We start from the raw sequence: 57,254 nt of genomic DNA, 5'->3' as shown, positions 1-57,254 counted from the left end.
GCGCGTCGGTATCGAAGTGTGGTGGCCGCCGCGCGCGGGTGCGCTGTTCGTAGGCGTAGGCCATCTCGATCAGCTTGGGCTCGCTCCAGGCGGTGCCCATGAACAGCAGGCCGACCGGCAGGCCATCGATCTGGCCCATCGGTACGCTGAGGCTGGGATAGCCGGCCACGGCCGCAGCACTGTAGCTCTCGCCGGGGAAGTCGTCCCCCTCACTGCGGATTGGCCAGGCTACGCCGGTGGTCGGTGCTACCAGGGCATCGAGTTGCTGGGCGGCGAGGGCGGCATCGATGCCCTCCGGGCCGGCCAGCCGGCGCGCTTCGCTGCGTGCACGGATATAGGCCGGGTCGGCCAGCCCGGCGGTGGCGTCGGCCTCCACCAGCAGCTCCTGGCCGAACAGGCCCAGCTCCTGCCTGGCGTGCGCCTGGTTGAAGGCGATCAGTTCGGCAAGGCTGCGCAGCGGCGCGCGGTGGGTGCTGAAGTAGCGCTCCAGCCCTGCCTTGAATTCGTACAGCAGCACCAGGCGTTCGGCCTCGGCCCAGGCGCCCTGGTTGGGCAGCTCCACCGGCACCACGACGGCACCGGCGCGACGCAGCTCGGTCGCCGCCTGGTCGATCAGCGGCGGCATGCCGCGGTATTTCAGCAGGGGCGTCTGCAGCAGGCCGATGCGCTTGCCGCGCAGGCCCTGCGGGTCCAGCCGCGCGGTGTAGTCATAGACCGCGCGGCCCGGCATGGTCGCGGTGGCCGGGTCGGCGTCGTCGCGGCCGGCGATCGCGGTCAGCACGGCCGCCGCATCGGCGACACTGCGTGCCATCGGCCCGGCGGTGTCCTGGCTGAACGAGATCGGGATGATGCCATCGCGGCTGACCAGTCCGACGGTCGGCTTCAGGCCGACCACACCGTTGATCGCCGCCGGGCAGACGATGCTGCCGTCGGTCTCGGTGCCGATGGCCACGCTGGCCAGGTTGGCGGCCACGGCCACCGCACTGCCGCTGCTGGAGCCGCAGGGCGAGTGGCTGAGCCGATAGGGATTGCGGGTCTGGCCACCGCGCGCGCTCCAGCCCGAGATCGAGTCGTTGCCGCGGAAGTTGGCCCACTCGCTGAGATTGGTCTTGCCCAGCACCACCGCTCCGGCGTCGCGCAGCCGGCGCACCAGGTAGGCGTCGTCCGGGCGGAAGCCCTGCAGGGCCAGCGAGCCGGCACTGGTCGCCATCGGCGCAGCGTTGATGTTGTCCTTCAGCAGCAGTGGAATGCCATGCAGGGGCCCGCGCAGGCGGCCATCGCGACGCTCGCGGTCGCGCGCTGCGGCTTCCTTCAGGGCATCCGGGTTGAGCTCGATCACCGCGCGCAGGCGCGGCCCGGTACGGTCCAGGGCCGCAATGCGCTGCAGGTAGGCCTGGGTCAGGGTGGTGCTGTCCAGCTCACCGGCGGTCATCCGCGCCTGCAGATCGGCGACATCGGTTTCGGCGTACGGGAACGGCACGTTGCGGCTCGCAGGTTCGGCCGCATGCGCGCTGGGCGTGGCCGGGCTGCAGCCAGCCGAAAGCAGCGCAGGCAGCGCGGCGAGCAGGCAGGTCAGCAGAGGCGGCAAGGACGGGCGCATGGGGCGGCTTGGTCGGCTCCAATCCCCAGTGTAGCCGCTGCTCAGCGATGGCGCTTGCGCAGGTCGCGGGCGAGGACGTAGACCACGATCAGGTTGATCGCCAGGATCGTCCACGACGGCCAGCCCGGGTGGCGGATGATCGCGAAGATGTCGAAGGGCAGGTACAGGGAGGCGGTCAGGCAGCCCAGCCAGGAGGCCCAGGCCTTGGCCCGCCACAATCCCCAGGCTTCGACCAGGTGCAGCAGGCCGTAGCCGATCATCCCCGCCGCGGCCAGGTGCACCGCGTCGGGGCTGATCATGTGCAGCAGCGAGGGCAGGGTGCCATGGTCCGGATCCAGGCTGAAACGCCGGATCAGGACCATGATGCCGTGCCGCAGCGGCTGCGGCCCGAGCACTTCCAGCCCGGTGGCGGCCAACAGCGCCAGCATCGCCTTGCTCGCTTCGAGCAGGGCGATGACGTGGAGGCCCGGATGCCGGTGTGGATCCGGGTTGTAGCCGCTCTGGTTCACGGGGTGCTGGCTCAGCCGCCGCGCGAAGCCTTCTTGCGGTCGCTTTCGGTCAGGAACTTCTTGCGCAGGCGGATCTCCTTCGGGGTGATCTCGACCAGCTCGTCGTCTTCGATGAAGTCCAGGGCCTGCTCCAGCGAGTACTTGATCGCCGGGGTCAGCTGGATCGCATCGTCCTTGCCCGAAGCGCGCATGTTGGTCAGCGGCTTGGTCTTGATCGCGTTGACGGTCAGGTCGTTGTCCTTGGAGTGGATGCCGACCAGCTGACCTTCATACACGTTGTCGCCTTCAGCAGCGAACAGCTTGCCGCGTTCCTGCAGCGGGCCCAGCGAGTAGGCCGGCGTGGTGCCTGGCGCATTGGCGATCATCACGCCGTTGATGCGCTTGGCAATCGCGCCCTGTTCCTTCGGACCGTAATGGTCGAACACGTGGAACAGCAGGCCCGAACCCTGGGTGAGGGTCTTGAACTCGTTCTGGAAACCGATCAGGCCACGGGCCGGGATCGAGTATTCCAGGCGCACGCGGCCCTTGCCGTCCGGCTCCATGTTCTTCAGCTGGCCCTTGCGGGTGCCCAGCTTTTCCATCACGCCGCCCTGGTGGATTTCTTCGATGTCCACCACCAGCTGCTCGATCGGCTCCATCATCTGGCCGTCGATTTCCTTGATGATCACTTCCGGGCGCGACACGGCCAGCTCGTAGCCTTCGCGACGCATGTTCTCGATCAGCACCGACAGGTGCAGTTCGCCACGGCCGGAGACCAGGAACTTGTCGGCGTCTTCCAGCTGTTCGACCTTCAGGGCCACGTTGTGGACCTTTTCACGGTCCAGGCGGTCCTTGATCTGGCGGCTGGTCAGGAACTTGCCACCGGACAGGTCCTTGTTGCCGGCGAACGGCGAGTTGTTGACCTGGAAGGTCATCGAGATGGTCGGCTCGTCGACGGTCAGTGCCGGCAGCGCTTCCGGGGTGTCCGGGTGGCACAGGGTGTCGGAGATGGTCAGCTCCGGAATACCGGAGATGGCGACGATGTCACCGGCTTCGGCGGTGTCCTGCTCGATGCGCTCCAGGCCCAGGAAGCCCAGCACCTGCGCGACCTTGCCGTTGCGCTTCTTGCCTTCGCGGTCGATCACCGCGACCTGCATGTTCTTCTTCAGGGTGCCGCGCTGGATGCGGCCGATGCCGATCACGCCCACGAAGTTGTTGTAGTCCAGCTGGCTGATGCGCATCTGGAAGGCGCCTTCCGGATCGACTTCCGGCTTCGGCGCGTGCTGCATGATGGCTTCGTACAGCGGGGTCATGTCGCCGTCGCGCACGGTGTCTTCCAGGCCGGCATAGCCGTTCAGGGCCGAGGCGTAGACGATCGGGAAGTCCAGCTGCTCATTGGTGGCGCCGAGCTTGTCGAACAGGTCGAAGACCTGGTCGATCACCCACTCCGGACGCGAGCCCGGGCGGTCGACCTTGTTGACCACGACGATCGGCTTGAAGCCCATCGCAAAGGCCTTCTGGGTCACGAAGCGGGTCTGCGGCATCGGGCCGTCCATCGCGTCGACCAGGATCAGCACGGTGTCGACCATCGACAGCACGCGCTCGACCTCACCGCCGAAGTCGGCGTGGCCGGGGGTGTCGACGATGTTGATCCGGTTCTTGATGCCGGTCTTCTTGTCTTCCCAGGTGATGGCGGTGTTCTTGGCCAGGATGGTGATGCCGCGTTCCTTTTCCTGGTCGTTGCTGTCCATCACGCGCTCGGCGAGGACGGTGCGCTCGGACAGGGTGCCGGACTGCTTCAGCAGCTGGTCGACCAGGGTGGTCTTGCCATGGTCGACGTGGGCGACGATGGCGATGTTGCGAAGATTTTCGATGGACATACGAAAGGGGGCCAGTCGGCGCCGGATTTGGAAAAAGAAGTCCAACATTATACGTCGAACTTGACGATTCGCGAAAAGGTGGATTTCACACCGGTCATGGGACCCATTCAGGGGCCTGCCGGGGCTGGTAACCCGATGATCTCCGGCAGGTTTTGCCCGGTTGTCGGCCCAACGCCGGTACTAACGGCTGCCCCTTGCGCATTCAGCAAAGCGTTCCGTAGCGGTGCGGGGGGATCGCGGGCGCGTGGCGACGCGTTGGTCGAACAGGCGCCCGTTGGTCACGGGGCGCGGTGTAAACTAGGTGGCTAGACGCGTTCCCCTCTGCATCAAGGATCTTCATGTCCCTCATCGCCACTTTCGACACCACCCAGGGCCCGATCAAGGTCGAGCTGTTCGCCGACAAGGCGCCGCTGACCGTCGCCAACTTCGTGAACCTGGTCAAGCACGGTTTCTATGACGGCCTGATCTTCCACCGCGTGATCGCCGACTTCATGATCCAGGGCGGCTGCCCGCAGGGTCGTGGCACCGGTGGCCCGGGCTACAAGTTCGAAGACGAGAAGAACGGCGTGAAGCACGAGGTCGGCTCGCTGTCGATGGCCAACGCCGGCCCGAATACCAACGGCAGCCAGTTCTTCATCACCCACATCAAGACCGATTGGCTGGACGGCCGCCACACCGTGTTCGGCAAGGTCCTGGAAGGCCAGGCCATCGTCGATTCGGTCAAGCAGGGCGACGTGATCCATTCGATCACCCTGGAAGGCGACGTCGACGCCGTGCTGGCCGCCCAGGCCGAGCGCGTCGCGGAGTGGAACAAGCACCTCGCCGCCTGATCCCCCTTCGAAACGGCCACCCTCGGGTGGCCGTTTCCCTGTTCCCCGCCGCCCGCCAGGCCTGCGTGGCCACGCCCGCGGCGTCCCATCAAACGCTTGCAAGCAAGAGGAAACCCCCATGAAAGCACCCGTTCGTGTTGCCGTGACCGGCGCCGCCGGCCAGATCGGTTATGCCCTGCTGTTCCGCATCGCCTCCGGCGAGATGCTGGGCAAGGACCAGCCGGTCATCCTGCAGCTGCTGGAACTGCCGGTCGACAAGGCCCAGGCCGCCCTGAAGGGCGTGATGATGGAACTGGAAGACTGCGCGTTCCCGCTGCTGGCCGGCATGGTCGGCACCGACGACGCCGAAGTCGCGTTCAAGGACGCCGACATCGCCCTGCTGGTCGGCGCGCGTCCGCGCGGCCCGGGCATGGAGCGCAAGGACCTGCTGCTGGAAAACGCCAAGATCTTCACCGCCCAGGGCGCGGCGCTGAACAAGGTGGCCAGCCGTGACGTGAAGGTGCTGGTGGTCGGCAACCCGGCCAACACCAATGCCTACATCGCCATGAAGTCGGCCCCGGACCTGAAGCCGGAGAACTTCACCGCCATGCTGCGCCTGGACCACAACCGCGCGCTGAGCCAGCTGTCGACCAAGCTCGGCAAGCCGGTCGGTGGCATGGAGAAGCTGGTGGTGTGGGGCAACCACAGCCCGACCATGTACCCGGACTACCGTTTCGCCACCGCCGATGGTGCGTCGATCGCCGATGCGATCAACGACCAGGAGTGGAACGCCAACACCTTCATCCCGACCGTCGGCAAGCGCGGCGCGGCGATCATCGAAGCCCGCGGCTCGTCCTCGGCTGCTTCGGCCGCCAACGCTGCCATCGACCACGTGCGTGACTGGGTGCTGGGCAGCAACGGCAAGTGGGTCACCATGGGCGTGCCGTCCGATGGCTCCTACGGCATTCCGGAAGGCGTGATCTTCGGCTTCGCGGTGACCACCGAAAACGGCAAGTACACCCTGGTGAAGGATCTGCCGATCGACGAATTCAGCCAGAAGTACATCGACAAGACCCTGGCCGAGCTGGAAGAAGAGCGCGCCGGCGTCGCCCACCTGCTGGGCTGATGCAGGCGGTACCGGCTCCGGTCGGTACGTAGAAGACGGGGAAGCTTCGGCTTCCCCGTTTTTGTTTGGACGGATACGGAACCCCATGATCCACCTGCACTACTTCGATGACGCGCTGCTGGTGGCCGAGAAGCCGGCCGGCCTGCTGTCCGTGCCAGGCCGCAGCGCCGAGAACCAGGACTGCGTGGTCGCACGGCTGCAGGCGGTATACCCGGATGCAATGACCGTGCACCGGCTGGACCAGGTGACCTCCGGCCTGCTGCTGCATGCGCGCGGCAAGGACATGCAGGCGGCGTTGTCGAGGCAGTTCGAGCAGCGCCAGGTCGGCAAGCGGTATGAAGCGGTGGTGCAGGGGCTGCTCGAAGGCGAGGCCGGCGAAGTGGACCTGCCGTTGATCGTGGACTGGCCGAACCGGCCGAAGCAGATGGTCGATCACGAACGCGGCAAGCCGGCGCTGACGCGCTGGCGCGTGCTGGCCCGTGATGCCGGAGCGCAGCGCACGCGCGTGGAGCTGGAGCCGATCACCGGTCGCAGCCATCAGTTGCGGCTGCACATGGCCAGCCTTGGCCATCCCATCGTTGGCGATGTGCTGTATGACGCTGCGCCGGCGCAGCGGGTGCATCTGCATGCGCGCAGCCTGCGGTTCACCCATCCGGTGACAGGCGAAGCACTCGCGTTCGAGTCCGCGACGCCGTTCTAGGTGGGGCGGCAGGGCTTGCAGCCCTGCACCTGCAGAATCAACGTCAACGTCAAAAGCGGGCTATGCGTGGGTTGGCGGGGCGGTGTCGGAGTGCGGGGACGCCGCAAGTACGTCCGTGTAGGCTTGGCAGCCGCTTGCTCGTGTGCGCGTTCCTGCGCACACGGCAAGACCGGGGTTGGGCGTCCTGCCCAACCCGCCCGAGGCATGCCTCGGGCCCATGCGGCTGACACCCCGCACTCCGACACCGCCCCACCTTTGACAGGTTCACTCGGCTGTTGGTAACGGTGGACGTTGTTCCGCGCGGCTGTTGGTAGGTGTCGACCTTGGTCGACACATCTGTCAGATATCGAATGATTCATCCACGCACGGCGTGGATCTACCGTGTCGACCAAGGTCGACACCCACCAGAGCAGTCGACCAAGGTCGACACCTACCAGAGCAGAATGCCGTTCCGACAGATCGCGGAAAACTGTCGAAGGCGGGGTGGGTCCGGTTGCGGGAGTGTCCGCGGCATGGATGCCGCGGCCAAGCCCCCAAGGACGGGTTTACGGCGTCTCCCGCAACCGGACCCACCCCGCCATCCCCCAGTAGCCCAGCTTTTGACGTTGACGTTGACGTTGACGTTGACGTTGATTTTGCGGGTGCAGGGCTGCAGGCCCTGCAGAACAAACCCACCCCCTACCAAGGTAGGGCGGCCCGCGCGGCAGCGCCGGACTATCCTCGAAGCCATGACTTTGTCTGGGAGGGCTGCGTCATGAACTACGAGGAAACCTACCGTCGCTCGATCGACGAGCCGGAGGCCTTCTGGGGCGAAGAAGCCAAACGCATCCATTGGCACAAACCGCCGCAGCAGGTGCTCGACTACAGCAACCCGCCGTTCCGGCGCTGGTTCGTCGGCGGCGAAACCAATCTCTGCTACAACGCCGTCGATCGCCACCTGGCCGAGCGCGCCGACCAGCTTGCGCTGGTGGCCATTTCCACCGAAACCAACAGCACCCGCGAGATCACCTACCGCCAGCTGTATCGCGAGGTGAATGACTTTGCTGCCGTGCTCAGGCACCTCGGCGTCGGTCATGGTGACCGCGTGGTGATCTACATGCCGAACATGGCCGAGGCCGTGTTCGCGATGCTGGCCTGCGCGCGTATCGGTGCGGTGCATTCGGTGGTGTTCGGCGGCTTTGCCGCGCACAACCTGGCGCTGCGCATCGATGATGCGAAACCGAAACTGCTGATTGCCGCCGATGCCGGCATGCGCGGCGGCAAGCTGATTCCGTACAAGGCGATGGTCGATGCGGCCTGTGCAGAGGCGACTGCACCGCCACCGCACGTGCTGATCGTATCGCGCGGGCTGGACGCCGCCGAACCGCGGGTGCCGGGCCGCGATGTCGAGTACGCCACCCTGCGCGCGCAGATCGGCGAGGTTGACGTGCCGGTGCAGTGGCTGGAGGCGAGCGAGCCGAGCTATCTGCTGTACACCTCCGGCACCACCGGCAAGCCGAAAGGCGTGCAGCGCGACGTGGGTGGTTACGCGGTGGCGATGGCACAGTCGATGGAGACCGTGTTCGACTGCAAGCCGGGCCAGGTGATGTTCTCCACCTCTGATGTCGGTTGGGCGGTCGGCCATTCCTACAACGTGTACGGCCCGCTGATCGGCGGCTGCACCTCGCTGTTGTACGAAGGGTTGCCGACCAACCCGGACCCGGGCATCTGGTGGGCGCTGTGCGAGCAGTACAACGTGCGAACGATGTTCTCCTCGCCCACCGCCATCCGCGTGCTGAAGAAGCACGATGCAGACTTCATCCATCGCCACGATCTGCGCGCACTGAAGTACCTGTTCCTGGCCGGTGAGCCGCTGGACGAGCCGACTGCGCACTGGATCAGCGAGGCGCTGGGCAAGCCGATCATCGACAACTACTGGCAGACCGAAACCGGCTGGCCGGCGTTGACCCTGCTGCCGGGCCTGGAGATGAAGCCGGTGCGCTTCGGCTCGCCGGGCTTCCCCAATCTCGGCTACCGCATGAAGGTGATCGACGAGAACACCGGCGAGGAAGTGGCACCTGGGCAGAAAGGCGTGCTGGTGATGACCCCGCCATTGCCGCCAGGCTGCATGAGCACGGTGTGGAACGACGACGGTCGCTTCCTGCAGAGCTACTTCAGCCACTTCAAGGAGCTGCTGTACAGTTCGCTGGACTGGGCCATCCGTGATGACGACGGCTACACCTTCATCCTCGGGCGCACCGACGATGTGATCAACGTGGCCGGGCATCGCTTGGGCACGCGCGAGATCGAAGAGGCCATCTCCAGTCATCCACGCGTGGCCGAGGCGGCCGTGATCGGGGTCAAGGATGAACTGAAGGGGCAGGTGCCGCTGGTGTTCGTCACCCTCAAGCAGGGGCTCGATGGCGAGGATCCGGCGCCGGTGGTGGCCGAGATGATGGCGACGGTGACCACTTCACTGGGTGCGGTGGCGCGCCCGGCGCACGTGCACGTGGTCAACGCATTGCCCAAGACCCGCTCCGGCAAGCTGCTGCGGCGCTCGTTGCAGGCGCTGGCGGAGCAGCGCGACCCGGGTGACCTGTCGACGCTGGACGACCCCGGCGCGCTGGAGGAGATCCGCCGGGCGCTGGGGCGCTGACCCGGTAGTGCCGGCCGCTGGCCGGCAACCTCGGCGTGCGGGATTGCCGGCCAGCGGCCGGCACTACCCAAGCCTGGCAGGACTTGCGCTAAGCTCGCCCTGTCATCGGTCTGCAACAGAGCCTGCGCTTCGGGGAAGCTGCGCAGGCTTCGACGGTGGCAACCAGGGGGCGTGCCCGGCACGGGCGCGCTGGCATTGCGCATCGAGGATTGGGGGGATGCATGGCATTGCTGCACGCCAAGACGGCCGCTGGCCGTCAGGAAATCGAAGACCGCAGCCGGCGCTTGCCGGCGGCATTGCGTTCGATTCTGTTGATGGTCGATGGCCATCGCGATGACAACGAACTGCGTGGCTTGTTCGAAGGCCTGCGCGCACCACCGGATGCACTGGAACAACTGGTCGCGCAGGGCCTGATCGAAGCCATCGGTGGCAGTGCCGAGGCACCACCGACGCGTGGCATCAGCAGCGGCCGCGAACAGGACCCGGCGCTGTATCAGCACCTGTACGCGGCCATGAGCGATGCGGTGCGTCGCCATCTGGGTCTGAAGGGCTACTTCATGCAACTGAAGATCGAGCGCTGCACCGATGCACTGGCACTGGAGCGGCTATGCCCGGAACTGCTGGCCGCCGTGGGCAAGGCGCGCAGCCCGGCGCTGGCGCAGCGCTGGTGGCAGGAAACCCAGGCCGCGCTGGTGGACGCGGGTGGCGAGGTCGTACAGGCCTGAGCCACCGCGTAAAGTGACCGGTTCACTTCCCCACAAGGAGTCCCGCGTGCAGGACGACCACGACGACACCGACACCCCGGGCTGGGACGCGATCAACGCTGCGCTGGCGCCGTTGTATGCAGGCCAGGAACCGCGTCATTACGGCACTGCGCTGCCGTACACGCTGGGTGGGCAGGATCCGCTGGATGGCATCAGTGTGTACTGGGCGGATGCGCCGGTGCCGCACTGGCACTACATCACCTATGGCTTTTCCGAGTTGTACGCCAAGGAGAGCAGCGATGCCGACGCCAGTGGCTACGGTTTCGAGCTCACCTTCCGCCTGGCGGCCGTAGACGGTGAGAGCGCAGGCAGCACGCCGCCGGCGTGGCCGATGAACCTGCTGCAGAACCTGGCGCGCTATGTGTTCGGCAGCGGCAACGTATTCGAGGATGGTCACCACCTCAACGCCAACGGTCCGATCGCGCTGGAGACCGGCACCCGGCTGTGCCACCTGGCCTTCATTGCCGATCCGCAGTTGCCGGCACGTGATACCACCAACGGCCACCTGCAGTTCCTGCAGCTGGTCGGCTTGACCGATGAAGAGATGGAGGCGGTCAAGCGCTGGTCCACGCGCGGCGTGCTGCAGACGCTGCAGCCGGCGATGCCGCTGTGGATCAGTGACCTGCAGCGCGGCAATCTGCTGGACGATCCGGCGCTGGCCGCGCAGGTGCAGGCCGGCAGCGAGCGCGAGGGCTCCAGCACCGGCATGCTGTTCATCGAAACCCTTGATTGGCGGCAGGAGGCTGGCATCACCACCCTGGTGCTGGGCGCCGGCCAGGTCGCCAGCGTGTGCGAACTGCTGCCGCTGCGCCTGCGCCATGGCAAATCGCTGGAACTGGTCAGCCGCGAACGGCAGTGGGAGTTCATTGCGGCCGGGGGCGGTGAAGCCGGCGAGGTGTCTGCCGACAGCGCGCGCTGGGCGCTGGATGCGACCGGATTGCAGGCGTTGGCGAACGTGCGTGCCGAACGCGGGATCTATCCGCTGACAGGCGTGCTGCGCATTGAAGTGGTGCCGACCTATCTGCGCGACGCCAAGGGTGAGGTGATCCGCCAGATCGGCTGAGATCCCGTTCCCCTGGAGTCAGTTCGGAGCCGCTCGCATCGCGAGCGGCTCCCCCTCATGCAGGGTCAGGCCAGTCCCTCGGCCTTCAGTGCGGCCTGCACGCCGGCGTCGGCGTCCATGCGCGCCTTGTAGGCGGCCAGGTTGTCCAGGCCGGACAGGTCGACCTTGGTGCCAGCGGCCCAGCGCAGGGTGATGTAGAAGTACGGATCGGCGTAACTGCGGAAACCGGCCAGCCACGGCTTGTCGGCCAGCTGCCTGTCAGCGGTTTCGAACAGGCCACGCAGGCGTTTGTGCGCAGCGGCGCGGATGGCGTCGAACTGGCTTTCGTCGGCGATGAACTTGCCTGGTGCGAACAGCGGCGAGAAGGCCGGATGCACGTCCGAATTGACGAAGGCGAGCCAACGGGTGGCTTCGGCGCGCTGGCGCGGGCTGCCGTCACCGCCGAGGCCGGCCTGCGGATAGCTGTCGGCGATATAGCCCATGATGGCGGCGTTCTGCAGCAGCACGAAGTCGCCGTCGACCAGCGCGGGTACCGCACCGGCCGGATTGATCTTGAGGAATTCCGGACCCTTCAGGGTGTCCTTGTTCAGCAGTTCAACCTCGAACGGCTGGCCGGTCCACTGCAGGGCGATGTGGTCGGCGGTGGAACAGGCACCGGGCTTGCTGTACAGCTTCATGGGAACTCCAGGTGATGCGGGCGGGAAGCGCCCACTATCCCAGAGCCTGCCGGCGGGCGGCAACGCTGCCGCCAGCACGGATCGTTACGACTGCCGTGGCTTGAGGTTCTGCACCTTATAGAAGGTGTGATCGCCGATGGTGGCCACCTGGTAGGCATTGCGCCAGTTCGGGCTGGCGATCGACAGCGCGGCGAAGTGGCTGGCACCCGGCACGATCTCGCGGCGCTCGCCGGCCGGCAGCGCCCAGTTGCGCTCGGCGTCGAAAGCGACGTTCATCGCTTCGCTCCACGCGGCGTCATTGCCCAGCTGGGTGCCGGGGGAGACGATGGTCGGCGCGAACTGCTTGCGCGCGGTGACCACCTGGCACATCGAGTCGCCCCACAGGCCACTGTCGAGGCGGCGCAGGGCGACCTCGGCGACGGCCTGCTGGCCGCGCAGGGTCTGGTCGCGGGCTTCCAGGTACACGGTGGTGCTCAAACACAATGAATCAGCGGCCGGCTGCGGCAACAACTGCGACAGCCAGAGAATCCAGGCCAGTTTCATATAACTCCTTGCTCCGTATGGGCCGCACCTCTTGGTTCCCGCAGCGGGGGCTGCGGGCCGGGGTACGACTTGGCGTCATGGGGAGGCGGCCATCGGGGCCGCCCCGTGGGCGGCCCCAAAAGAAACGATCAATACCGATCGAGGGGGCCGCGCCGGCTCACCGGAAACTGGCTGGTGAGCGGAAAGATGGCGCAAGGTAGGGGGGCATAGCCGAACGCATCATGAATCATCCGGCTTGACATTCAGGTTCGGCAGGGGTGACGAAAATCACATTCCGCTCCCCATTCAGGCACGCATCAGAGCGCGGCGGCAACCCGGCTGCCCTGGTCGATGGCCCGTTTCGCATCCAGTTCGGCGGCCACGTCGGCGCCGCCAATCAGCTGTGCGCTGATGCCGGCGGCCTGCAGTTCGGCCTGCAGTGCGCGGTTCGGCTCCTGCCCGGCGCAGATCACCACATGGTCGACCGGCAGCAGCTGCTCGCTGCCTTCGACGCGGATGCGCAGGCCCTCGTCGTCCACGCCGAGGTACTCGACGCCACCCAGCATGCGTACGCCCTTGGCTTTCAACGTGGCGCGGTGGATCCAGCCGGTGGTCTTGCCCAGCCGCGCCCCCGGTTTGCCGGCGCTCCGCTGCAGCAGCCACAGCCGGCGCGGCGAGGCCTCGGGCTGCGGCCGGGCCAGCGCGCCGCGGGCCTCGAAGGTGGCATCCACGCCCCATTCGGCCATCCAGCGCTGCGGGTCCAGCGACGGCGATTCACCGGCGTGGCTGAGGAACTCGCCGACGTCGAAGCCGATGCCACCGGCGCCGATGATCGCCGCATTGGCGCCGACCTCGACCCGGCCCAGCAGCACGTCCAGGTAGCTGACCACCTTGGCGTGATCGGCACCGGGGAAATCGACCCTGCGCGGGGTGATGCCGGTCGCCAGCACCACCTCGTCGAAGCCGGCCAGGCGGGCGGCGTCGGCACGGGTGCCCAGGCGCAGCTGCACACCGGTTTCGGCCAGTTTGTGCCGGAAGTAGCGCAGTGTCTCGTAGAACTCTTCCTTGCCCGGAATACGCTTGGCCACGTTGAACTGGCCGCCGATCTCCTCATTGGCATCGAACAGGGTGACCTGATGGCCGCGCTCGGCGGCGACGGTGGCACAGGCCAGCCCGGCCGGGCCAGCACCGACCACGGCCACCTTCTTCGGTGCGGTGGTCGGGCGGTAGACCAGCTCAGTCTCGTGGGCCGCACGCGGGTTGACCAGGCAGCTGGCCAGCTTGTTCTCGAACACGTGGTCCAGGCAGGCCTGGTTGCAGGCGATGCAGGTGTTGATCGCCTCGGCACGGCCGGCGCGGGCCTTGTTGGCCCATTGCGGGTCGGCCAGTAGCGGGCGCGCCAGCGACACCATGTCCGCACCGCCATCGGCCAGGATGCGTTCGGCAACGTCGGGCATGTTGATGCGGTTGGTGGCGACCAGCGGCAGCGCCACATGTGGCTTGAGCTTGGCGGTGACGCTGGCAAAGGCCGCACGCGGCACCGAGGTGGCGATGGTCGGAATCCGCGCTTCATGCCAACCGATGCCGGAATTGATGATCGTGGCACCGGCGGCCTCGATGGCCTGTGCCTGCTGCACGATCTCCTGCCAGTTGCTGCCGTCCTCGACCAGGTCCACCAGCGACAGGCGGTAGATGATGATGAAGTCCGGACCGCAGGCTTCACGGATGCGGCGCACGATCTCCACCGCGAAGCGCATGCGCTGGCTGGCGTCGCCGCCCCAGCGGTCGCTGCGCGTGTTGGTGCGCGGGGCGATGAACTCGTTGATGAGGTAGCCTTCCGAGCCCATCACTTCCACGCCGTCGTAGCCGGCCTCGCGGGCCAGCTTCGCGCTGCGCGCGTAGTCGGCGATATGCCGTTCGACGCCGCTGGCCGACAGCGCGCGCGGCGTGAACGGGTTGATCGGTGCCTTCAGCTTCGACGGTGCCACCGACAACGGGTGGTAGGCGTAACGGCCGGCATGCAGCAGCTGCAGGCAGATCTTCGCGCCGTGCTGGTGCGCGGCGGCGGTGAGCTGCCGGTGCGGGCGCACCTCCCAGGGCCAGGACAGCTTGCCGCCGAACGGCTTCAGCCAGCCGACCACATTCGGTGCGAAGCCACCGGTGACGATCAGGCCGACGCCACCCTCGGCGCGCTCGGCGAAGTAGGCCGCCAGCCGCGGGAAATCGCGTGCACGATCCTCCAGGCCGGTGTGCATCGAGCCCATCAGTACGCGGTTGCGCAGCTGGGTGAAGCCCAGGTCCAGCGGGGTGAACAGGTGGGGATAGGCGCTTTCGTTGGCTGGCGACATGGTCGATACGCTTGCGTACGGAAGCGCGCAGCGTGCCGCGAAACGGCGGCCGGAGCAAGGGCTGCTTCGCTGGTAGTGCCGGCCGCTGGCCGGGTACGCTCGGCACATGCGTGCTGTCGCTCCCGCAATTCGCTGCGCGAACCGCGGGCCCCACTTACCGGCCTCCACGCCCCCGCGCCTGCGGCGCTGCCCCCGAACTCCGGGGGCGGTCGTGCCGGCCGCTGGCCGGGATCCCGATCAGCTCAGGGTGATTGCGGTTGCCGGCCAGCGGCCGGCGCGACCGGCGACGGCCGGCCAATGCCGAACCAGCCCAGCGTTACTCCGCACAGCGGACCGATCAGCAGGGCGAAGGCCAGGGTGCCGAGGCCGACGTTGCCGCCCAGCCACCAGCCCAGCAGCAGCACGCTGCCCTCGATCAGGCTGCGCACCTTCCAGATCGGCCAGCCGGTGCGGGCGTGCAGGCCGGTCATCAGGCCATCGCGCGGGCCCGGGCCGAGCTTGGCGCCGATGTACAGGCCGGTGGCCAGGGCGACCAGCAGCATGCCGGCGCAGAACATCGCCAGCTGCCAGCCGAGGCCGACGGCAGGCGGCAGCAGCCACAGCCCGAACTGCGCGGACGGGCCGATCAGCAGCACGTTGAGCACGGTGCCGACGCCCGGCTTCTGCCGCAGTGGCCACCACAGCAGCAACACCAGAGCACCGATCACGTTGGTGGCGAGGCCGAACGAAAGCGGGGTCTGTGCGGCGATGCCCTGTGACAGCACATCCCATGGCGCGACTCCGATCGCGGCACGGATCATCAATGAGGCGCCGAAGCCGTACAGGAACAGGCCGACGATCAGTTGCAGAAGGCGCAGGGGCAGGGCGGAGGGCATGACGGGGCTCGGGGGAGGAGGATCTGTTCCCACCCTAATCGCCATTCAGTCACATCCATAGATACAGATGGCGGCCAATCCGACCGCACAGGTGGATGCGCCGCGCCGGCGTCAGTCGTCCCAGCCTGCCAGCGCCAGCTTGCCCACCGTGCGGCCGCTGGCCAGGCGTTGATGCGCGCTGTCCAGGTTGGCTGCATTTATCCTGCCCAGCGTTTCGCTGAGGGTGCCGCGTAGCTGGCCGGCGTCGATCATGCTGGCCGCGCGGCTGAGAATCCGGTGCTGTTCGATGCGGTCGGCAGTGCCGAAGCGCGAGCGCGTGAACATGAATTCCCAGTGGATGCCGATGCACTTGGCCTTGTAGGGATCGCCGATGCGCAGCGCGCCGCGCGGTTCGACGATCAGGCCGACATGGCCCTGCGGTGCCAGCAGCTGGCCCAGCTCATCCCAGTAGTGGTCGGTGTCGGCCAGGTTGAGCGCGACCTGTACCGCATCGATGCCCAGCGCCTGCAACTGCGGGAGCAGCGCATGCCGATGGTCGATCACATGCTGGGCTCCCATCTGCCGGCACCAGTCAACCGAGGTTTCGCGGGACGCCGTGGCGATCACCTCGAAGCCGGCGTGGCGGGCCAGCTGGATCGCCATCGAGCCGACGCCGCCTGCGCCGCCGATCACCAGCAGGTGCTGGCCGGCATGACGGCGGTCATCCAATTGCAGCGGCATGCGCTGGAACAGCAACTCCCAGGCGGTGAGCGTGGTCAGTGGCAGGGCCGCAGCTTCGGCGAAATCCAGCGTGGTCGGTTTGCGTGCGACCAGGCGTTCATCCACCCACTGGTACTGGGCGTTGCAGCCTGGGCGGGTGACATCGCCGGCGTAGTAGACCTCGTCACCGGAGGCGAACAGGCTGGCCTCGTCACCGATCGCCTCGACCACGCCAGCGGCATCCCAGCCGAGTACACGGGGCGTTGCGAGCGTGGCCGGATCGGTGGCGGCACGCTGCTTGCCGTCGACAGGGTTGACCGAGACCGCTTCGACCCGGACCAGCAGATCGCGGCCACGCGGAGGCAGCGGTGGTGGCAGGCGGACATCACACAGGGAAGGGGCGGATTCACGACTCAGGGCGACGGCTTTCATCTCGGCTCCGGCTGGGTTCGTGGTCCCATCATAAGGTTCCTCACCTTTCAGCAAGTGCGCTGAACCACGCGGCGCGTCCGCTTGCGCAGTATGTCGTTTTTGCCACTTAAACCCCGTCAAACCCTTGCAGCGTGCGGGTCTTGCGGATTTTCATCATCCTGTATAGGGTTTCAACGTCGGACCGGTGGAGGGTCGGGCGCGATACTTCACATGTTACGGGACTGTTAACATGACCTTCACCCGCCTGAGCATAATGTTCGCGGCGGTGGCGTGCTGAATCGGCTGTCGTACATCGACGCAGTAGTGCTGGCCCATGCCTCTACCGGTTTCATACCCCCGAAATAGGAGCTGTACTCAATGAACAAGAAGATCCTTACTGCCGCGCTGCTGGGTGGTCTGGCTTTCGCCCAGGCTGCGTCGGCGCAGGAGTTCGATGACCGCTGGTACCTGACCGGTTCGGCCGGCTTCAACTTCCAGGACAACGACCGTCTGACCAATGACGCTCCGTTCGTGACCCTGGGCCTGGGTAAGTTCATCAGCCCGAACTGGTCGCTGGACGGTGAGCTGAACTATCAGAACCCGAACTTCGATTCGAACAAGGACCTGAACTGGTCGCAGTACGGCGCCTCGCTGGACCTGCGTCGCCACTTCATCAAGGAAGGCCGCGGCTGGAACCCGTACATCCTGGGTGGCCTGGGCTACCAGAAGTCGGAAGAGCAGTACCCGGCCCTGGACAACAACGGCCCGCGCAAGCGTAAGGACGGCAACTTCGCCGCCAAGGTCGGCGTTGGTCTGCAGACCACCTTCGAGAAGCGCGTTGCTGTCCGCGCCGAAGTTGCCTACCGCGCTGACTTCGACGACCAGAGCATCGCCGCACGCGATGAAAGCTGGTTCGGCGACGTGCTGGCTTCGGTCGGCGTCGTGATCCCGCTGGGCCCGGCTCCGGTCGCGGCTGCTCCGGCTCCGGCTCCGGTTGCCCCGAGCTGCGCCGACCTGGATGACGACGGTGACGGCGTCAACAACTGCGACGACAAGTGCCCGAACTCGCAGCCGGGTCAGACCATCGGTCCGGACGGTTGCCCGGTGCCGGTCTCCATCGACCTGAAGGGCGTCAACTTCGACTTCGACAAGTCGAACCTGCGTCCGGACGCCGTGGCGATCCTGAGCGAAGCCACCGAGATCCTGAAGCGTTACCCGGATCTGCGCGTTGAAGTTGCCGGTCACACCGACTCGAAGGGTACCGACGCCTACAACCAGAAGCTGTCGGAGCGTCGCGCCACCGCCGTGTACAACTACCTGACCAAGAACGGCGTTGACGCCGGTCGCCTGGTCGGCCCGATCGGCTACGGCGAGAGCCGTCCGATTGCTCCGAACACCAACCCGGATGGTTCGGACAACCCGGAAGGTCGCGCCAAGAACCGTCGTACCGAGCTGAACGTCCAGAACTAAGTTCTGACGCTCTGCAAGTAGGACACAGCAGGACCCGGCTTCGGCCGGGTCTTGTTGTTTCTGCGGCCCGGAATCCGGCTCTTCCTCCGCGATGACGACCGTTCGTCGGTATTTTTTTCGTAAAACCAATGAGTTGCCGTATTCATTGAAAGTGGCGCTTGAAAGATGACGCGGCATTGCTAAACTCGCCGCGTCACTTCCTTCCGTGGATGTCCCTCATGCTGCGCTCTGCATCGGCCGCCGTCCTGGCACTGGCCCTGGTTCCCGCCGCCCACGCTGCGGTCGATTGCTCGGTCAACACCAGCGCCTCGCCGCTGCCGCTGCCGGCCACGACCATCGCACCGGTGGCCGACGAGCTGTACATCCGTGGCAACCAGCTGGGCATGCCGGCTGGCGTGCTCAGCGGCAATTACGACCCGTCGCAGTCGCTGGACCAGGTGCTGCAGCGTCTGCGCATCGATGGCTGCCAGAACATCGCCAAGGCCATTCCGAGCGCGCCGGCGGTGAAGCCGAACGATCCGGCGGCCTACAAGCCGCAGACCGAGTTCGACAACACGCCGTGGCGCTTTGACATGAGCCAGAACGGCAAGCGCATGACCGCCGAAGAATTCGACGCCTGGATGAAGGCGCGTGGTGTGCGCGTGGTCAAGGCGCGTCCGGCTCCGGCCGCCACCCCGGCTGCGGCCGAAGCACCGGCTGAGACCAAGCCGGTCGACAAGAAGTAAGCGCCGCGGGGAGCAGAGGCTTGCGCACGCGCCGCCCACCTGCCGCCCCCGCCGCCCGCTCCCACGCACCGCGTGGGCGTGCGGTTCCGAATGTCTCCAGTGGCGTGCGCCATGGCCTGGCGCGCGTGCTGTCCAAGGCCGGCGTGTGCTCGCGCAGCGAGGCCGCGCGCTGGATCGCCGAAGGCCGTGTGCGGGTGTCCGGCCGCATCGTCCGCGATCCGGAGTTTCCGATTGGCCAGCCGGCGCCGCCGATCGAGCTCGACGGCCAGCCGCTGGCAGCGCCACAACGCCTGTACCTGATGCTCAACAAGCCGCGCGGGGTGGTGACCACCGTGCAGGATGAGCGCGGCCGCGACACCGTGTATCGCTGCTTTGATGGTGCCGGCCTGCCATGGATCGCACCGGTCGGGCGGTTGGACAAGGCCAGCGAAGGGCTGCTGCTGTTCAGCAATGATCCGCAGTGGGCTGCGCGCCTGACCGACCCGCAGAGTGGGCCGGACAAGACCTACCACGTGCAGGTGGATGGCATGCCCGATCACGCCACCCTGGAGGCACTGCAGGCGGGCGTGGAGGACGAAGGCGAGTTCCTCGCCGCCCAGTCCGTGCGCGTGCTGCGCAGCGGTGACAAGACCGCATGGCTGGAGGTGGTCCTCGACGAGGGCCGCAACCGCCATATCCGCCGCCTGTTGGCGGCCTTCGACCTGCAGGTGCTGCGCCTGGTCCGGGTTGCGATCGGTGGGCTGGTGCTCGGCGATCTCGGCAAGGGCCAATGGCGGGTTCTGGAGGTCAGCGACCAGCAGCGGCTGGGGGCCGCTGCACCGGGCTGACCATCGCCCGCGGCCGGCGGTTGCCGGCCACCGTTCCAGGCGTAGGGGCGCCTGGTTGTTGAATTTCCCGAACGGAGCCTGCCCATGTACCACCTGACCCTCAACCAAACCCTGCGCTGTGCAGGCCTGCTGCTGCCGATGGTGCTGCTGACCGCCTGTGGCGGCCACAAGAAGGTGGCCAAGGCGGAAACGCCGGCCGAGACCCCCGTGGTGGAAGTGAAGACCCCGGAGCTGGATGGCCGCGGCAGCTACCGCTTCCTGATGAGCGACGGCGACAGGAAGATGACCGCCGACGAGTTCGATGCCTGGATGAAGGCCAACGGCATCCGCGTTGCCAAGGGCAATGGCCAGGACGCCGCCGCCAAGCCGGTGGTGGTGGCCAGCAAGGATCAGCCCAAGGACAAGAAGAAAAAGAAATAAGGCCTGCGGGTGCCGACCCTGGTCGGCACGTCCTCAAGCCCCGGTGGGTGCCGACCCTGGTCGGCACGCTCTGCGTGTGGGATCAACCCTTGATCACGCCCAGCTCGACGCCGATGCGGGTGAAGGCATCGATCGCGCGGTCCAGGTGCTCGCGGCTGTGTGCCGCACTGATCTGGGTGCGGATGCGGGCCTGGCCCTTGGGCACTACCGGGAAGAAGAAGCCGATCGCATAGATGCCTTCTTCGAGCAGGCGCTCGGCGAACTTCTGTGCCAGTGGCGCGTCGTACAGCATCACCGGGCTGATCGGATGCACGCCCGGCTTCACGTCGAAGCCGGCGGCGGTCATCTTCTCGCGGAAGTAGGCGGTGTTCTCGGCCAGGGTGCCGCGCAGGTCGTCAGCGGCGGCCAGCATCTCGAACGCCTTGATGCCGGCGGCGACCACGTGCGGTGGCAGCGAATTGGAGAACAGGTACGGGCGCGAGCGCTGGCGCAGCAGTTCGATCACCTCGGCGCTGGCGCAGGTGAAGCCGCCCAGTGCACCGCCCATGGCCTTGCCCAGGGTGCCGGTGATGATGTCGATCTTCTCCAGTACGCCCTTGACCTCGGCCGAGCCACGGCCGGTGGCGCCGAGGAAGCCGGTGGCATGGCATTCGTCGATGTGCACCAGCGCGTTGTACTTCTTCGCCAGCGCGGTGATCTCGTCCAGCGGCGCGATGAAGCCGTCCATCGAGAACACGCCATCGGTGGTGATCAGCTTGGTCTTGCAGCCGGCGGCATCGGCGGCCTGCAGCTGGGCTTCCAGGTCGGCCATGTCACAGTTGGCGTAGCGGAAGCGCTTGGCCTTGCACAGGCGAACGCCATCGATGATGGACGCATGGTTCAGCGCGTCGGAGATGATCGCGTCGTTCTCGCCGAGCAGCGGCTCGAACAGGCCACCGTTGGCGTCGAAGCAGGCCGCATACAGGATGGTGTCCTGCTTGCCGAAGAAGTCGGCGATCTGCTTCTCCAGCTGCTTGTGCAGGTCCTGGGTGCCACAGATGAAGCGCACCGAGGCCATGCCGAAGCCGTGGGTATCCAATGCGTCCTTGGCGGCCTGGATCAGGTCCGGATGGTCGGCCAGGCCCAGGTAGTTGTTGGCACAGAAGTTCAGCACCTTGCGGCCGTCGTCGAGGGTGATCTCGGCCGACTGGGGGCTGGTGATGATCCGCTCGGACTTGAACAGGCCCTGGGCGCGGATGGCGTCCAGTTCCTCGGCGTAGTGGCGGGTCAGGGCGGAGGAGGCGTCGGTCATGGCGTGGGCACGGCTCAGCACGGGGAAACCGCCGATTCTACTTGGCAACGATGGCCATCGACCGGGCCGGGCGGGGCACCGCCATGGCCGGCACATGTTGCATCGCAATAGCAAACGGGTTAAAAATTCGTGAACCGCGCCTGTCTGGCGCCGGTTGCCCGCTCCCCCTTCCCGCCCCCGCCACCCTCGGAGACGCCCATGAAGCACGCCCGTGCCTGCCTCGCCATTGCCGCCGCCCTGACCCTCGCGCCGTTCGCCGCCAGCGCCCAGGACAACGAATCGCCCTACAGCTGGAATGTCACGGCGGTGTCGGACTACCTGTTCCGCGGCGTGTCGCAGACCGACGAAAAGCCGACCCTGCAGGCGGGCTTCACCTACACCTCGCCGGTCGGCCTGTACGCCGGTGTCTGGGGTTCGGGCGTGGACTTCGGACCGGGCGACCCGAACACCGAGATCGACTACCAGATCGGCTACGGCGTGGACGTCACCCCGCGCGTCAACTTCGACGTGCTGCTGAACCGCTACACCTACCTCGGCGCCAGCAGCCAGAACTACAACGAGCTGGTCACCACCACCACGCTGGACGAGACCTACAAGCTGATCGTGGCCTACACCAACGACCAGTGGAACAGCGGTACCGACGGCTGGTACTACGGCGTCGGTGGCCAGTGGGGCCTGCCGCAGGACTTCACGCTGAACGCCAATGTCGGCCGCAGCAGCTTCGAGAAGGGCCTGGCCAAGGACTACACCGACTGGAACGTCGGCGTCAGCCGCCAGTTCGGCCTGTTCAATGTCGGCCTGGGCTACTACGGCACCGACGGCAATGGCCGTGACAATTCCGGCAAGCTCGCACACAGCCGCGTACTGCTGACCGTGGCGGTCGGGAAATAACCCTTGCTTCGGTAGGTGCCAGGCTTGCCTGGCACGCTTTACGAAAAAGGCGCCCATCGGGCGCCTTTTTCAGTTTCAAGGTGTGCCGAGCAAGCTCGGCACCCACCCACCCACCCATCGCACGCGGCGATGAATCAATTCCAGCTGAGCACCACCTTGCCGGCCTTGCCTTGTTCCATCAGGTCGAAGCCCTTCTGGAAGTCGTCGATCGGCAGCTGGTGGGTCATCACCTTGCCGAGCGGGAAGCCGGACAGCACCAGCTGGGTCATCTTGTACCAGGTCTCGTACATCTTGCGGCCGTAGATGCCCTGCACGGTCAGGCCCTTGAAGATGATCTTGTCCCAGTCGCAGCCGGCGCCCTTGGGCATGATGCCGAGCATGGCGATCTTGCCGCCGTGGTACATGCAGTCGAGCATGTCGTTGAACGCACGCGGATTGCCGCTCATTTCCAGGCCCACGTCGAAGCCCTCCATGTGCAGCTCCTTCATCACGTCCTTCAGCGACTGGTTGGCGACGTTGACCACGCGCGTCGCGCCCATGTCGGCGGCCAGCTTCAGGCGGAAGTCGTTGACGTCGGTCACCACCACGTTGCGTGCACCTATGTGCTTGCAGATGCCGGCGGCGATGATGCCGATCGGGCCCGCGCCGGTGATCAGCACATCCTCACCGATCACGTTGAATTCCAGTGCGCAGTGCGCGGCGTTGCCGTACGGGTCGAAGAACGCGGCCAGTTCCGACGGGATCTGGTCGGGGATCGGCCACAGGTTGCTGGCCGGCATCACCATGTATTCGGCGAAGGCGCCGTTGACGTTGACGCCGATGCCGACGGTGTTCGGGCACAGGTGCGGGCGGCCGCCACGGCAGTTGCGGCAGTGGCCGCAGACAATGTGGCCTTCGGCCGAGACGCGCTGGCCGATTTCATAACCGGTCACCGCCGAGCCGAGCGCGGCGATGCGGCCGACGAACTCGTGGCCGATGGTCAGGCCCGGCTTGATGGTGCGCTGGCTCCACTCGTCCCACAGGTAGATGTGCAGGTCGGTACCGCAGATCGCGGTCTTCTCCAGCTTGATCAGCACCTCGTTCGGGCCCGGGGTCGGCACCGGAACCTCTTCCAGCCAGATGCCCTTGGCCGCTTCGCGCTTGACCAGGGCCTTCATCGTTTGCTGCGCCATCGGGGTGGAACTCGTCAGGGGGAAAGCGCGGATTATAGGACGCCGCGCGGATTTCCCATGTTGCGCTGCGGGTGCAGTGGCGGAACGAAAGGCGTGCGCCGGTGGGCGTTTCGAACGTACTGCGAACAGCGGCGCCGCTTCGCTCGCCGGGCATGGCTCGGCGCTACCGTCCGAGGCCAGGGGACTGTGGGGAGGCGAGAGGCCAGGCCGACGCAGGACCGTGAGCGCCATGGATGGCGCGACCGAGCCCCCATGGATGGGTTTACGGCGTGTCCTGCATCGGCCTGGCCTCTCGCCTCTGACCGATCGCAATGGAGACGCTGAACGGTGGAAGCACCTGATTGCATTACTTCCGGGGTTCGGGCCGGGGCAGGGCGGCGGGCTACAATCGAGGGTTCCACTACCAGGGGCCGCTCCATGCGCTCGAACCTGCTTGCATTCTCCATCGTCGCCAGCCTTGGGCTGGTCCAGGTCGCCCATGCCGCTGAAGGCATGTGGGTGCCGCAGCAGCTGCCGGAAATCGCCGGCCCGCTGCAGAAGGCCGGCCTGAAGCTGTCCCCGGAGCAGCTGTCCAACCTCACCGGCGACCCGATGGGCGCCGTGGTCGCGCTTGGCGGCTGCACCGCCAGCTTCGTTTCGCCGCAGGGCCTGGTGGTCACCAACCACCACTGTGCCTACGGTGCGATCCAGCTGAACTCGACCGCGCAGAAGAACCTGATCAAGGACGGCTTCAACGCCCCGAAGCACAGCGATGAGCTGAGTGCCGGTCCGAACGCCCGTGTCTACGTGCTCGACCAGATCACCGACGTCACCGCCCAGGCCAAGGCCGCCATCGCCGCTGCCGGCAACGATCCGCTGGCCCGCAGCCGCGCGCTGGACGCCTTCGACAAGGCCCAGGTCGCCGCCTGTGAAGCCGAGGAAGGCTTCCGCTGCCGCCTGTACACCTTCTCCGGCGGCAACACCTACCGCCTGTTCCGCAACATGGAAATCAAGGACGTGCGCCTGGTCTACGCGCCCCCGGGCAGCGTCGGCAAGTACGGCGGCGACGTCGACAACTGGATGTGGCCGCGCCACACCGGCGACTTCTCGTTCTACCGCGCCTACGTCGGCAAGGACGGCAAGCCGGCGGCGTTCTCGGCCGACAACGTGCCGTACCAGCCCAAGCACTTCCTGAAGTTCACCGATCAGCCGCTGGGCGCCGGCGACTTCGTGATGGTGGCCGGTTATCCGGGTCGCACCAACCGTTACGCGCTGGCCGGTGAGTTCAACGAAACCGCCAGCTGGACCTACCCGACCATCGCCAAGCACTACAATGCGGTGCTGAAGATGATCGACGAGGCCGGCAAGGCCGACGCCGACGTCAAGGTGAAGTACGCCGCCACCGCGGCCAGCATGAACAACGTGGCCAAGAACTATGCCGGCCAGCTGGAAGGCTTCAAGCGCATCGACGCCGCTGGCCAGAAGCAGGCTGAAGAAGCCGCCGTGCTGGCCTGGCTGAAGAAGCAGGGCGCCGCCGGCAAGCCGGCCCTGGCTGCACACGCGCAGCTGATCAAGCACCTGGACGCCAGCAAGGCGACCCGCGAGCGTGACCTGTTCGTCGGCCAGTTCAACAACACCTCGGCAATCAGCGCCGCCATCGGCCTGTACCGCCTGTCGATCGAGCGCACCAAGCCGGATGCCGAGCGTGAAGTCGGCTACCAGCAGCGCGACCTGCCGACCCTGGAAGGTGGCCTGAAGCAGATGGATCGCCGCTATGTGGCGAAGATGGACCAGCAGCTGCAGACCTACTGGCTGGACCAGTACGTCGCCCTGCCGGCCGCGCAGCGCAACAACGACGTGCTGAACACCTGGCTGGGCGGCAGCGATGCCAACGCAGTGAAGGCGCTGGTGGGCAAGCTGTCGGGCACTGAGCTGGGCAGCCTGGACGCGCGCCTGAAGTGGTTCAAGGCCGACCGCGCCGCGTTCGAAGCCAGCACCGATCCGGCCATCCAGTACGCGGTGGCGATCATGCCGTCACTGCTGAAGCAGGAAGAGCAGAAGAAGATCCGCGAAGGCGAGTCGCTGACCGCGCGCCCGCTGTACCTGCAGGCACTGGCCGACTACAAGAAGAGCCAGGGCGAATTCGTCTACCCGGATGCCAACCTGTCGCTGCGCATCACCTTCGGCAACGTGATGGGCTATGCGCCCAAGGATGGAGTGGCCTACACCCCGTTCACCACGCTGGAAGGCATTGTCGCCAAGGACACCGGCGTGGATCCGTTCGATGCGCCCAAGGCACTGCTCGACGCGGTCAAAGCCAAGCGCTACGGCGGCCTGGAAGACAAGCGCGTCGGCTCGGTGCCGGTGAACTTCCTGTCCAACCTGGACATCACCGGTGGCAACTCCGGCTCGCCGGTGCTGGATGCGAACGGCAAGCTGGTCGGCCTGGCCTTCGACGGCAACTGGGAATCGGTCAGCTCCAACTGGGTGTTCGATCCGGTGATGACCCGCATGATCGCGGTCGACAGCCGCTACATGCAGTGGATCATGCAGGAAGTGGCACCGGCACCGGAGCTGCTGAAGGAACTGAACCTGGCGAAGTAACCAGGTTGCGGCAGTGCCGGCCGCTGGCCGGCAAATCCCGAAACCCCGCGACCCACGTCGCGGGGTTTTTTCATGCCCGGCCCGGTGCGCCGAACGGGTATCATCCGTATTCCGCGTACTTCACAGGATGTGAACGAAACGCGGGAACCTCCTCCCCCCAGGACCCCTTGCACGCATGCGCATCCTGCTTGCCCGCCACGGCGAAACGCCGTGGAACGCCGAAGGCCGCTACCAGGGCCAGATCGACATCCCGCTTTCGCCGATCGGTGAAGCCCAGGCCCAGGCACTGGGTGCCCGCCTGGCCTCGGTGGACATCACCCGTGCCGTCGCCTCGCCGCTGTCGCGCGCGCAGCGCACCGCGCAGCTGGCGCTTGGCGCTGCCCGCGCCGACATGCTGCTGACCGAGCCGGAGCTGCAGGAAATCGCCCACGGCGAATGGGAAGGGCTGCTGGCCAGCGAGATCCACGAAAAGGATCCGTCGCGCCTGCAGGCCTGGCGCGAGGAGCCGGATACCGTGCTGATGCCGGGCGGTGAATCGCTGCGGCTGGTGCTGGAACGCAGCTGGCGTGGCCTGGCCCGCGCCACCGAAGGCCTCGGCGAGCACGACACCCTGCTGGTGGTCGCCCATGACGCAGTCAACCGCGTGATCCTGTGCAAGGTGCTGGGCCTGCCGATCTCCCGCCTGTGGACCTTCCGCCAGGCCCCGACCACGCTCAACCTGCTTGAAGGCGCCGACCTGGACAGCCTGGAAGTGGTGCGCCTGAACGATTGCGCCCATCACACGCCGTTCTTCGGCGAAGCCAAGCACCGCGCCCTCTGATCCACCCTTTCGCATCAACTGCTTCTGCTGGAACTGCTGCCGTGACGAACACCCCGACCACCCTGGCCGACTGGCTGGACTACATTGAACGCCAGCACCCGGCGAGCATCGACATGGGCCTGGAGCGCGTGCGCGCCGTGGCCACGGCGATGGGGCTGGGCGCGCCGGCCAAGCGCACCATCGTGGTCGGTGGCACCAATGGCAAGGGTTCCACCGTGGCCTTCATCGAAGCCATCGCGCGTGCCGCCGGCTGGAAGGTCGGCGCGTACACCTCGCCGCACCTGCTGCGCTACAACGAGCGCGTGCGCATCGACGGCCAGGACGTGGACGATGCGGCGCTGGTCGCCGCGTTCAACGCCATTGAAGCGGCGCGCGGCGACATCACGCTGACCTATTTCGAGTACGGCACGCTGGCTGCACTGTGGCTGTTCGCCGCTGCCGGGCTGGATCTGGCGGTGCTGGAAGTGGGCCTGGGTGGCCGTCTCGATGCGGTCAACATCGTCGACGCCGACGTCGCGGTGATCACCACCGTGGACATCGACCATGCCGAGTGGCTGGGCGAGGATCGCGAAGCGATCGGCGCCGAGAAGGCCGGCATCATCCGCGGCTGGAAGCCGGTGATCCTGGGCGAGACCGACCCGCCGTCGAGCGTGCTCGCACGTGCCTATCTGGTAGGTGCCAATGCGATCCGCGGCGGCAGCGACTACTTCTACGAACCGATCGATGCCCAGCGCTGGCGCTGGCGTGATGTCGGCATGCGCATGGAACTGCCGACCCCGGCCCTGGCCGGCCCGATCCAGCTGGCCAACGCTGGCGCCGCCATCGCCGCGCTGCGTGCGCTGGACAAGCCGGTGCCGCGTGCGGCCTGGGCCGCCGGTATCGCTGCGGCACGCATCGCGGGCCGGATGCAGGCCTTCGAGCGGAATGGCGTGCAGATCCGGGTCGATGTCGGCCACAACCCGCAGGCCGCGGGCCAGCTGGCGCGCGCATTGAAGGCCGAAGTGGTGCCCGGGCGCACCCTGGCGGTGTACGCCGCGCTGCAGGACAAGGACGCGGTGGGCGTGGTGCAGGCCCTGCAGGACGTGGTGGGCGAGTGGACCCTGGCCGGGCTGGATGGCCCGCGTGGGCAGGATGCTGCCCAGCTGCAGGCACGCCTGGCCGGTACCGTGGCCGCCACGGCAGCACTGGCCGGCAGCGTCGAGCAGGCGCTGGCACAGGTGCTGGCGCAGGCCGGACGTGGCGACCGCGTGCTGGTGTTCGGCTCCTTCCATACCGCTGCGGCCACCCTGCACTGGTTGAACAGCGACGCCTGATCTGCGTTCAGCCAACGCCGACGCCGTCCGGTCCGGCACCCGTATAATCAATGGCAACCCCCGGACAGTTGCCTGCCTCACGTGGATACGCCTCTGAAACAGCGTCTGATTGGTGCCATCGTGCTGGTGGCGCTGGCCGTGATTTTCCTGCCGATGCTGGTCAAGGGACCGGCACCTGACAGTGGTGTCGCCAATGTTCCCATCGCCGCGCCCAATGCGCCGGCCGATGGCCAGTTCGAAACCCGCGAGCTGCCGCTGGTCGCTCCGGCAGGCGGCGCCACCGGGCTGCAGACCGGCCAGGCCAGGCCGGTGCAGGAGGCTGCAACGCCTGCCTCACCGCCGACCGTGGACTCCTCGCCGGCGGTTGCCGCCGGCAACTATGCGGTTACCTTCGGCGCCTACGGCAGCAAGGCCGACGCCGATGCGGTGATTGCCTACCTGAAGCGCTCGCAGCTGCCGGGCTTCGCAGAGGCGGCCACCATCAACGGCCGCCAGGCGTGGCGCGTGCGCGTCGGGCCGTATGCGGACCGCGCCCAGGCCGAGGCCGCGCGCCTGCAGGCGGTGAAGATCCGCGCCGACGTGAAGGCCGAAGTCATTGCCCTGGATGCGCCTGCGGCCAACAGTGCCGCGGTCGCCGCGACCCCGGCCCCGGCTGCACCGAGCGTCAGCACACCGGCCGCAGCCACTGCACCGTCGGCCAATGGCAACCCGGTGCGCAGCGAAAGCCTGCCGCCGAGCACGCCGACCGCCACCACGACTCCGGCAGCCAAGCCGGAACCGCCGAAGCCGGCGCTGAAGCCGGAGGTGGCGAAGCCGGAAGCCAAACCCGAGCCGAAGCCCGAGGCGACGGCCAGCAAGCCGGCAACAGCCCCGGCCACACCGGCGGCACCTGCTGCCAGCGGCGTCGGCTTTGCCGTGCAGCTGGGTGCGTTCGGCCAGGCCAACGATGCCAATGCGCTGCGCGACAAGGTCCGCGCCGCCGGCTTCAGTGCCTTCGTCGAGCAGGTGCGCACCGAAAAGGGAACCCTGCACCGCGTCCGCGTCGGACCGGTGGCCAACCGCGCCGATGCCGAGCAGCTGAAGGCGCAGGTCGCCGCCAAGGTGGGTGTGGCGGGCATGGTCCGACCGCACCCATGACCGCGCGCGTCACCCGCTGCAGCCACCGGCAGGAGCGGGCGGCGTGATCGATATCGTGCTGGGCGTGCTGATCGGCGCCTCCGTACTGTTCGGTTTCATCCGCGGCTTTGTCGGCACGGTGGTCGCGCTGGTGTCATGGTTGCTGGCCGGCTGGATGGCCTTCACCTTCGGCAATCAAGCCTCGCACTGGTGGGCGGCCCCCCAGGCACCGGGTACTGGCCACTATCTGGCCGGATACCTGGGCGTGTTCATTGTGACCGTCGTGGTGGTGGGGCTGATCGGCCTGCTGCTGAAGGCCGCCATCAAGCTGACCCTGCTCGGCGGCGTCGACCGCCTGCTCGGCGGTACCCTGGGCCTGGTCCGCGGGCTGTTCCTGGCCAGCGTCCTGTTGCTGCTGGCCGGTTTCACGGCGCTGCCGGGCGAACCGGCCTGGCAGCAGTCACAGCTGCGGCCCGTGCTGCAGCCCGCCGTGGCCTGGATGCAGGCCCAGCTGCCGCAACTGGACGAACTGTTGCCGCAGGCCCTGCCACTGGACGGCCTGTTGCCGGCGCAGCTGCCCTTGCCCCTGGCCGAGAATGCCCCATCTACACCGCAGGTGTTGGGCAAGCCGACGGCGACAGGCGATAATGGTGTCCTCAACACGGTAGTGGCGGGTGGCGGATGGCCGCAGCCCGTGGACGTGGAGCGGGAGCCCAGGCAGGCCCCCACACTGCCCAGCAACATCGAGCCGGCGCCTGCGCGTCCGGCGCGGCCCGCGCCTGCTGCGGGCGCCCCCCCAGGCCAGGTACGGCCACCTTCCCTGTAACTGGGCACAGCCCAGCGGAGACCTCGCACCATGTGTGGCATCGTCGGAATCGTCGGCAACCAGAACGTCGCCGGGCAGTTGTATGACGGCTTGACCGTCCTCCAGCACCGTGGCCAGGACGCGGCGGGTATCGCCACCGCCAGCGGCAGCCGCCTGCGCGTGCAGAAGGCCACCGGCCTGGTCCGCGATGTGTTCGATGCGCGCACCATGTCGACCCTGGAAGGCAGCGTCGGCATTGCGCACGTGCGCTACCCGACCGCAGGTTCGGAAGGCATGGACGAGGCACAGCCGTTCTACGTCAACTCGCCCTACGGCATCGCGCTGGCCCACAACGGCAACCTGATCAATACCGAAGCGCTGCGCCAGCAGGTGTTCGAGCAGGACCGCCGCAACGTCAACACCGATTCGGACAGCGAAGTGCTGCTGAACGTGTTTGCGTTCGAACTGGACGCACAGCGCCAGCTCAGCCCGGAAGCCGCGATCCGCGCGGTCGCCGGCGTGCACCGCCGCTGCAAGGGCGGCTACGCGGTGGTCAGCGTAGTGCTCGGCCTGGGCCTGGTCGCCTTCCGCGACCCGCATGGCATCCGCCCGCTGGTGCTGGGCAAGCGCAGCCACGCCGAGGGCGATGAGTACATCGTCGCCTCCGAGTCGGCGGCGCTGGACGTGCTGGGCTTCCAGCGCGTGCGTGACGTGCAGCCGGGCGAAGCGCTGGTGATCACCGCGCGCGGCGAGCTGTTCTCGGAGATCTGTGCCGAGCCGGCCGAGCACACCCCGTGCATCTTCGAGTACGTGTATTTCGCGCGTCCGGATTCGATGATCGACAACGTCTCGGTGCACAAGGCGCGCATGCGCATGGGCATCAAGCTGGGCGAGAAGATCCTGCGCCTGCGCCCGGACCACGACATCGACACCATCATCCCGATCCCGGACACCTCGCGCGATGCCGCGCTGGAGATCTCCAACGTGCTCGGGGTGAAGTACCGAGAAGGCTTCATCAAGAACCGCTACATCGGCCGTACCTTCATCATGCCGGGGCAGGGCGAGCGGGTGAAGTCGGTGCGCCGCAAGCTCAACCCGATCCACCTGGAGTTCCGCAACCGCGTGGTGCTGCTGGTGGACGACTCGATCGTGCGCGGCACCACCAGCCAGCAGATCGTGCAGATGGCCCGCGATGCGGGTGCACGCAAGGTCTACCTGGCCAGCGCGGCACCGCCGGTGCGCTTCCCGAACATCTACGGCATCGACATGCCGGCCGCCGAAGAACTGGTGGCGCACAACCGCACGGTGGAAGAAATCGAAGCCCACCTGGGCTGTGACTGGCTGATCTACCAGGATCTGGAAGACATGGAAGCGGCGGTGAGCGAAGGCAACCCGGCGCTGCGCAACTTCGATTCGTCCTGCTTCAACGGTCATTACCCGACCGGTATCGAACCGGGCTATTTCGAGCGCATCCAGCAGCTGCGTTCGGACGACGCCAAGCACAAGCGCCGCGCCTGAGGTCCAGGCGTGATGGACGTGCCCGACGTTGGAGGCGACCTGCTGCGCGCCGCGCAGCGGTGCCTGGCCGAAGCCGATCCGCTGCGCAAGGTCGCGCTGACCCAGGCCTACGCCGCCGCGTTCCGTGCCGGCCGACTGAAGGTGGCCGCTGATGCACCGCCGCCGGAGCCGATCCGCATGCCGGGTCGGCCGGCGCAGTTGGTGCTGGTGCATCCGCGCGAAGTGCCGCGGCGCGGACTGGGTGGCGTGGAAGGGCGGGCCGCCTTCATCCATGCCATCGCCCATATCGAACTCAACGCGATCGACCTGGCCTGGGATGCGGTGTATCGCTTCCGTGGTCTGCCACCGGCGTTCCACGCCGACTGGGTCAGTTGTGCCGACGACGAATCGCGGCACTTCATGCTGCTGCGTGGGCGCCTGCAGGTGCACGGTCATGACTACGCTGACTTCCCCGCGCACAACGGCCTGTGGGAAATGTGCGAAAAGACCGCGCATGACGGCCTGGCACGGATGGCGCTGGTGCCGCGCGTGCTGGAAGCGCGCGGCCTGGACGTGACCCCGGGCATGATCGAAAAGCTGCGTAATGTCGGCGATGGCGAAACCGCCGATGTGCTGGAAGTGATCCTGCGCGAGGAAGTCGCGCATGTCGCAGCCGGATCGCGCTGGTATCGCTGGTACTGCGACCGCGCCGGTGTCGAGCCGCGCGCGCGTTTCAAGGAACTGCTGCTGGAGTACGCCGGCGGTTACCTGCATGGGCCGTTCAACATCGAAGCACGCCTGCTGGCCGGCTTCGATGCCGACGAACTCGCCAACCTGGTCGAGCAGGCCGGCTGAGAAAAAGGGGACGGAGGGAATTAAGTCGCTTATGGCACAAGCGACTTAATTCCCTCCGTCCCCTTTTTCATGCGTTCGGCAGCACCACGCGCTTGCCATCCACGGTCGGCCGGTTGATGTAGAACAGGCCCGGCCCCGGTCGATACGGCAGCTCGCTGACGCCGGCGTCGGCGGCGTAGGTCAGTGCGGTATCGCCCAGGGCATCGAAATTCCAGTGTGCCGACTGCATCAAGTAGCGACGGCGCAGCAGCGCTTCCTGGGGCTGGGTCAGTGCCTGCCCGGCCACCAGGCGACGCGCGATCGGCTGCAGGGCGGAGGGAAGTTCCCAGCCCTGGACCGCGGCGGCCTGCGCACGCCAATGCACGCCGGCATCGATCGCATGCTGCTGCATCACCTGCAGGGCGATCAGCTGGTAGCGCCAGTCGATGCGCCTGCGCAGCACCACTGCGGCGGTGACGTACAGCACGGGTGACAACAGCACGCTGCGGCTGCCGGCCCGGCGCTGCTGCTGCCATTGGTGCCAGACATCCACCCAGATTTCCCTGTCGCCGACGCCCAGCTGCTGCCGCCAGCGTTCGGCATCGGCCTGCGTTTCAGCGTACGCGGTGGTGGCCTGCAGCATCGCCAGCGGCGGTATCTGGTAGTCAGCAACAGCGGGGCGACGCAGCTGCTGCCGCCGTGGCCGGCTGAGCAGCTTGGGGCCTTCCTCAAGCTGGTTGTAACCGCCACCGATGTTGGCATGCACCCCGGGCAGGGCGATCTCGGTGAACGGCGGCGCGACGCTGGTCAGCGGGTAATGCTGGCGATGTTCGTCGCGCGCGGTGAGCTGCACGACGTGCGCGGCGATGCCACTGTGCAGAGCGAGGCGTGGCTGTTCATCGGCGCGGCCGCCACTGACCGCAACCACGGTGTCGAACAGGCCGATGAAGCGCACGACCGGCACCGCGGGGGCGAAGTCGGCGGCACAGGCCAGGCCCGCCCCCTGCAGCAGCTGGCGCCAGCGTGAACCGTCCCAGCCCTGCAGCTGGTTGGCGATATCACGTGCCGCGGCGGCGCCTCGCGAAAAGCCGAACAGATCCAGCTGCACGCGGCGCAGCGGCTGTCGCCAGCGCGCGGCCAGCCCGGCAAGCGCAGCCGGCAGCAGCACCTGCAGCGCGCGCTGCACCTTCGCACGCACGCCGCTGGCACCGATGCCGAAGGCCAGTCCGATCAGATCGTCGTCGGCATCATCGCGGGTGCCGACCCCTTCCACATAGATCGACAGCGAGGGCGTGGCCACGGCATCGCGGCGACTGTCCGGATACAGCTGCTGCAGCCGGGCGATGTTGGTCTCACCATTGTCGTAGCTGCTGGTCAGCCGGCTCTGGTAGGTCGAGTCATCATCCGCGCGCAGCTGCACCGGGCGTGGATGCGGCTGCTGCGGGCGACCGCGCGCCAGGTTACGGGCGTTGTTGCGGGTGCCATCGAAGAACAGGCCGATCCGCAGCAAGCCGACATCTTCGTCCGTGTCCTGCGATCGTGCCATGTGCATTCCTCGTCTTGGCCGCGTCAAAGTAGCGCGAAAAACGTGTATTTGCGATGTGTAGTGACGCTTTTGACCTGACTGAACGCAGATGCGGTTGATCACAATTCCTGATTTTCATTCGCATCAACTATTGAATTCACACCACCCGCGCAGGCCATATGGCCAGACCCGGCAAACCCGGGCGTGCTGCATCAACGCTGTTCACATCATTCAAGGAGCGACGCAATGTTGTCCAGATCGATTGGCAAAGCGGCAGGTGGCCTGGTGTTGGGTTTGTCGGTGGCAGCGGCCGCGCATGCGGCACCGTTGTTCGAGCCGGTGACGGTCATCAGCCGCGCATCGGCAAACAGTGAGCCCGCGCTGGGCAAGCTGCTGGCCACCCCGTCCACTGCGACGGTGCAGGAAGTACGTGTCGACGCAGCGGCCACTGCGCAGCCGCAACTGGAGTTCGAGCTGCTTGGCCAGCGCGTGCAGGCCGTGCGCAGCAAGCTCGAGGCGCTGCCCGATGGTGGCAGCATCTGGTACGGCCAGTTCCGCTCGCCTTCGGACAAGCTGACCGCGGCGACCTCCAACGGACAGGACGATCCCGGCAACTCGCTGATCCTGGTGCGCTCGGGCAACACCATCACCGGTTCCATCCGCAAGGACGGCAAGCTGTACCGGCTGCGTCCGCTGGGCAATCGCCATGTGCTGGTGGAAGTGGATGAGTCGCGGATGCCGGCCGACCATCCGGCTGACTACAACCAGCTGCCGAAGATCCCGATGGGCGACAACGATCGCATCGGCATCGCACAGGCCTCGTCCGGCACCCCCGCGACCATCCGTGTGCTGGTGGTGGCGACCAATGCCGCGGTGGCGGCCTACGGCGGCAACATGCAGTCGCTGGTGCAGCTGGCGGTGGCCGAGTCCAACCAGGGCTACGTCAACAGCAACGTCGGCATCACCATGCAGCTGGCCGGTTACGAGACCACCAGCTACACCGAGTCGGGCAGCTTCGATACCGACCTGGCGCGTTTCCGTGGCACCAGCGATGGCTACATGGACAGCATCCATACCAGTCGCAACTCCACCGCCGCCGATGTGGGCGTGCTGCTGATCAACAACACCGCCTACTGCGGCCTGGCCTCGGGTATCGGCTCGACGGCATCGACCGCGTTCGCGGCGGTGTACTGGGATTGCGCGACCGGCTACTACTCGTTCGCACACGAGATCGGTCACCTGCAGAGCGCGCGGCATGACATCGCCACCGATTCGAGCACCTCGCCCTATGCCTATGGCCATGGCTATCGCTATGAGCCGTCGACGGGTACCGGCTGGCGCACGATCATGGCCTACAACTGCACCCGCAGCTGCCCGCGCCTGAACTACTGGTCCAACCCCAACATCAGCTACAACGGCATCCCGATGGGCAATGCCAGCACCGCCGACAACCAGCGCGTGCTGGTCAACACCAAGGCCACCATCGCAGCCTTCCGCTGAGTCCAGGCGCCGACCAGGGTCGGCGTCTACCCGGGCGCGTGTACCTGCTCCGGTAGATGCCAACCTTGGTTGGCAACCTGCGATCCATCAGCCGCGCGCCAGGGTATCCAGCGACCAGCCGTCGGCATCCACCCGCAGCACCGAACCCTGTTCGTACCAGTCACCCAGAACGATGCGGGTACAGCCGCGTCCACCGGCCTGCAGCGTGTGGATTGCCGGGCGATGGGTATGGCCATGGATCAGGGTGTCCACCCCGTGGCGGACGAAGGTGGCCTCGACTTCGGCAGGGGCCACGTCGGTCACTGACTCGAACTGCGCACGGTCGTCCTGCTTCATCTCGGACTGGCGCGCCTGGCTGGCGTCGCGGGCCTTCTGTGCGAAAGCGATGCGTGCCGCCAGCGGCTGTGACAGGAACTGCGCCTGAAAGGCCGGGTCGCGCGTCTGTGCACGGAACTGCTGGTAGGGGATGTCATCGGTGCACAGCAGGTCACCGTGCTGCAGCAGCACCGGGCGGCCGTACAGTTCGATCATGCACGGGTCGGGCAGGATGCGCAGGCCGGCACGGCGTGCGTAGTCCTCGCCGAGCAGGAAATCACGGTTGCCGCGGATGAAGTACACCGGCACGCCGCTGTCGGACAGCACCTTCAGCGCATCGGCCACCGCGTCGGCGGCAGGCGAGGGCGTGTCATCGCCGATCCAGGCTTCGAACAGGTCGCCGAGGATGTACAGCGCATCGGCGCCGGGCGCCTGCTCGCGCAGGAAGCGCAGGAACAGGTCGGTGATTTCCGGACGGCTGGGGTCCAGGTGCAGGTCGGAAATGAACAGCGTGGTCATGGCTGCATTCTAGGCCATCCACGATGACGGTAGCGCCGCGCCATGCCCGGCGGCGGCCGTCACACCGGCAGCGGAAGCCAGGCCAGGCTGGCCGACGCCAGAAGCACCGCGATGCCCGTCGCGGCCAGCACGTCGCTGGGGTAATGCAGGCCGAGCACCACCCGCGACAGCGCAACGCCAGCGGTGAACGGCACCAGCAGCGGCGCCAGCCACGGGTAGTAGGCCAGCGCGACGATGGTGAACGACACCGCGTGCAGGGTGTGGCCGGAGGGGAAGCTGAACTCGTCCAGCGGTGCCACCCAGGCGCGGATGCGCAGGTCGGCCGCATACGGGCGCGGGCGCCGGGTCCAGCGCTTGAGGCCCTTGTACAGCAGCAGCGCGGCCAGCCCGGTGGCCGCCATGTGCACCGAGGCGCGCAGGCCGTCGAAGCCATCCAGCAGCACCAGCGCGCCCATCAGCACGTACCAGAACACGCCATCGCCGAGCCGGCTGATGACCGAGAACAGGCGACGCACGCGGCGACGCCGGCAGTAGTGGTTGGCGCGCCTGCACAGGCGCGCTTCGCGGTCGGCCAGCAGTTCAAGCCGCGTGGTGCGCATGGCCGCTCCTCCGCGAGTGGGCCAGTTCGGCCAGCAGCGCATCGAATTCCGCGACCACCTGCTGTGGATGCAGGCGCTTCATCGCGCGCGCGGCTGTGCTGCCCAGCATCTGGCGTTGTGCATCATCGGCCGCCAGCCGCACGGCGGCCTCGATGAACTGCTCATCATTGTCCACTGCCGCGCCATTCTCGCCGTTGCGCAGGTACTCGCGCGCGGCGCCATAATCGAAGGCCACGGTGGCTACACCACTGGCCATGCTTTCCAGAGTCACGTTGCCGAAGGTCTCGCTGCGGCTGGGGAACAGGAACAGGTCACCGCTGGCGAAATGCCGTGCAAGCGCTTCGCCACGCTGGATGCCGCAGAAGATGAAGTCAGGATTTTCGTGCGCCAGCTTTTCGCGTGCAGGACCATCGCCCACCCACACGAAGCGAGCCTTCGGGCGGATCTGCTGCAGCTTGCGGAACGCTTTTACAGCCAGGCCAAGGTTTTTTTCCGCGGCGATGCGGCCCACGTAGATCGCCACCAGGCCGTTGCCGTCCACGCCCCATTCCTCGCGCAGTGCCGGGTCGCGCCTGCCTGGATCGAACTGCTGGCTGTCGACCGCGCGCGCCAGCAGGCGCACGCGCTCGAAACCCTGTTCGCCAAGGAACTGCTGAAGCTCGCGGGTGGGCACCAGGGTGGCATCGGCCTGATTGTGGAAGCGACGCATCCAGCGCATCGCGGCGGCCTGCAGCCAGGCCACGCCGTAGTCGGGCAGGTACTCGTCGAAGCGCGTGTGGAAGCCACTGGCGACCGGGATGCCGAGACGGCGTGCGGTGCGCAGTGCAGACCAGCCCAGCGGGCCCTCGGTGGCGACGTAGACGGCGTCTGGACGCTGTTGCTGCCAATGGCGGCCCAGCCGGATCGGCGCCGGCAGGCCGAAGCGCAGGCCGGGGTAGCGGGGCAGCGCGGCGCCCGGCACCAGCAGGGTGCCCGGTGCCGAGTCCAGTGCTTCGCTGGCCTGGCGTGGCCGGACCAGGTCGATTTCATGCCCGGAATCACGCAGTCCCTGCTCCAGGCCCTGCACGGTGAGGGCAACGCCGTTCACTTCCGGCGGATAGGTCTCGGTGACGATGGCATAGCGCATGGCGGGCCTCCGGGTTTCCGGCATGCTCGGCCATGGCGATGTAGTGGACATGACGGCTTTGCGACCGCCAGATGACGCCGGTGCCGGCTCCCGTGGGCAAGAAAAAACCACGGCCCCGAGGGGCCGTGGTTCCTGTTGCAGATGACAGCGCGATGGATCAGAAGCGCTGCTGATACTTCATGTACATGAAGCGTCCGATGTCGTAGCCACCGTAGTAGGAGAACGACGAGTTCGGCTTGCTGTACATCACCGGGGCTTCCTTGCCGAACACGTTGTTGGCGCCCACCGACACGGTGGCGTCCCACGGCAGGTTGTAGCGGAACTGCACATCGTGGAAGGTCACTGCACCGCGCTCGTTGTAGGCGGTCGGCGCCTTCAGCCACGGCGCCAGGAAGGTCGGATCGGAGCATTCGTCCGGATACAGGCTGGCATTGGCGCAGCGCTCCTTCACGCCGGAGTAGTAGCGCGCCGTCCAGCTGACGCCGAAGTCGCCCACATCCCAGCCCAGCACCAGGTTCGAGCGCACGCGGAAGGCGAGGCTGGTGGCGGTGCCGATGGTGTTGGCAACGCCGTTGATCGGCGTGATCGCATCGCGGACATCGTTGGTGGATCGATAGACGTTCTTGCTTACATAGGTACTGGTCCAGCCTGCGCTCAGCTTGCCGTAGCCGGTGTCGACGCGGTAGCTGACATCCAGGTCGTAACCTTCGGTCTCGGCGAAGCCGGCGTTGCGGTTGCCGAACTTCAGGCCGGTGACGATGCCGTTGGACGGGTCGCGGGTGAAGCGGCTGCAGCGTGCTTCGATGCCCTGCTCGTAGCAATCCTTCAGGATCTGGTTCGGGCTGTCACCGACGATGGTGTTGTCGATGCGGATCTTCCACCAGTCCAGCGCGACGTTGAAGTTGCTGATGAAGGTCGGGCTCCACACCAGGCCCAGCGTCTTGCTGGTGGAGGTTTCCGGAACCAGCAGCGGATTGGAACCGGACACGAACGGCGTCGGGGTTGCATCCTGCGCCGTGGTCACCGGGACATTGCCCTGCTTCAGCTGGCGGAAGTTGGCGGCATCAGCGATGTCACGTGCGCAGCGCGAGCGGACTTCAGCACTGCCCTTGGCCGAGCCGAACACGGTGTCGCACGGGTCGCTGAACTGCGCGAAGGTTTCCGAACCGCCACCGTACAGGTCGTTGATGGTCGGGGCGCGGAAGCCTTCGGCCCAGGTACCACGGACCAACAGCTGGTCTATCGGCTTCCACTTGAAGCCGAACTTGCTGTTGAGGGTATTGCCGAAGGTGTTGTACTTGGAGAAGCGGGTGGCGGCATTGAAGCTCAGTTCGCGCGCGCCGGGCAGGTCGGCCAGCACCGGTACGTTGAGCTCCAGGTAGGCTTCCTTCACGTTGTAGCTGCCACCGGTCGGGCCGGCGGCCAGGTTGGTGGTGGCGCCGGTCTGGGCCAGGGCATCGGGGGTGTAGCGCCCGTCTTCCTTGCGGCTTTCCACGCCGAAGGCAAAGCCCAGGTCGCCGGCCGGCAGTGTCATGATGCTGCCGGACAGGTTGGCGAAGGCGTTCTTGGTGGTGGTCCGGCCGGTGGTCCGCTCCGCCGGGAACAGCCAGGCCATCAGTTCTTCATTGCCGGTCAGCCCGTTCGGATCGTTCCTGCCGTAGGGCACCAGCGGATTCCACGGCTTGCAGCCGTCGATCACCGCACCCGGGCGGCCGCACATCACCTTGCCGGTGGCCGGATCCAGGAACGACGGACCCACGGCGTCACGCACGCGCTTCTTGTGCAGGTTGCCGGTAGCGGTGGCGGTCAGCTCGTTGCGGTTGTACTGGTAGCCCACGTCCCAGTCGAAGTAGCGCTGGCCGATCTCGAAGGTGCCATCCAGCGAAACGACCGCACGGTAGGTCTTCAGTTCGCTGGTGCTTACACGCGGAATTTCCCAGGTACGGCGGTTCCACGCGATGTCGGTCGGCCGGGCATAACCGTGCTGGTTGCCGAACGGATTGAAATAGCTGTCCTTGGACATCAGGCCGGTGGCGGTCGGGTCACCCGAGATCGACACCGAGCTGGACTGCAGTGGGTAGCCTGCGATCTGGCGCTCGGCCGAACGCTTGTTGTAGCCGAATTCGGTGCGCAGGTTGACCTGGTCGGTGATCTTGAAGCGGCCGTCGAAGTACACCGAATCACGCTTGAGCGGATACATCACGTGCATCTGCTCGTTGGCGTTGCTGACGTCGCCGGTGAACGGCGTCGCGTCGGTCAGGTGGTAGTTGGCCGGGTTGGTCGGGTCAGCGCCGCGGTTGAGCGAGTAGCCGCAACCCTGGCTGGTGTTGGTGCAGCCAGGGCCACCCTTCAGACCGGTGAACTGGCCCCACTGGCTCAGCGTGGTCCAGTTGGAGGGATCGTTCGGGTGGCGGTCGCTCACGCCGTACTTGCTGAACCAGCGGTCCTTGGCCCAGACGCTCTTTTCCTCGGAGTGTTCCAGTGCCAGGGTCAACGACACACGGTCATTGCTCCAGCCGCCGACCACGTCGAAGCGGTCACGGGCGCCATCGCCTTCGCTGTACTGGCCGTGGTAGACATTGGCGGTCACGCCGTTGACGTTGGAACGGGTGATGATGTTGATCACGCCGGCCATCGCGTCGGAACCGTAGATGGCCGAAGCGCCATCCTTCAGCACTTCGATGCGCTCCACTGCCGACACCGGCAGCGACGACACGTCCTGGTAGCCGGAGGTGCTGATGCCCAGGCGCTTGCCGTTGACCAGCACCAGCGTGCGCTGTGCGCCCAGGTTGCGCATGTCGATGTAGGTGCCGCCGGTGTTCTCGCCCGCGCTCAGCGCGTTGGCGCGGCTGATGGCCGGGCTGCCCATCGCGGTGACGTTCTGCAGGATGTCGGCCACCGAGCTGAAGCCCTGGCGCTCGATCTCGACGCGGGTCAGCGCCAGCACCGGCTGGGCGGTTTCCACATCGACCTGGCGGATGCGCGAACCGGTGATCTCGATGCGATCCAGATTGGTCGGCGAGGCGCTGCCGGCATCCTGGGCGAACGCCGGCACGACGGCCAGGGCGGTGGTCGTCACCAGGGCGTGGGCAATCGCCTTGCCCAACACGGTACGTGAAGTCATTACGTTCTCTCTCTCTCAAAGACGTACGGAGATACCCAAGGAAGGCATCCAATGGCCCAGCCGAACTGCGCCGGTGCTCCGATACTAGTCTCGATAGTTAAGAGGTTGTAAAGGGTCTATGTCGAAATATTTCCTCCCATGTCATCGGTGTGATGGATATGTGAGGAAAAACCGGAACTTGCGACGGCAGTACCCGTCGCATCCTGGGGATGCGATGTTGCGGCGCAGCGCGAATTGGCGCGCGGGACGAGCGTCGTCCCGGGGCGATCAGGCCACGAACGGACGGAACTGGATGCCCAGCCCGGCGATGCCGTCGGTCTCGCCGATCAGGTCTGCGCGCAGCAGTGGGCGGGCATCGATGAACGCCTGCGGCACGATCAGCGACAGCCGGTTGTCGTCGGCGGTCAGTTCCAGCGCGGGCAGCGGGGCGTCCTCGTGCGCGCGGTTGAGCAGCACCGCCAGGCGCAACAGGGCGGCCAGCCGGCGGGCGGTCAGCAGCAGGCGCTCGGGCAGGGCATCGAAGGCGGTCTTGGTGATGCTGCGGCGGTGGCTGCGCACCAGCGCGGCCAGCATCTGCTGTTCCTGCCGCGAGAAACCAGCGATGTCCGAGTGTTCCAGCACGTAGCTGCCGTGCACGTGGTAGCCGCTGTGCGCGATCATCAGGCCCAGCTCATGCAGGCGCGCAGCCCAGCCCAGCATGCGGGCATCGTCGGCATCCAGTTTCCAGTGTTCCTGGACCTGCTCCAGCAGTGACAGCGCGGTCTCCTGCACGCGGTCGGCCTGCGTCATGTCAATGCCATAGCGCTGGCTGAGCGCGGCCACCGATTCGTCACGCAGGTCGTTCTCGCCGGCACGGCCGACGATGTCATACAGGATGCCTTCGCGCATGGCCGCCTTGCTGACCAGCAGCTTCTGCAGGCCCAGGGCCTGGAAGGCCGCTTCGAGCACCAGGATCCCGCCGGCGATGATCGGGCGCCGGTCGCTGGACAGGCCCGGCAACTGGATGTCGTCGATCTTCTTGGCCTTCAGCAGTTCGTCGCGCAGCTGTGGCAGGGCTTCGGCGGTGATCGCGCCCTTGCTCAGCTTCATCGTCGCGCAGATCTCGCTGATCGCCTTGTGCGTGCCCGAAGAACCCAGTGCTTCCTGCCAGCCCAGCGCGCGGTACTTGCTGGCGAAGGGCTGGAACTCGCGACCGATCTCGGCCAGCGCGTCCTTCCAGCGCTTCTTGCTCAGCTTGCCGCCGGGGAAGAAACGGCGGGTGCTGGCGATGCAGCCGGCCTGCAGGCTTTCGCGCTCCAGGGTCTGCATGCCCATGCCGATGATGAACTCGGTGGAGCCGCCGCCGATGTCGATCACCAGCCGGCGCTGGCCGGGCTTGGGCGGTTGTGCATGGGCGACACCGAGGTAGATCAGGCGCGCCTCTTCGCGACCGCTGACCACTTCGATGGCGTGCCCCAAAGCGGTCTCGGCCGGGACCAGGAACGACTGCGGCGAGCGCAGCTGGCGCACGGTATTGGTAGCAAGTGCGCGCACCCGGTGCGGTGGCACGTTGCGGATGCGCTGGCCGAAGCGGGCCAGGCACTCCAGCGCACGCTGGCGGGCCGCTGCGGAGAGTCCGCCCTTGCCATCCAGCCCGTCGGCCATCCGCACCGTCTCGCGCAGGCGGTCGATCACCCGCAGCTGGCCGAGCGTGTAGCGCGCGATGACCATGTGGAAACTATTGGAGCCAAGGTCGATGGCAGCCAGCAGGTCGCCATCCTGCAGTGCGGGCGGAGTCGTGGTGGTATGCGGCATGGACGAATGTTAGCCGAAGGGGCGGTGTGCTCGTCACCGCGCGGCCTTCACATTTTGTAGGGGGAGTGCGGCAGGGCTGCGCACCGCACCTGCCGAATCAACGGCAACGGCAAAAGCGGGCTATCCGTGGGATGGCGGGGTGGGTCCGATGGCAGGGGACGCCGTGAACCCGTCCATGGGGGCTTGGTCGCCGCATCCATGCGGCTCACACCCCTGCCACCGGACCCATCCCGCCTTCGACAGATTTCTGCTGCTGTTGGTGGGTGTCGACCTTGGTCGACACACCGGGGGTTACAGCCCCTGCATCAATGCCATCTGCGCAGAATGCGGGGCTTCATCGTGGGCCGGGGCACGCTTGTGGTAGATGCCCTCGGCGTCCAGTTCCCAGGCATTGAGGTTGTCGTCCAGGTAGTTCTGCAGCACCTCGCGGTACACCCGCTTGGCCAGTTCCGGATCAAGGATCGGGAAGCAGGTCTCGACCCGGCGCAGCAGGTTGCGCTCAAGCCAGTCCGCGCTGGCGCAGTACATTTCCGGTGCGCCGTCGTTGCCGAACCAGTAGACGCGGCTGTGCTCGAGGAATCGACCGACGATCGAGCGCACGCGGATGTTGTCCGACACGCCCGGCACGCCCGGGCGCAGGGTGCAGGCGCCACGGATGATCAGGTCGATCTGCACGCCGGCCTGCGAGGCGGCGTACAGCGCGCGCACCACCTGCGGTTCGTTCAGTGCGTTCATCTTGGCGATGATCCGCGCCGGACGGCCCGCGGCGGCGATGCGGGTTTCGCGCTCGATACGGCCGAGGATGCCGGTGTGCAGGGTAAAGGGCGACTGCAGCAGGCGCTTGAGCTTCATCTTCGACGCCAGGCCGGACAGCTGCTGGAACAACAGGTGCACATCATTGCCGATGTCCGCATCGGCGGTGATCAGGCTGATGTCGGTGTACGCGCGGGCGGTGCCGCTGTGGTAGTTGCCGGTGCCCAGGTGCACATAGCGGCGCAGCTTGCGGCCCTCGCGGCGAACGATCAGCAGCATCTTGGCGTGGGTCTTGTAGCCGACCACGCCGTACACCACCTGCACGCCGGCTTCCTGCAGGCGATCAGCCAGGCCCAGGTTGGCCTCTTCGTCGAAGCGCGCACGCAGCTCGACCACCACGGTCACATCCTTGCCGTTGCGCGCGGCCTGGATCAGTGCGTCGACGATCAGCGAATCCTTGCCGGTGCGGTACAGGGTCTGCTTGATCGCCAGTACGTTCGGATCCACCGCCGCCTGCCGGATCAGGTCCAGCACCGCGGTGAAGGCATCGAAGGGGTGATGCAGCAGCAGGTCCTGGCGCGCGACGGTCTCGAAGATGCCATCACTGTCGCGCAGCGTGCGCGGGGTCATCGACGGGTACTTCAGGTCCGGCTGCGCGATCAGGTCGTACAGCTGGATGATGCGGTTCAGATTGACCGGACCGTCAATGCGGTACACGGCATTTTCGGTCAGGCCGAAATTCTGCAGCAGGGTGCGCACGATGTCGCGCGGCATGTCATGGGCGATCTCCAGGCGCACCGCCGGCCGGTAACCGCGGTCGACCAGCTCGTCACGCAGTGCCAGCGCCAGGTTCTCCACCTCTTCCTCGTCCACCACCAGCTCGGAATTGCGGGTGACGCGGAACTGGTAGGCACCCAGCACTTCCATGCCCGGGAACAGTTCATCGACGAAGGTCGACAGCACCGAGGACAGGAACACGAAGTTCTGCGTGCCGCCAAGCTTTTCGGGCAGCTGGATGATGCGCGGCAGCGAGCGTGGCGCGCGCACGATGGCCAGATGGCCGGCACGGCCGAACGCATCGGTGCCCTTCAGCACCACCACGATGTTCAGTGATTTGTTGAGGATCTTCGGGAACGGATGCACCGGGTCCAGGCCCAGCGGTGACAGCACCGGCATGATCTCGTTGCGGAAGTACGCGCGCAGCCAGCGCTTCTGGCGGTGGTTCCAGGAGTGGCGACCGAGCACGCCGATGCCGGCCTCGGCCAGCGCCGGGCGCAGCGTCTGGTTCCAGCAGCGGTACTGCTGGTCCACCAGCTCGGCGGCGCGGTCATGGATGGCGGTGAGGATGGTCTGCGGGCTCATGCCGTCCGGCGCCGGCGGCAGGCCGAACTCCTGCGCATGGCGCACGGCGGCGGCGCGGATCTCGAAGAACTCATCGAGGTTGGTGCAGGAGATGCACATGAAGCGCAGGCGCTCCAGCAGCGGTACCTGCGGGTCCATGGCCTGCGCCAGCACGCGGAAATTGAAATCCAGCTGCGACAGTTCGCGGTTGATGTAGAGCGCCGGATCACGCAGCGGATCGTTGTCCGGGCTCACAGGGAGGGGGAGGGATCCGAGGCTGCTCATGGCGTCATTCTTCGATGGAAGTCAGGGGGGCGGACTCACGCGGGCGCACGTGGTCGGCATCGAAATGGCAGGAGAACACCGAGCCCTTGCCGACCTCGCTTTCAATCTCCAGCCGCGCGTGGTGCAGGCCGAGGATGTGCTTGACGATGGACAGGCCCAGGCCGGTGCCGCCGCTTTCGCGCGATCGGCTGCTGGAGACGCGGTAGAAACGTTCGGTCAGGCGCGGCAGATGCGTGGCCGGGATGCCGTAGCCGGAATCGCGCACCGCCAGCACCGCGCCATCGCCTTCGCGGCGGAACTCGACGGCGATGCGGCCGCCAGCCGGGGTGTAGCGCACCGCATTGGTGACCAGGTTGGAAAACGCGCTATGCAGCTCCTTGGTCGAGCCCTGCAGGTCCACGCCAGCCAGGTCATCGATGCTGATCTGGTGGCGGCCCTGGCTGTGTGCTTCGGCTTCGCGGCGCAGGGTGGCCAGCATCGGCTGCATGGCCACGGTCTCGTCCTCGCTGTGTTCCTGCGATTCCAGCCGCGACAGGGTCAGCAGGTCTTCCACCAGCTGGGCCATGCGCTGGCTCTGCTTGCGCATCTCCTCCAGCATCGGCCCGGTGCCGGGGAAATCGTCCGGGTCCATCATGTCCAGATAGCCGTGGACCACGGTGAGCGGCGTGCGCAGTTCGTGTGAAACGTTGGCCACGAAGTCGCGGCGGACCTGTTCCAGGCGCAGCAGCTTGCTGACGTCGCGGGCGATCAGCAGCCAGTAGTCCGACGAATAGGGAATCAGGCGCAGGTTGAGGCGGATTGCCGGATCGACCGGCGAAGGCACGTCGAGGATCGGCTCGGCATTGCGGCCACCGGCCAGCCAGTGGGCCAGCGGCATCGGCTGCAGTCGTTCGACCAGCGCCTCGCCGAGGTCACCCGGGTGGTGCAGGCCAAGCAGTGCGGTGGCTGCTTCGTTGAACCACTGCACGCGCTGGCTGTTGCGGTCCAGCACCACCACCGCATCGGGCAGTGCGGCGGCCGCAGCGCGGTAACTGCGCAGCATGTCCAGCAGGCGGCGCTTGCGTACGCGCATTTCCACCTGGTTGCGGTACAGCAGCCGGTCCAGTTCGTTCCAGACGCCGGTGCCTTCGTCGGCGGTGTCCCAGCGTTGGCGTGCGGTCAGGCGGCGCAGCACGCTGCGCAGGCGCCAGTAATGCCAGGCCAGGGTAGCCAGCGCGCCCAGTGCGATGCACAGCCACAGATGGCCCGAGAACCACCCCACCAATCCGGCGAACAGCAGTACCGCGGCGACGGTGGCCAGGGTCTTCAACCAGGCAGAGCGGATGTGGCGGGGCATTGCGATCTCGTCGTTGAGGTGCGGCGGTTCACTGGGGTGAACCGAGGGTTATAGCAGAGTTGCCGGCACCGGCACCCGCGGGTGCGCGGCGCCGGCACGACGAGACTCAGGTTGCGGTAGAGAAGCGGTAGCCGGCGCCGCGCACGGTCTGCACCATGTTCTCGGCGTTGAACGGTTCCAGCGTCTTGCGCAGACGGCGGATGTGCACGTCGATGGTGCGCTCCTCCACGTACACGCTGCCACCCCAGACATGGTCCAGCAGCTGGGCGCGGGTGTAGACGCGCTCGGGGTGGGTCATGAAGAAGTGCAGCAGGCGGTATTCGGTCGGGCCGATCGGCACCGGCTGGTCGTTGGCGAACACGCGATGGGCGGCGCCATCGATGCGGATCGGGCCGACCGCTACGCTGCCGTCCTCGTCGTCCTCGCGGGCGCGGCGCATCACCGCACGGATGCGGGCCAGCAGCTCGCGCGCCGAGAACGGCTTGACCACGTAGTCGTCGACACCGGCTTCAAGGCCACCGACGCGGTCATTCTCTTCGCCGCGGGCGGTCAGCATGATGATCGGCACTTCGCGGGTGAGCGTTTCCTTGCGCCAGCGGCGGGCCAGATCCAGGCCGCTGGTGCCGGGCAGCATCCAGTCCAGCAGGATCAGGTCGGGCACGCGGTCGGCGATGGCCGTCTGCGCCTCGCGGGCATCGCCGGCGTGGACCGGTTCGTAATCGCCCTTGCGCAGGGCGAAGGCGACCATTTCACGGATCGCGGGCTCGTCATCGACGATCAGGATGCGTTTCTGCACGAGGACACCGTAGGGCTCGGTTACTGGAGTGGTGCCAGTAGACTACGGTTTGATGACATGTTTGTGACTACCTGGCCGGAACCGGTCTGGATTGCCATCGGCCGGTCACGCAGCGCTCAGCGGCGGTCCAGGTCCGGGTCCTGCACGCCCTGGCGGCGCAGTTCCAGCACGGTGGGGGTGATCGCCTCGATACGCGCATCCACCCGTGCCCGGCCGACATAGTCCAGCGCCGGGTTGCGCTTGAGCGCCTGCAGCTGCATCAGCGACTGCTCCGGGCGGCCGCTGAGGAAGGCGGCCTCGGCATAGGCCTCGCTGGCGCGCACGCTGTCACCGGCCAGCTCGCTGGCGCGGGCGTATCGCTGCTGGAAGACCGGATCGTTACCGCTTTGCGACAACAGCGGCCGCAGCATGGCCTGCGCGCGCTGGCCGGCTTCACGACTGCCCTGTTCGTTCAGGATCTCGGCATAGGTCAGGGCCACCGGGCGGCTGTTGGGATGCTCGCGCAGCAGCTGTTCGAAACGGCTGTTGGCCTGGGCGGCCTGGCCGGCGCGCGATTCGGCCTCGCCCAGCCCCAGCGCCAACCACAGGTTGTCCGGGCGGGTCTGCAGCAGGGCGGCCAGGGTCTGCCGGGCCTGTGCAGCACCTGCCCGGCCGCCGCGCATGACCGCCAGGGCCTGGCCATAGCGCTGGGCGTCGTTCAGGCCATCCTTCTGGCGCTTGGCCATGTCGGCGTATTCGCGCTCCAGCTCAGCGGTGGAGTCGGCGCTGAGCACCCGCAGGCGTTCGCGTGCCCAGTCGAAGTCGCCGCTGGCACCGCGGCTGAGCTGCCCCATCGGGATGCGCAGCACGCTGCTGGGCAGCAGCGGGTTGTTGCCGCGCAGCAGCGGTTCGGCCAGGCTGGGGTCGGCCGGGTCCACCCGCTCCCTGCGTTCGCCGCTGGGGGTGCTGGTGGTCAGCAGCACCGTGTCCTTCTTCATCTGCTCGGCACGGGCCTTGGCCTCGCTGATGCGGGTGATGTTGACCGGGTGGGTGCGCAGGAACTCCGGCACGCTGTAGCCGCCTTCGTTGCCACGCATCGCCGCCGCCATCCGCTCGAAGAAGCCGGCCATCGCGTCCACGTCGTAGCCGCTGCGGGCCAGGGTGCGGATGCCGAGGCGATCGGCCTCGGACTCGTTTGACCGGGTGTAGTTGATCTGCCGCTGCTGCATCAGGCCCATGCCCGAACTGATCGCGGCCATGGTTGCGTTGCCCGACGACGTGCTGTTGCTGGCCTGGGCGGCCACCACCGCCGCCAGCATGCCCAGCAGGATCGGGATCTGGTCGCGCTGGGCGCGCTCGACCCCGCGCAGCACGTGCTGCTGGGTGACATGGGCGATTTCGTGCGACAGCACCGCGGCCACTTCGTCTTCGCGCTCGGCGGTCAGCACCAGGCCGGCATTGACCCCGATGTAGCCGCCCAGCGTAGCGAAGGCGTTGATCTGGCGGTCCTTCATCACGAAGAATGTGTACGGCTGGCGCGGCTGGTCGCTGTTCGAGCCGAGCCGGGTGCCCATGGTCTGCAGCCAGTCGTTGACCAGCGGGTCGTCCAGCAGATAGCCGTAGTTGCGCAGCTCGCGCAACATCATCGCGCCGTACTCGGCCTGGCGCGCCGGGGTCAGTAGCTCGCCGGCCGAGGAGCCGATGTCGGGCAGCTTCTCCTGGGCCTGGGCCAGGGGCATGGCCAGGGCCAGGGCCAGGGTGATGGCGGTAGTCAGCAGCAGGGCTCGCAAGCAGGAGGTCCTCGGGCAGGGCGCGCCAAGCGTGGCAGGGCAGGGGGCAACCATTCGTTAATCCACAGTGTTGCGGCGGTGGCGTGGAAATTCCAGCGCACCGGTACCATATATGGACCGTCGATCCATCGTGGAGTTTCCCGTGACAGCCCAGACCGCCGGCGGTGCCCCCGCCATCACCATCTATTCCACCGCCGTCTGCCCGTACTGCGTGGCCGCCAAGAACTTCCTGAAGAGCAAGGGGCAGCAGTGGACCGAGGTCCGCATCGACCTGGATCCGGCCGAGCGCGAGAAGATGATGGCGCTGACCCGCCGCACCAGCGTGCCGCAGATCTTCGTCGGCGACGTCCATGTCGGCGGCTACGACGACATGATGGCCCTGCACCGTGAAGGCAAGCTCGAGCCGCTGCTGGCCGGGCAGGGCCAGGCATGAGCGCGGCCGACGACGGCAGCAAGGACCGTATCGCTGAATTCACCGACTTCCGCAAGCGCATGAACGAGCGCATCCTGGGCGAACCGAACCAGGTGGTGCGCCGCTTCTTCGCGCTGGACACGCAGACCTACCAGGCCGGCGCGCTGGACGTGAAGACCAAGGAACTGCTGGGCCTGGTGGCTTCGATGGTGCTGCGCTGCGACGACTGCATCAGTTACCACGTGGCCCAGTGCAAGGACGCCGGGGTGACCCGCGAGGAGTTCTTCGAGACCTTCTCGGTCGGCCTGGTGGTGGGCGGCTCGATCGTGATCCCGCACCTGCGCCGCGCGGTCGATTTCCTCGACCAGCTCGAAGGCGGCGCCGCCGCCCCGGCAGCACACGAGCACTGAAACTGGCGGGTGCCGGGAACTGGGGTCTGCGGCCCTCCCGGTAGTGCCGGCCGCTGGCCGGCATCCCGTTAACCCGACATGGCCGAAGTTGCCGGCCAGCGGCCGGCACTACCGCACCCGCGTGGGGGCTTCCCCGCGATCCAACAGCCCAGGAGCCCCCTTGTTGTTCAAGGGGGTGCGCCGACAGGCGCAGGGATAAGGTGGGATGCGCGGGCAATTCTGCCTGAGCCGGGCACTGGGACCATGGTCTATTTGGGACCTCGGCCCCGGCTCAGGCATAATTGCCGGTGAAACTTCCTTTGCGCCGGCGTTTCCGGGCACGTCCGGACGGCGTTTTTCCCCCTGTTCGGAACATCGATCAATGACGCAGAAAATTACGGTCATCCGCGGCGACGGCATTGGCCCGGAAATCATGGACGCCACCCTGTTCGTGCTCGACCAGCTCAAGACTGGCCTGGAGTACGAAGACGCCGACGCGGGCCTGGTGGCCCTGGAAAAGCACGGCGACCTGATGCCGGCGGTGACCCTGGAATCGATCGCGCGCAACAAGGTGGCGCTGAAGAGCCCGCTGACCACCCCGGTCGGTGGTGGCTTCACCTCGATCAACGTCAGCCTGCGCCGTCACTTCGACCTGTACGCCAACGTGCGTCCGGCCCACACCTTCCCGAACACCAAGTCGCGTTTCGACAACGTCGACCTGATCACCGTTCGTGAGAACACCGAAGGTGCGTACCTGGCCGAAGGCCAGGAAGTGTCGGCCGATGGCGAGACCGCCTTCTCCGGTACCCGCATCACCCGCAAGGGCTCCGAGCGCATCGTGCGCTACGCCTTCGAGCTGGCCAAGAGCACCGGCCGCAAGAAGGTCACCGCCGTGCACAAGGCCAACATCATCAAGTCGACCTCGGGCCTGTTCCTGAACGTCGCCCGTGAAGTGGCCGCGCAGTACCCGGAGATCGAGTTCCAGGAAATGATCGTCGACAACTGCTGCATGCAGCTGGTGATGCGTCCGGAACAGTTCGACGTGATCGTCACCACCAACCTGTTCGGCGACATCATCTCCGACCTGTGCGCCGGCCTGGTCGGCGGCCTGGGCCTGGCCCCGGGTGCCAACATCGGCAAGGACGCGGCGATCTTCGAAGCCGTGCACGGCACCGCGCCGGACATCGCCGGCCAGGGCAAGGCCAATCCGTGCGCACTGCTGCTGGCTGCCGCGCAGATGCTGGACCACGTCGGTCAGCCGGAAAATGCCGAGCGCCTGCGCAAGGCCATCGTGGCCACCATGGAAGCCAAGGACTCGCTGACCGGCGACCTGGGTGGCACCGGTACCACCATGAGCTTCGCCCAGGCCATCGCCAGCCGCCTGTAAGCGGTCGGCCAGCCTCGGTTGGACCCACAGCGGGGCGCCTTCGGGCGCCCCGTTGCGTTTCTGCGCTTCTGTAGCGTCGAGCCATGCTCGACGGCTGTTTCACAGGTGTCCAGACGAAGAGCAGTCCAGCATGGCTCGACTCTACAACAACGGTCTGTGCGCTATTTGCACAGATCGTGTGCTGCAGCACGGCTGGTTTGTGCGCCATCCGCTCCGCATCCTGTGCCTACTTTCCACCGCACAGGAGTCGTCCGATGAACCTCACCGCCTTTGGCCTGGCCAGCCTGATCGGCATGGCCGCCACCGCCCCGGTCGCCGCCGCCGAGCCGGCCCATCCCACCATCCGCCACATGGCTGGCGCCCCGGTCGCCGCGTCGCTGGATGCGGCCAGGACCGCCGTGCTGGTGATCGACTTCCAGAACGAGTACTTCCATGCCAAAGCCGCGCCTGGCTTTGCCGGTGGCCGCATGGTCATCCCCGATGGCGTGGCCGCGCTGCGCCAGACGCGCCGCCTGATCGACTTCGCCGATGCCAATGGCATCCGCGTCATCCATGTGCAGCATGTACTGCCGGCAGGTGCGCCGCTGTTCGCGCAGGGCAGTGCCAATGCCGCCTTCCATCGCGACATGCAGCCGCGGGCCGGCGAGACGGTGGTGCAGAAGGACAACGTCAGCGTGTTCGCTGGTGGCTCCGCTGCAGTGCTCGACACGGAGCTGAAGCAGTCGGGCATCGACACCCTGATCGTCACCGGCCTGCAGACCCACGCCTGCGTGGCCGGCGCCGCCCGCGATGCCGCAGCGGCACCGCGTGGCTACCGGGTGATCGTGTCGTCCGATGCAACGGCCAGCCGCGACCTGGACCTGGCCGGTGGCCAGCGCATCGGCCATCGCGCGCTGCATGAGGCCGCGCTGGCCCAGATCGAGGACACCTTCGGCGATGTCATGACCACTGACGCGATCCTGGCCCTGCCGGTGCGCAAGGCCGGCGACGGCGCTTGATAAGCTGGCAGGGCCCGCACATCGCGGGTCCTGCCAACCGGAGCCGCCCGCCGATGGATCAATTCGCCGCCCTGCGCGCGCTGCGTGCCATCGTCGATGCGGGCAGCTTCACCGCTGCCGCCGAGCGATTGGGGACGACCCATTCGGCCATGTCGCGGCAACTGCGGCAGCTGGAAGAACACCTGCAGGTACGCCTGCTGGACCGCAACAGCCGCCGCCTGTCACTGACCGAAGCCGGACGCGGCTACTACCGCGAGGCGGGAGCGCTGCTGGATCGCCTGCAGGAAGCAGATGATCGCGTGCGTGCCGGACAGGCCCAACCCAGTGGCACTGTGCGGATCAGCGTGCCGCAGGTGGTGGCCAGCCAAGAGTTGCCGCATTGGCTGCCGTCGTTCCTGCAGCGCCACCCGCAGGTGGCGCTGGATCTTTCCGCCGATGATCAGCTGGTCGATGTGGTGGGCGGTGGTTTCGATCTTGCGCTGCGCATCGCACCGTCATTGCCGGACAGCCAGCTGGTTGCACGCGAGTTGGCCAGCTGCCCGCGCATCCTGGTGGCCGCCCCTGGCTACCTGGCGCGCCACGGCCTGCCCCGGCAGGCGTCGGATCTCGCGCAGCACCTGCTGCTGGGTTTCAGTCCCACACCGGCGATGCCGCCCTGGCAGCTGCACGGGCCGCGCGGTGCCACCGCGAGCATCGAGGCCGGGCAGCGCCTGCGCGTGGATGCCACGCCTGCGCTGTACGCCGCCGCGCTGGCCGGCATGGGCATCAGCCTGTTCACTGCGCTGACCGTGCAGGAGGACCTGCGCGCCGGTCGTTTGATCCGGGTGCTGCCGGCCTGGCACGCCGGACAGCGCCGCTACTTCGCGCTGTATCCGCATGCGCGCGCACTGGCGCCGAAGGTGCGTGCGCTGGTCGAGCATCTCGCAGCGCACTACGCTGCGCAGAGTGGCGCGGCTGGGTAGCCGTGCAACCGCAACCGAGGTGGTGATGGAGTCGGTCTATCTGCTGGTCGCGCTCGGCGCGATCGTCGCCGGATTCGTGCAGGGCCTGTCGGGTTTCGCGTTCGGCATGGTGGCGATGTCGTTCTGGGCGTGGGGGCTGGAGCCGCGACTGGCGGCGACGCTGTCGGTATTCGGCGCGCTGGTCGGCCAGCTGGTCGCGGCGTTCACCGTGCGCCGCGGATTCAACCTGCGTCTGCTGCTGCCATTCGTGCTGGGCGGTCTGGCGGGCATCCCGCTGGGCGTGATGGTGCTGCCGCAGCTGGACATGGAGTGGTTCAAGGCGCTGCTGGGGGGCTTCCTGGCGCTGTGGTGCCCGGTGATGCTGATGGCGCGGTCGTTGCCGCCGATCCGCGTCGGCGGTCGCCTGGGTGACGCGATCGCCGGCATGGCCGGTGGGGTGCTCAGCGGCATCGGTGGATTCGCCGGGCCCGTGCCCACCTTGTGGAGCACGCTGCGTGGTTTCGGCAAGGATGAGCAGCGCGCGGTCATCCAGAACTTCAACCTGGCGATGCTGGCGGTGACCATGGCCACCTACGTCGGTAGCGGCCTGGTGGAGCGGCAGATGCTGCCGTACTTCGCCATCGTGGCGCCGGCCATGCTGGTGCCGGCCCTGCTGGGCGCGCGGGTCTACATCGGCATCAGCGAAGCGCGCTTCCGGCAGGTCGTGCTGGGGCTGCTCACCGTGTCCGGCATTGCCTTGCTGGCGTCCTCGCTGCCGGCCCTGCTGGCGCGTTCGCCGGCCGGTTAACCGTCAGGCCGGGCGGGCCATGCGGAAGCGTTGCTCGGCGCCGATGCGGAAATAGTCGGCGGGCCCGCCGCCGCGCAGGATCGGGGCAGCGGCCGCGGTGTCGTAAATGCCATCGACGAGCAGCCGCGCATCGATATGCACCGCAACCACTTCGCCCAGCACCAGCCAGCCATTGGTGTCCTGGCCGGCCGCATCGCGCAGGCGCACGATCTGCGTGCAGCGGCATTCCATGCTGACCGGGCTCTCCATCACGCGGGGTGGGGTGACCTGCGTCGACGCCAGCGGCGTCAGCCCGGCCAGCGCGAACTCATCGACTTCGGGTGCCACCGCGCGGCAGCTTTGGTTCATCGCCTCCGCCAGCGCGAAGGTGGCCAGATTCCACACGAACTCACCGGTGGCCTCGATGTTGCGCAGCGAGTCTTTGCGGCCCTGGCTGGAGAAGCCGATGATCGGCGGCGTGTAGTTGAAGGCGTTGAAGAAACTGTAGGGGGCCAGATTCAGCGCACCTGCCGCGTCGCAGCTGGAAATCCAGCCGATCGGGCGCGGCCCGATGATCGCGTTGAACGGGTCATGCGGCAGGCGGTGGCCGTCGGCCGGGCGGTAGCTGTGGAAGGTCTGGGGCATGGGGGTCCTGTTCCGTAGAGTCGAGCAGGCTCGACTGGATCGGCAACAGTCGAGCAAGCTCGACTCTACCGTTCGAAATAGTCGAGCAGGCTCGACTCTACGAAAAAGCCGCGACCCTTTCGGATCGCGGCTTGTCGTTTACGGCACGGTGGAGATCAGCGCTGCTGGATCTTCGACAGCAGGCGCAGGAATTCGATGTACAGCCAGACCAGGGTCACCATCAGGCCAAATGCGCCATACCACTCCATGTACTTCGGCGCTCGCTGGGCCACGCCCGTCTCGATGAAGTCGAAGTCCAGCACCAGGTTCAGTGCCGCCACCACCACCACGAACAGGCTGAAGGCGATGCCCAGCCAGCTGGAGTCGTGGATCACCGGGACGTTGATGTTGAAGAAGCCCAGCACGAACGAGGCAAGGTAGAGCAGGGCGATGCCGCCGGTGGCTGCTACCACGCCCATCTTGAAGTTCTCGGTGGCCTTGATCACGCCGCTGCGGTACGCGAACAGCAGCGCGGCCAGCGTGCCGAAGGTCAGCAGCACGGCCTGGAACACGATGCCCGGGTACTTCATGTTGAACAGCGCCGACACGGCGCCCAGGAACAGGCCCTCGACCAGCGCATACATCGGTGCGGTGACCGGTGACCATTCCTTCTTGAAGATGGTGATCAGCGCCAGCACCAGCCCGCCGATCGCGCCGCCCATGGCATACAGCTTGGCTGCGCCCATGACCTCGCCGTACTCGTTGACGGACTGGTTCCAGGCAAAGGCTGCGGTCAGCACGGTCAACAGCAGCAGGATGCCGGTCTTGTTGGCGGTGCCGTTGAGGGTCATGACCTGGTCCGGGCTGGTCACCACCGAGCCGCTGGCGAGGTCGAGGAAGGTCGACTCGGAAAGAGCCGGGTTGCCGCTGCGCATGCGTGTTCTCCGTGCGAATGAGGGTCGGGACGGCCATCCGGCCGATGTCCGCGAGCATAGCCGATGACCATGCTGGGCGCCGTGGCGGATTCATGATCGGTCGCGCCTGCGTTGACAGTTCGCGATGCGCTTGGCGACAATGAACGACTCCCCGGGCCTGGCCCGAGGGGATTGCAAGACCGGGGTATAGCGCAGTCTGGTAGCGCGCCTGCTTTGGGAGCAGGATGTCGGGGGTTCGAATCCCTCTACCCCGACCAATCCCACGCCACGTCGGATTGGACATCGTTCCGGTTCGGGCGCCCGTAGCTCAACTGGATAGAGCACCGGCCTTCTAAGCCGGCGGTTACAGGTTCGATTCCTGTCGGGCGCGCCATCGGCGAGGCACCGGGATCGTATCGACAGATGTGAAGAAGTGCTTGCAAACGCGCAAAGACTCCACCAGAATATCGGACTCGCTTCGGCGGACCGGAACTTCGGTGACAGTCTCCAGGCAAAGGTTTGAAGTTCCCGTGCCAGTGGTATCGGCGGGGGAGCGAAAGTTTCAGTGGTGGCTGTAGCTCAGTTGGTTAGAGTACCGGATTGTGATTCCGGTGGTCGGGGGTTCGAATCCCCTCAGCCACCCCACTGATTCAACCGCATCGGCATGGCCGAAACGGTATTGCAATAAACAGAAAGCACGCTACAATGTGCGTCTGAGTTTCACGGGCCGTTAGCTCAGTTGGTAGAGCAGTTGACTCTTAATCAATAGGTCCAAGGTTCGAATCCTTGACGGCCCACCAAGACAGAAGCCACCTGGTACGCCAGGTGGCTTTTTTCTTATTAGTGTGACTCCTTCGTTTTGATGGATCACGTGCAGCAGAGCCCTTCTTTTCAGGAGCGTGCGGCAGAAGCGGGATCGCAGTGCTGGTTTCAACGATGTTGAAGAAAGCGCTTGCACCCACCGAGCGGATCGGGTCATAATTCGCGCCCCGATTTCGGGCTGTTAGCTCAGTTGGTAGAGCAGTTGACTCTTAATCAATAGGTCCAAGGTTCGAATCCTTGACAGCCCACCAGACGAAAGCCACTTGGTTCGCCAAGTGGCTTTTTTCTTGCCTGTGCGCCGGGTTGAGCATGCGGATGCCTGCACGCCCGGCCGCACGTCATCCAGGCATGGCGTGGATCCACTGAAGCGATGCTGAAATCAGGGGCATACGCGTCATCAGTGTTATCAATGCTGTGCGCTGCTTCTCACCGCATCGCGCCCTGTATCGCACCCAATGCATCTTCCGCGCCGATGGCGCATGCACGAAGGAAGATGTTGATGGCTGATATCAATCGATTGCACCGCACGCTGTGGGTTCCCTTCGCGTTGATGGCGCTGGCTGCCTGCGCGCCGACCAATGATCCCGCGCAGACCGTCGAACGCGATGCTGGCACGGACAGCACTCCGGCGCGCCCGGTCGGTGAGGCCATGCAGATGCAGCCGGCTCAGCCTGCGGAAGGGGAGGCCCTGCCCGACGCGGTGGACGTGCAGCGCAATGCGGATGGTTCGGTGGATGTGCGCAGGGCCACGCCGGAGTCGGTGGCCCTGCGGCGCACCGACGACGGGGGCGTGGAGATCCGCAGGGTGGATGCTGCGGCCGGGCAGGGTGCCGATTC

48 protein-coding genes and 5 tRNA genes (2 of these 53 only partly in view) are annotated in these 57,254 nt (G+C 66.7%); 31 read left to right on the top strand and 22 right to left on the bottom strand.

Going from position 1 to position 57,254, the window contains the following annotated elements:
- The 3 genes in view from AC5P7U_RS14340 to typA are tightly spaced (at most 41 nt apart) and all read right to left on the bottom strand, a layout consistent with a single transcriptional unit that may run on beyond the window.
- Window positions 1-1,600, bottom strand: the 5' portion of a protein-coding gene (locus tag AC5P7U_RS14340) for an amidase (protein WP_197564995.1). Its footprint begins 23 nt before the window's first position; only the first 1,600 of its 1,623 coding nucleotides appear in the window; its start codon is at window positions 1,598-1,600; the stop codon falls past the left edge of the window.
- 41 nt (window positions 1,601-1,641) lie between these two features.
- On the bottom strand, window positions 1,642-2,109 hold the full coding sequence (locus AC5P7U_RS14335) for a DUF2127 domain-containing protein (protein ID WP_005415426.1): 468 nt from the start codon (window positions 2,107-2,109) through the stop codon (window positions 1,642-1,644).
- 11 nt (window positions 2,110-2,120) lie between these two features.
- Complete coding sequence (typA, locus tag AC5P7U_RS14330; RefSeq protein WP_049456418.1) at window positions 2,121-3,968, bottom strand: translational GTPase TypA; 1,848 nt, start codon at window positions 3,966-3,968, stop codon at window positions 2,121-2,123.
- Between the two features lie 338 nt (window positions 3,969-4,306).
- Between typA and AC5P7U_RS14325 the strand changes: the two genes are divergently transcribed.
- The 6 genes from AC5P7U_RS14325 (at window position 4,307) to AC5P7U_RS14300 (ending at window position 11,065) form a co-directional block, all read left to right on the top strand.
- The gene (locus AC5P7U_RS14325; protein WP_004153629.1) at window positions 4,307-4,798 is read left to right on the top strand and encodes a peptidylprolyl isomerase; all 492 of its coding nucleotides are present in this window, start codon (window positions 4,307-4,309) and stop codon (window positions 4,796-4,798) included.
- 118 nt (window positions 4,799-4,916) lie between these two features.
- Window positions 4,917-5,903 (top strand): malate dehydrogenase, encoded by a 987-nt coding sequence (locus AC5P7U_RS14320; protein WP_481458446.1) that lies wholly within the window; start codon window positions 4,917-4,919, stop codon window positions 5,901-5,903.
- An 85-nt stretch (window positions 5,904-5,988) separates the two neighbouring features.
- Window positions 5,989-6,603 (top strand): RluA family pseudouridine synthase, encoded by a 615-nt coding sequence (locus AC5P7U_RS14315; RefSeq protein ID WP_308309486.1) that lies wholly within the window; start codon window positions 5,989-5,991, stop codon window positions 6,601-6,603.
- A gap of 754 nt (window positions 6,604-7,357) precedes the next feature.
- Complete coding sequence (gene prpE, locus AC5P7U_RS14310; RefSeq protein WP_197565144.1) at window positions 7,358-9,238, top strand: propionate--CoA ligase; 1,881 nt, start codon at window positions 7,358-7,360, stop codon at window positions 9,236-9,238.
- A 221-nt stretch (window positions 9,239-9,459) separates the two neighbouring features.
- A complete protein-coding gene (locus AC5P7U_RS14305; protein ID WP_308309366.1) occupies window positions 9,460-9,963 on the top strand; it encodes a hypothetical protein in 504 nt (167 codons plus the stop codon).
- 46 nt (window positions 9,964-10,009) lie between these two features.
- Window positions 10,010-11,065 (top strand): suppressor of fused domain protein, encoded by a 1,056-nt coding sequence (locus AC5P7U_RS14300; RefSeq protein WP_308309367.1) that lies wholly within the window; start codon window positions 10,010-10,012, stop codon window positions 11,063-11,065.
- A 65-nt stretch (window positions 11,066-11,130) separates the two neighbouring features.
- Here the strand turns inward: AC5P7U_RS14300 and AC5P7U_RS14295 are convergent, their stop codons facing one another.
- From AC5P7U_RS14295 to AC5P7U_RS14275, 5 genes are all read right to left on the bottom strand, one after another.
- A complete protein-coding gene (locus AC5P7U_RS14295) occupies window positions 11,131-11,742 on the bottom strand; it encodes a glutathione S-transferase N-terminal domain-containing protein (protein WP_008265997.1) in 612 nt (203 codons plus the stop codon).
- A gap of 84 nt (window positions 11,743-11,826) precedes the next feature.
- A complete protein-coding gene (locus AC5P7U_RS14290) occupies window positions 11,827-12,285 on the bottom strand; it encodes a cell wall hydrolase (protein WP_004154513.1) in 459 nt (152 codons plus the stop codon).
- 296 nt (window positions 12,286-12,581) lie between these two features.
- On the bottom strand, window positions 12,582-14,612 hold the full coding sequence (locus tag AC5P7U_RS14285; RefSeq protein ID WP_308309368.1) for an FAD-dependent oxidoreductase: 2,031 nt from the start codon (window positions 14,610-14,612) through the stop codon (window positions 12,582-12,584).
- Window positions 14,613-14,854: 242 nt separating this feature from the next.
- Entirely contained in the window at window positions 14,855-15,487 is a 633-nt protein-coding gene (gene yczE, locus AC5P7U_RS14280) for a membrane protein YczE (protein WP_197563985.1), read from the bottom strand.
- Between the two features lie 111 nt (window positions 15,488-15,598).
- Window positions 15,599-16,618 carry a zinc-binding alcohol dehydrogenase family protein gene (locus tag AC5P7U_RS14275; RefSeq protein WP_495221223.1) on the bottom strand — a complete coding sequence of 340 codons (1,020 nt, stop codon included), beginning with the start codon at window positions 16,616-16,618 and terminating at the stop codon, window positions 15,599-15,601.
- Between the two features lie 357 nt (window positions 16,619-16,975).
- Between AC5P7U_RS14275 and AC5P7U_RS14270 the strand changes: the two genes are divergently transcribed.
- The 4 genes from AC5P7U_RS14270 (at window position 16,976) to AC5P7U_RS14255 (ending at window position 20,039) form a co-directional block, all read left to right on the top strand.
- The gene (locus AC5P7U_RS14270) at window positions 16,976-18,067 is read left to right on the top strand and encodes an OmpA family protein (protein WP_004154519.1); all 1,092 of its coding nucleotides are present in this window, start codon (window positions 16,976-16,978) and stop codon (window positions 18,065-18,067) included.
- A 218-nt stretch (window positions 18,068-18,285) separates the two neighbouring features.
- The gene (locus AC5P7U_RS14265; RefSeq protein WP_008267393.1) at window positions 18,286-18,792 is read left to right on the top strand and encodes a hypothetical protein; all 507 of its coding nucleotides are present in this window, start codon (window positions 18,286-18,288) and stop codon (window positions 18,790-18,792) included.
- 20 nt (window positions 18,793-18,812) lie between these two features.
- Window positions 18,813-19,619: a pseudouridine synthase gene (locus AC5P7U_RS14260; RefSeq protein ID WP_414555208.1), complete on the top strand. Its 807-nt coding sequence runs from the start codon at window positions 18,813-18,815 to the stop codon at window positions 19,617-19,619.
- An 84-nt stretch (window positions 19,620-19,703) separates the two neighbouring features.
- Window positions 19,704-20,039, top strand: coding sequence for a hypothetical protein (locus tag AC5P7U_RS14255; RefSeq protein WP_049457302.1), 336 nt, complete (start codon window positions 19,704-19,706; stop codon window positions 20,037-20,039).
- 82 nt (window positions 20,040-20,121) lie between these two features.
- Here AC5P7U_RS14255 and kbl read toward each other — a convergent pair whose 3' ends face one another.
- Entirely contained in the window at window positions 20,122-21,330 is a 1,209-nt protein-coding gene (gene kbl / locus AC5P7U_RS14250) for a glycine C-acetyltransferase (protein WP_008268606.1), read from the bottom strand.
- A gap of 198 nt (window positions 21,331-21,528) precedes the next feature.
- On the opposite strand from kbl, the gene AC5P7U_RS14245 reads away from it, so the two are divergent.
- Complete coding sequence (locus tag AC5P7U_RS14245) at window positions 21,529-22,221, top strand: TorF family putative porin (RefSeq protein ID WP_197563982.1); 693 nt, start codon at window positions 21,529-21,531, stop codon at window positions 22,219-22,221.
- A gap of 134 nt (window positions 22,222-22,355) precedes the next feature.
- Here the strand turns inward: AC5P7U_RS14245 and tdh are convergent, their stop codons facing one another.
- Window positions 22,356-23,378, bottom strand: a complete 1,023-nt coding sequence (gene tdh, locus AC5P7U_RS14240; RefSeq protein ID WP_008267065.1) for an L-threonine 3-dehydrogenase — start codon at window positions 23,376-23,378, stop codon at window positions 22,356-22,358.
- 432 nt (window positions 23,379-23,810) lie between these two features.
- Between tdh and AC5P7U_RS14235 the strand changes: the two genes are divergently transcribed.
- The 7 genes from AC5P7U_RS14235 (at window position 23,811) to AC5P7U_RS14205 (ending at window position 32,382) form a co-directional block, all read left to right on the top strand.
- Complete coding sequence (locus AC5P7U_RS14235) at window positions 23,811-25,976, top strand: S46 family peptidase (protein ID WP_308308131.1); 2,166 nt, start codon at window positions 23,811-23,813, stop codon at window positions 25,974-25,976.
- Between the two features lie 175 nt (window positions 25,977-26,151).
- Window positions 26,152-26,796 carry a histidine phosphatase family protein gene (locus tag AC5P7U_RS14230; RefSeq protein WP_008268389.1) on the top strand — a complete coding sequence of 215 codons (645 nt, stop codon included), beginning with the start codon at window positions 26,152-26,154 and terminating at the stop codon, window positions 26,794-26,796.
- A 41-nt stretch (window positions 26,797-26,837) separates the two neighbouring features.
- Window positions 26,838-28,109, top strand: a complete 1,272-nt coding sequence (folC, locus tag AC5P7U_RS14225) for a bifunctional tetrahydrofolate synthase/dihydrofolate synthase (RefSeq protein WP_495221222.1) — start codon at window positions 26,838-26,840, stop codon at window positions 28,107-28,109.
- Window positions 28,110-28,190: 81 nt separating this feature from the next.
- Window positions 28,191-29,246 carry an SPOR domain-containing protein gene (locus AC5P7U_RS14220; protein WP_004154526.1) on the top strand — a complete coding sequence of 352 codons (1,056 nt, stop codon included), beginning with the start codon at window positions 28,191-28,193 and terminating at the stop codon, window positions 29,244-29,246.
- 43 nt (window positions 29,247-29,289) lie between these two features.
- The gene (locus AC5P7U_RS14215; protein ID WP_004154527.1) at window positions 29,290-30,051 is read left to right on the top strand and encodes a CvpA family protein; all 762 of its coding nucleotides are present in this window, start codon (window positions 29,290-29,292) and stop codon (window positions 30,049-30,051) included.
- A gap of 30 nt (window positions 30,052-30,081) precedes the next feature.
- Window positions 30,082-31,548, top strand: coding sequence for an amidophosphoribosyltransferase (gene purF / locus AC5P7U_RS14210; RefSeq protein ID WP_008265108.1), 1,467 nt, complete (start codon window positions 30,082-30,084; stop codon window positions 31,546-31,548).
- A 12-nt stretch (window positions 31,549-31,560) separates the two neighbouring features.
- The gene (locus tag AC5P7U_RS14205; RefSeq protein ID WP_004154530.1) at window positions 31,561-32,382 is read left to right on the top strand and encodes a ferritin-like domain-containing protein; all 822 of its coding nucleotides are present in this window, start codon (window positions 31,561-31,563) and stop codon (window positions 32,380-32,382) included.
- A 67-nt stretch (window positions 32,383-32,449) separates the two neighbouring features.
- On the opposite strand, the gene AC5P7U_RS14200 is transcribed toward AC5P7U_RS14205, so the two are convergent.
- Window positions 32,450-33,907 carry a phospholipase effector Tle1 domain-containing protein gene (locus AC5P7U_RS14200; protein WP_495221221.1) on the bottom strand — a complete coding sequence of 486 codons (1,458 nt, stop codon included), beginning with the start codon at window positions 33,905-33,907 and terminating at the stop codon, window positions 32,450-32,452.
- A gap of 225 nt (window positions 33,908-34,132) precedes the next feature.
- Here AC5P7U_RS14200 and AC5P7U_RS14195 point away from each other — a divergent pair, with 225 nt between their 5' ends.
- Entirely contained in the window at window positions 34,133-35,386 is a 1,254-nt protein-coding gene (locus AC5P7U_RS14195) for a M12 family metallo-peptidase (RefSeq protein ID WP_004154531.1), read from the top strand.
- 87 nt (window positions 35,387-35,473) lie between these two features.
- Here the strand turns inward: AC5P7U_RS14195 and lpxH are convergent, their stop codons facing one another.
- The 9 genes from lpxH to AC5P7U_RS14150 form a co-directional block, all read right to left on the bottom strand.
- The gene (gene lpxH / locus AC5P7U_RS14190; protein ID WP_004154532.1) at window positions 35,474-36,220 is read right to left on the bottom strand and encodes a UDP-2,3-diacylglucosamine diphosphatase; all 747 of its coding nucleotides are present in this window, start codon (window positions 36,218-36,220) and stop codon (window positions 35,474-35,476) included.
- 59 nt (window positions 36,221-36,279) lie between these two features.
- Window positions 36,280-36,819, bottom strand: coding sequence for a phosphatase PAP2 family protein (locus tag AC5P7U_RS14185; RefSeq protein ID WP_004154533.1), 540 nt, complete (start codon window positions 36,817-36,819; stop codon window positions 36,280-36,282).
- Window positions 36,800-37,945 carry a glycosyltransferase family 4 protein gene (locus AC5P7U_RS14180; RefSeq protein ID WP_004154534.1) on the bottom strand — a complete coding sequence of 382 codons (1,146 nt, stop codon included), beginning with the start codon at window positions 37,943-37,945 and terminating at the stop codon, window positions 36,800-36,802. The genes AC5P7U_RS14185 and AC5P7U_RS14180 overlap by 20 nt, the downstream gene beginning before the upstream one ends.
- Window positions 37,946-38,102: 157 nt before the next feature.
- Complete coding sequence (locus AC5P7U_RS14175; protein ID WP_004154535.1) at window positions 38,103-41,069, bottom strand: TonB-dependent receptor domain-containing protein; 2,967 nt, start codon at window positions 41,067-41,069, stop codon at window positions 38,103-38,105.
- A 267-nt stretch (window positions 41,070-41,336) separates the two neighbouring features.
- Window positions 41,337-42,863 carry an exopolyphosphatase gene (gene ppx / locus AC5P7U_RS14170; RefSeq protein ID WP_004154536.1) on the bottom strand — a complete coding sequence of 509 codons (1,527 nt, stop codon included), beginning with the start codon at window positions 42,861-42,863 and terminating at the stop codon, window positions 41,337-41,339.
- Window positions 42,864-43,154: 291 nt separating this feature from the next.
- Window positions 43,155-45,242, bottom strand: coding sequence for a polyphosphate kinase 1 (ppk1, locus tag AC5P7U_RS14165; RefSeq protein ID WP_049458124.1), 2,088 nt, complete (start codon window positions 45,240-45,242; stop codon window positions 43,155-43,157).
- A gap of 4 nt (window positions 45,243-45,246) precedes the next feature.
- Window positions 45,247-46,578, bottom strand: a complete 1,332-nt coding sequence (phoR, locus tag AC5P7U_RS14160) for a phosphate regulon sensor histidine kinase PhoR (RefSeq protein ID WP_008267063.1) — start codon at window positions 46,576-46,578, stop codon at window positions 45,247-45,249.
- Window positions 46,579-46,684: 106 nt separating this feature from the next.
- Complete coding sequence (gene phoB, locus AC5P7U_RS14155) at window positions 46,685-47,374, bottom strand: phosphate regulon transcriptional regulator PhoB (protein ID WP_005408258.1); 690 nt, start codon at window positions 47,372-47,374, stop codon at window positions 46,685-46,687.
- 116 nt (window positions 47,375-47,490) lie between these two features.
- On the bottom strand, window positions 47,491-49,143 hold the full coding sequence (locus tag AC5P7U_RS14150; RefSeq protein ID WP_495221219.1) for a M48 family metalloprotease: 1,653 nt from the start codon (window positions 49,141-49,143) through the stop codon (window positions 47,491-47,493).
- 142 nt (window positions 49,144-49,285) lie between these two features.
- Between AC5P7U_RS14150 and grxC the strand changes: the two genes are divergently transcribed.
- The 6 genes from grxC (at window position 49,286) to AC5P7U_RS14120 (ending at window position 54,078) form a co-directional block, all read left to right on the top strand.
- Window positions 49,286-49,576 (top strand): glutaredoxin 3, encoded by a 291-nt coding sequence (grxC, locus tag AC5P7U_RS14145; protein ID WP_004154541.1) that lies wholly within the window; start codon window positions 49,286-49,288, stop codon window positions 49,574-49,576.
- Window positions 49,573-49,965, top strand: a complete 393-nt coding sequence (locus AC5P7U_RS14140) for a carboxymuconolactone decarboxylase family protein (RefSeq protein WP_005408260.1) — start codon at window positions 49,573-49,575, stop codon at window positions 49,963-49,965. The genes grxC and AC5P7U_RS14140 overlap by 4 nt, the downstream gene beginning before the upstream one ends.
- Before the next feature lie 361 nt (window positions 49,966-50,326).
- Window positions 50,327-51,331, top strand: coding sequence for an isocitrate dehydrogenase (locus AC5P7U_RS14135; RefSeq protein WP_014036138.1), 1,005 nt, complete (start codon window positions 50,327-50,329; stop codon window positions 51,329-51,331).
- Window positions 51,332-51,585: 254 nt separating this feature from the next.
- Window positions 51,586-52,329, top strand: a complete 744-nt coding sequence (locus AC5P7U_RS14130) for a cysteine hydrolase family protein (protein WP_312560138.1) — start codon at window positions 51,586-51,588, stop codon at window positions 52,327-52,329.
- Window positions 52,330-52,382: 53 nt separating this feature from the next.
- Window positions 52,383-53,291 (top strand): LysR family transcriptional regulator, encoded by a 909-nt coding sequence (locus AC5P7U_RS14125; RefSeq protein ID WP_312560139.1) that lies wholly within the window; start codon window positions 52,383-52,385, stop codon window positions 53,289-53,291.
- A 25-nt stretch (window positions 53,292-53,316) separates the two neighbouring features.
- Window positions 53,317-54,078 carry a sulfite exporter TauE/SafE family protein gene (locus AC5P7U_RS14120; RefSeq protein WP_197563642.1) on the top strand — a complete coding sequence of 254 codons (762 nt, stop codon included), beginning with the start codon at window positions 53,317-53,319 and terminating at the stop codon, window positions 54,076-54,078.
- Between the two features lie 3 nt (window positions 54,079-54,081).
- Here AC5P7U_RS14120 and AC5P7U_RS14115 read toward each other — a convergent pair whose 3' ends face one another.
- Both AC5P7U_RS14115 and AC5P7U_RS14110 read right to left on the bottom strand, forming a co-directional pair.
- Window positions 54,082-54,702, bottom strand: a complete 621-nt coding sequence (locus AC5P7U_RS14115; protein WP_004154548.1) for a flavin reductase family protein — start codon at window positions 54,700-54,702, stop codon at window positions 54,082-54,084.
- Between the two features lie 155 nt (window positions 54,703-54,857).
- Window positions 54,858-55,616 carry a Bax inhibitor-1/YccA family protein gene (locus tag AC5P7U_RS14110; RefSeq protein WP_004154549.1) on the bottom strand — a complete coding sequence of 253 codons (759 nt, stop codon included), beginning with the start codon at window positions 55,614-55,616 and terminating at the stop codon, window positions 54,858-54,860.
- Between the two features lie 180 nt (window positions 55,617-55,796).
- Between AC5P7U_RS14110 and AC5P7U_RS14105 the strand changes: the two genes are divergently transcribed.
- From AC5P7U_RS14105 to AC5P7U_RS14080, 6 genes are all read left to right on the top strand, one after another.
- Window positions 55,797-55,873 (top strand) — tRNA-Pro (locus AC5P7U_RS14105).
- A 39-nt stretch (window positions 55,874-55,912) separates the two neighbouring features.
- Window positions 55,913-55,989 (top strand) — tRNA-Arg (locus AC5P7U_RS14100).
- A gap of 174 nt (window positions 55,990-56,163) precedes the next feature.
- Window positions 56,164-56,240 (top strand) — tRNA-His (locus AC5P7U_RS14095).
- A gap of 79 nt (window positions 56,241-56,319) precedes the next feature.
- A tRNA-Lys gene (locus tag AC5P7U_RS14090) sits at window positions 56,320-56,395 on the top strand.
- A 197-nt stretch (window positions 56,396-56,592) separates the two neighbouring features.
- Window positions 56,593-56,668 (top strand) — tRNA-Lys (locus tag AC5P7U_RS14085).
- 248 nt (window positions 56,669-56,916) lie between these two features.
- Window positions 56,917-57,254, top strand: the 5' portion of a protein-coding gene (locus AC5P7U_RS14080; RefSeq protein ID WP_004154550.1) for a hypothetical protein. Its footprint extends 31 nt past the window's final position; the window shows 338 of its 369 coding nt (coding positions 1-338); the start codon lies at window positions 56,917-56,919; its stop codon lies beyond the right edge, outside the window.

It is taken from the genome of Stenotrophomonas sp. YJH_SMC_57 (genome assembly GCF_059369755.1).
This window is presented reverse-complemented; position numbering and strand designations above follow the sequence as displayed.

Excerpts from the sequence above, each read along its gene's own strand:
- typA (WP_049456418.1), bottom strand. The coding sequence starts at position 3,968 with ATGTCCATCGAAAATCTTCGCAACATCGCCATCGTCGCCCACGTCGAC.
- AC5P7U_RS14325 (WP_004153629.1), top strand. The coding sequence starts at position 4,307 with ATGTCCCTCATCGCCACTTTCGACACCACCCAGGGCCCGATCAAGGTC.
- AC5P7U_RS14320 (WP_481458446.1), top strand. The coding sequence starts at position 4,917 with ATGAAAGCACCCGTTCGTGTTGCCGTGACCGGCGCCGCCGGCCAGATC.
- AC5P7U_RS14315 (WP_308309486.1), top strand. The coding sequence starts at position 5,989 with ATGATCCACCTGCACTACTTCGATGACGCGCTGCTGGTGGCCGAGAAG.
- prpE (WP_197565144.1), top strand. The coding sequence starts at position 7,358 with ATGAACTACGAGGAAACCTACCGTCGCTCGATCGACGAGCCGGAGGCC.
- AC5P7U_RS14305 (WP_308309366.1), top strand. The coding sequence starts at position 9,460 with ATGGCATTGCTGCACGCCAAGACGGCCGCTGGCCGTCAGGAAATCGAA.
- AC5P7U_RS14295 (WP_008265997.1), bottom strand. The coding sequence starts at position 11,742 with ATGAAGCTGTACAGCAAGCCCGGTGCCTGTTCCACCGCCGACCACATC.
- AC5P7U_RS14290 (WP_004154513.1), bottom strand. The coding sequence starts at position 12,285 with ATGAAACTGGCCTGGATTCTCTGGCTGTCGCAGTTGTTGCCGCAGCCG.
- AC5P7U_RS14285 (WP_308309368.1), bottom strand. The coding sequence starts at position 14,612 with ATGTCGCCAGCCAACGAAAGCGCCTATCCCCACCTGTTCACCCCGCTG.
- yczE (WP_197563985.1), bottom strand. The coding sequence starts at position 15,487 with ATGCCCTCCGCCCTGCCCCTGCGCCTTCTGCAACTGATCGTCGGCCTG.
- AC5P7U_RS14275 (WP_495221223.1), bottom strand. The coding sequence starts at position 16,618 with ATGAAAGCCGTCGCCCTGAGTCGTGAATCCGCCCCTTCCCTGTGTGAT.
- AC5P7U_RS14270 (WP_004154519.1), top strand. The coding sequence starts at position 16,976 with ATGAACAAGAAGATCCTTACTGCCGCGCTGCTGGGTGGTCTGGCTTTC.
- AC5P7U_RS14265 (WP_008267393.1), top strand. The coding sequence starts at position 18,286 with ATGCTGCGCTCTGCATCGGCCGCCGTCCTGGCACTGGCCCTGGTTCCC.
- AC5P7U_RS14255 (WP_049457302.1), top strand. The coding sequence starts at position 19,704 with ATGTACCACCTGACCCTCAACCAAACCCTGCGCTGTGCAGGCCTGCTG.
- kbl (WP_008268606.1), bottom strand. The coding sequence starts at position 21,330 with ATGACCGACGCCTCCTCCGCCCTGACCCGCCACTACGCCGAGGAACTG.
- AC5P7U_RS14245 (WP_197563982.1), top strand. The coding sequence starts at position 21,529 with ATGAAGCACGCCCGTGCCTGCCTCGCCATTGCCGCCGCCCTGACCCTC.
- tdh (WP_008267065.1), bottom strand. The coding sequence starts at position 23,378 with ATGAAGGCCCTGGTCAAGCGCGAAGCGGCCAAGGGCATCTGGCTGGAA.
- AC5P7U_RS14235 (WP_308308131.1), top strand. The coding sequence starts at position 23,811 with ATGCGCTCGAACCTGCTTGCATTCTCCATCGTCGCCAGCCTTGGGCTG.
- AC5P7U_RS14230 (WP_008268389.1), top strand. The coding sequence starts at position 26,152 with ATGCGCATCCTGCTTGCCCGCCACGGCGAAACGCCGTGGAACGCCGAA.
- purF (WP_008265108.1), top strand. The coding sequence starts at position 30,082 with ATGTGTGGCATCGTCGGAATCGTCGGCAACCAGAACGTCGCCGGGCAG.
- AC5P7U_RS14205 (WP_004154530.1), top strand. The coding sequence starts at position 31,561 with ATGGACGTGCCCGACGTTGGAGGCGACCTGCTGCGCGCCGCGCAGCGG.
- AC5P7U_RS14200 (WP_495221221.1), bottom strand. The coding sequence starts at position 33,907 with ATGGCACGATCGCAGGACACGGACGAAGATGTCGGCTTGCTGCGGATC.
- AC5P7U_RS14195 (WP_004154531.1), top strand. The coding sequence starts at position 34,133 with ATGTTGTCCAGATCGATTGGCAAAGCGGCAGGTGGCCTGGTGTTGGGT.
- lpxH (WP_004154532.1), bottom strand. The coding sequence starts at position 36,220 with ATGACCACGCTGTTCATTTCCGACCTGCACCTGGACCCCAGCCGTCCG.
- AC5P7U_RS14185 (WP_004154533.1), bottom strand. The coding sequence starts at position 36,819 with ATGCGCACCACGCGGCTTGAACTGCTGGCCGACCGCGAAGCGCGCCTG.
- AC5P7U_RS14180 (WP_004154534.1), bottom strand. The coding sequence starts at position 37,945 with ATGCGCTATGCCATCGTCACCGAGACCTATCCGCCGGAAGTGAACGGC.
- AC5P7U_RS14175 (WP_004154535.1), bottom strand. The coding sequence starts at position 41,069 with ATGACTTCACGTACCGTGTTGGGCAAGGCGATTGCCCACGCCCTGGTG.
- ppx (WP_004154536.1), bottom strand. The coding sequence starts at position 42,863 with ATGCCGCATACCACCACGACTCCGCCCGCACTGCAGGATGGCGACCTG.
- ppk1 (WP_049458124.1), bottom strand. The coding sequence starts at position 45,242 with ATGAGCAGCCTCGGATCCCTCCCCCTCCCTGTGAGCCCGGACAACGAT.
- phoR (WP_008267063.1), bottom strand. The coding sequence starts at position 46,578 with ATGCCCCGCCACATCCGCTCTGCCTGGTTGAAGACCCTGGCCACCGTC.
- AC5P7U_RS14140 (WP_005408260.1), top strand. The coding sequence starts at position 49,573 with ATGAGCGCGGCCGACGACGGCAGCAAGGACCGTATCGCTGAATTCACC.
- AC5P7U_RS14135 (WP_014036138.1), top strand. The coding sequence starts at position 50,327 with ATGACGCAGAAAATTACGGTCATCCGCGGCGACGGCATTGGCCCGGAA.
- AC5P7U_RS14130 (WP_312560138.1), top strand. The coding sequence starts at position 51,586 with ATGAACCTCACCGCCTTTGGCCTGGCCAGCCTGATCGGCATGGCCGCC.
- AC5P7U_RS14125 (WP_312560139.1), top strand. The coding sequence starts at position 52,383 with ATGGATCAATTCGCCGCCCTGCGCGCGCTGCGTGCCATCGTCGATGCG.
- AC5P7U_RS14120 (WP_197563642.1), top strand. The coding sequence starts at position 53,317 with ATGGAGTCGGTCTATCTGCTGGTCGCGCTCGGCGCGATCGTCGCCGGA.
- AC5P7U_RS14115 (WP_004154548.1), bottom strand. The coding sequence starts at position 54,702 with ATGCCCCAGACCTTCCACAGCTACCGCCCGGCCGACGGCCACCGCCTG.
- AC5P7U_RS14110 (WP_004154549.1), bottom strand. The coding sequence starts at position 55,616 with ATGCGCAGCGGCAACCCGGCTCTTTCCGAGTCGACCTTCCTCGACCTC.